We start from the raw sequence: 57,520 nt of genomic DNA, 5'->3' as shown, positions 1-57,520 counted from the left end.
GTCGAAACGCCATTGGGGCGACTGGCGGCCCCCCTTGGTACCGATGGGAAAGTCGAGGTTTTTGTGCGTCACGAGGCGGTGCATCTGACGGCGGCGACCGAAGGGCAACCCGCAGCGGGCAAGGTGCTCGATGCCCGCACCATCGGCCGCGCCACCATCGTCCGTCTTGCCGTCGACGGCCTGGAGCCGCCCCTGGTTGCCAGGGTGCCGGGCTATTTTGCCGAAAGTGTAGGCGCATCGGTCGGCCTGCAACTCGACCCGTCGCGGATCCATGTTTTTCCCCTCGCTGCCTAGGCCCCTTCCATTGCGACTGCCCCCTGCATCTGCCATAGTCCGCCGCGCGACGTGGGGAGACGTGTGATGGGTATTGGCGTTTGGGAAATTCTGCTGCTGTTGATCGCCGTTGTGCTGATCTTCGGGGCAGGGAAATTGCCCAAGATCATGGGCGATCTCGGCCAATCCGCGCGTGCCCTGAAGACAGGTTTCAAAGGCGAGGGGCAGGAGCCGCCCGCCGATGACGAAAAGCGTAGTTAAGGCGTAAAGACCCGATGTTCGATCTTGCCTGGTCCGAGATTTTGGTGATCGGCGTCGTCGCCCTGGTGGTGATCGGCCCGAAGGATTTACCGGTGCTTCTCCGTAGCGTCGGCCAATGGATCCGCAAGGCCCGTTCGCTGGCCTCCGAGTTCCAGTCCGGTATCGATCAGATGGCTCGCGACGCCGAGATTGCGGATCTGCGCAAGCAGGTGGAACAGGCCAAGGATCTGGCGAGCGGCAAGATCGTCGAAACGCAAAATCTGATCGATCCCGAAGGCGAAATCCGCCGGATGCTCGAAGCCTCGCCCGTCACCCCGGTACCGCCGCCCGAGTTCGATCCCCCGACGACGCCTGAAGGTCCCGAGCTTCCCCAGTCCGATGTGCCGCAAACGGTCGTAGAAACGGCCGAGCCGGTTATTGCCGCCGAGGAACCGACCGAGCCGAAACCGACGCGCAAACGCGCCAAAAAAGAAACTCCGCCTGACTCCGAGGAGCCGACCGTTGGCTGACGAGAGCCTGCCGCCCGCCGCTGACAGCGACGGCGCCGATGAAAGCCGCATGTCCCTGCTGGACCATCTGATCGAACTGCGCAAGCGGCTGATCTGGTCGATGGTCGCCTTCATCATCTGCTTCGGTTTCTGCTACTGGCAGTCGGAACGTATCTTCGCCTTCCTGGCCGACCCCCTGGCCGATGCCTTGGGCGAAGGGCGGCGGCTGATCTATACTGACTTGTTGGAAGCCTTCTTTACGCGGGTCAAGATCTCGATGTGGGCGGCGCTCTTTGTGTCGTTCCCCGTCATCGCCACGCAGATCTGGATGTTCGTCGCCCCGGGCCTCTACAAGAACGAGCGCAATGCCTTCCTGCCGTTCCTGATCGCGACGCCGGTGATGTTCTTCCTGGGCGCCGGCATCCTCTATTATCTGATCCTGCCGCAGGCCTTCCATTTCTTCTTAGGGTTCCAGACCACCGGGCCGGTTGACGGCCTGGGTCTTGCCATCGATTTCGAAGGCAAGATCAGCGAATATCTCTCGCTGATCATGTCGCTGATCTTCGCTTTCGGCCTCAGCTTCGAGCTGCCGGTGCTGCTGACCCTGCTGGCACGTGTTGGCATCGTCAGCGCGGCTGGGCTGGCATCCAAGCGTCGTTACGCCATCGTCGGTGTGTTCGTTTTCGCCGCCGTCGTGACGCCGCCCGATGTGATCAGCCAGGTCAGCCTCGCGATTCCGATGTGGGGGCTTTACGAGATTTCGATCCTTTGCGCGCGCCTCATCGAAAAGAAGCGTCGCGAGAAGGAAGAGGCCGAGGATGCCGACGCGGGTCTGTGACGAATAAATGATCTGGCGTTGATGGACGTGGGGCGTCCACATCCAGTATAGTCCGCGACGGAGTTCGCTAGGGTTAGTTTTGGGGCTGTTAGAGTAATGCACGATATCGCTTTTATCCGGACCAACCCTGACGCATTCGACAGTGCCCTAAAGAAACGCGGCCTTGCCCCGCTGAGTGCTGCGATCCTGGCCGTCGATACCGACCGTCGTGCCTGCATCGTGGAAACCGAGACCGCCCAGTCTCGTCGCAACGAAGCCTCCAAGCTGATCGGCGAAGCCAAGCGCACCGGCGGCAATGCCGATGCTCTGATGGCTGAAGTCGCAGAGCTGAAAGAGCGCCTGCCTGCCCTGCAGGAGAAGGAAAAGGCACTACAGCATCAGCTTGACGAGATGCTGTCGGCGATCCCGAACCTGCCCGTGGAGGAGGTTCCGTTGGGCGAGGATGAGACGGGTAACGTCCAGATCCGCCAGATCGGCACTGTCAGGAATTACGCCTTCACGCCCAAGGAACATTTCGCCCTGGGTGAAGCCTGGGGAACGATGGATTTTGAGCGCGCGGCAAAGCTTTCTGGCTCGCGCTTCGTCGTGCTCCACGGCCAGCTTGCACGCCTAGAGCGCGCGCTTGGTAATTTCATGCTGGATATCCACACAACGGAATTCGGCTATAACGAGACGACGGTTCCGCTGCTGGTGCGCGACGATGCCATGTATGGCACCGGCCAACTGCCGAAATTCAAAGACGATCTGTTCCAGACGACCGATGGCCGCTGGCTCATCCCGACCGCCGAGGTTTCGCTGACCAATCTGGTCGCTGACAGCATTCTGGACGAAGAGGCGCTGCCGCTGCGCTTCACGGCCTGGAGCCAGTGTTTCCGCTCGGAAGCCGGTTCGGCTGGGCGTGATACTCGCGGCATGATCCGCCAGCATCAGTTCCCCAAGGTCGAGCTTGTGTCGATCACCCATCCGGAAAAATCGGATGAGGAACACGAGCGCATGACCGAGGCGGCTGAAACCGTGCTGAAGCGGTTGGAACTGACCTATCGCACGATGGTGCTCTGCACCGGCGATATGGGCTTCTCCTCGCGCAAGACCTATGACATTGAGGTCTGGCTGCCGGGGCAGGGGGCTTACCGCGAGATTTCCTCCTGCTCCAACTGCGGAGACTTCCAGGCTCGCCGCATGAAGGCGCGCTTCCGTCCCCAGGGCGAGAAGTCGACTCGCTTCGTCCATACCTTGAATGGCTCGGGCATGGCGATTGGCCGTGCCATGGTCGCCATTCTCGAAAACTATCAGCAGGAAGACGGGTCGGTCGCGATCCCGGCGGCGCTGCAGCCCTATATGGGCGGCCTGAAGGTCATCGGCCGGTGAGTGGCGACCCTTCTATCGGCTTTTATCCGCCGCTTTCGCTCGACGGTTCACGCATTCTGCTGTCCAACGATGACGGGGTGAATGCGCCCGGCATCAAGGTGCTGCATAAGATCGCCAAATCCTTGAGCAAGGATGTCTGGGTCTGCGCACCTGAGGTTGAGCAGAGTGGGGCGGGGCATAGCCTGACCCTGCGCCGTCCACTGCGGATCCATAAACACGGCCTGAAGCGCTATGCCGTCGATGGCACGCCGACCGATTCGGTGCTGCTGGGCATCCGCGAGCTGTTGAAAGACAAGAAGCAGCCGACGTTGCTGCTGTCCGGCGTCAATCGCGGGGCCAACCTTGCCGAAGACGTGCATTACTCCGGCACCGTGGCGGCTGCCATGGAGGGGACCTTGCTGGGTGTGCCGTCTGTTGCCCTGTCGCAGATGGTTCGCCGTGGCGTCGATCCGAACTGGGCGGTTGCCGAGACATTTGCCCCCGACATCATCCGCAAGCTGCTGACGATCCAATGGTCGCAGGGCGTGCTGATGAACATCAATTTTCCCGATTGCGATCCGGCCGAGGTCAAGGGCGTGCGCTTTGCCCGCCAGGGATCGCGCAAGATCGGCGAACAGTTGGGTAAGCGCGTCGATATGCGGGGCGAGCCCTATTATTGGATCGGCCCAATCTCCGAGGACCTGCATTATCCCGAAGGCACCGACGTCGGTCTGATCGCGGATGGCTATGTCACGATTACGCCCCTGCAGGTCGACCTGACGGATGGCCCGACCGCCAAGTCGCTGGCGAAGGTGTTCGGATGAGCGTTGACGATATCGTCGCCCGCCGCGCCCGCCTGCTCGCCAATCTGGCCGAGAATGGGGTGACGGACGACAAGGTGCTGACGGCGGTTGCGCGTGTCCCGCGCGAGCTTTTCATTCCGCCGACCTTCCGCGAACATTCCTACGAGAATACGGCGCTGCCCATCGGTCATGGCCAGACCATCAGCCAGCCCCAGGTGGTTGCGCAGATGACCCAGGCCTTGCAGCTCAATGACCGCATGAAGGTGCTGGAGATCGGCACCGGCTCGGGCTATCAGACCGCCGTTCTGGCCTACCTCTGCCGCCGGGTCTATACGATCGAGCGGCATAAGCCGTTGCTGGCCGAGGCCGAACTGCGGCTGGCGACCCTGCGGCTGCATAATTACACGGCCCGCCACGGCGACGGCACCATGGGCTGGCCGGAACAGGCACCCTTCGACCGCATCATCGTAACGGCCGCCGCCGATACTGAAGTGCCGCTGCCGCTGCTCAATCAATTGACCGTAGGCGGCATCATGGTGGTGCCGGTGGCGCGCAGCCCCATCGACCAGCGTCTGCTGACCGTGACCCGCACCATCGATGGGGTAGAAGTCGAGGATCTGGGGCCGGTGCGTTTTGTGCCGCTGGTGTCGGAAACGCTCGAACCTTCGTCTCCGCAAAGCGTGGCAAAAGCCTTGTCGCGCCTCAGCCAACCGCGCCGGTGACACCGATGAGGAAACGGCTTCACATTCTGTCACTCTCGAGCATGCTGCTCGTGGCGGGGTGCGATTCCGTTCAGGATTACTTCGGTCGCGCGCCAGACGAGCCGGTTCGCCCCAGCGTTGTCGTGCCGCCCAGCGCGGTCAAGGGTAGCTATATCGTTCAGCGGGGCGATACGGTCTATCAACTGGCTCGCGATCAGAATGTGCCGGTGCGCGCGATTATCGAGGCCAACCGCCTTGAGGCGCCCTATATTCTGCTGATCGGCCAGCGCCTGGAGATCCCGCGCGCCCGCACTCATACGGTGGCACGGGGCGAGACCCTTTACGCGGTATCGCGCAAATATGGCGTCGACGTCTCCAGCCTCGTCAAAAGCAATAATATCCCGGCGCCCTATGTCCTGAAGGTCGGTCAGACCCTGACGCTGCCTGCGGGTGTCGCCACCGAAGACGGCAAGGCGCCGCCAGCCTCTCCGCCGCTGGTCGCCTCGGCGCCGCCCCAGCCGATCTCCTCGGTTCCGGTCGCATCCGGCGCTCAGACAGGCTCGAGCATTGAAGTGGCGCCCTTGGCTCCGCCGACCAGCGCTAATGCTACAGCAAACCCGACCGTTGTCCCGGCAACCCCGGCTCCGGTCACGACAGCGCCTGTCCCGGCGACGCCCGCACCACAGCCGCAGCCCGCCGTGGCCCCGCCTCAGCCGGTGGCGCCCGCACCGGTAACAGTTGCTCCGGCTCCGGTCACGCAGCCTGCTCCGGCAACGGCATCTACGCCTGCTGCTGCTCCGACCCCGATCACGCCGCCGACACCGGCCAAACCGCCTGAGCCTGCCAAGGTCGAACCTCCGGCAAGCCCGGCTCCGGCGGTTGCCGCTGCGCCATCACCCGAAGTGGCCAAACCCACGGAACCGGCAACGCCGGTTCCCTCGGTCGAGCCGCCGGCGACCCCGGCGACCCCGAAGCCCAAGGGCGATACGGTCGCGGTTCTGGCGACACCGCCAGCCCGTGGCGGGCGCACTTTCCAATGGCCGGTTACCGGGCGCGTTATCGCGACCTATGGCGAAATGGGCTCCGGCCTGCGGAACGATGGTCTGAATATCGCCGCCAACAAGGGTACGCCAGTGCGGGCGGCGGAAAATGGCGTCGTCGTCTATGCGGGCGACGAAATCAAGGGCTTCGGCAATCTGCTGCTGATCCGCCATGCCGATGGTTTCACCACGGCCTATGCCCATTGCGACGCGCTGCTGGTAAATCGCGGCGATACCATCCGTCGCGGCCAGGTCATCGCCAGGGTAGGCGATACCGGCCATGTCTCGAGGCCGCAGCTGCATTTCGAGATCCGAAAAGGGACCCAGGCGGTCGATCCGCAGGAGTATCTCAGCCGCCCGAACGCCTTGCTTCCGGGTTCAGTCCCAGGCGAGACGCCGACAGCCACGGCTCCACCGGCGGGTTAGCGTTTGCAACGGCCGTTGTGGCCGTTATAGTCCCGCCCCATCTTCATACGTGAACTACAGTATCCAAGGGAGTTCCCATGTTCATTTCCTCTGCCTACGCGCAGGATGCCGCTGCTGCTGCCGGTTCGGCTGGCGTTGCGGGTCTCGTGACCCAGTTTGCGCCGCTCGTTCTGATCTTCGTCGTGTTTTATTTCCTGCTGATCCGTCCGCAGCAGAAGAAGATGAAGGCCCACCGTGAACTGCTGGCTTCCGTGCGTCGCGGCGATAAGGTCGTCACCACCGGCGGCATCTTCGCATCGGTCCATAAGGTCGAAGGCGACAACGAGCTGGTCCTGGAAATCGCACCGAACGTGCACATTAAGGTTCTGCGTCAGGCGATCAGCGAAGTCATTTCGAAGACCGAGCCTGCCAAGGAAAAGGCCGAAGACAAGAAAGACGCGGCTGCTAGCTAAACAGCCGTCTTCTTAGGTTCGGCTTTTATACGGAATACGCCACCGATGACCCAATTCCCACGTTGGAAGATCTGGACGATCTATATCGTCTGCCTGGGAGCGCTGCTGCTCAGCATTCCCAACTTCATTCCTGCCGATAAGCTGAAGGGGCTGCCAAGCTTCATTCCGACCCGGCAGGTCAGTCTAGGCCTCGATCTTCAGGGCGGTATGCACCTGATGTTGAAGGTCGACCTGGATACCGTGGTGCAAGACAGGCTGGCATCGGTGGCGGAAACCCTGCGCGGCGATCTGCGCAAGGCCAATATCGCCTATACCTCGATCAATCCCGAGGCCAACCGGATCGTTGTCGGCGTCAGGGCCGAGGTGGACCGCGCTGCCGCCATCACCGCCATCCGCACGGCGGATGAGGAAGTCGATGCGGTTGCCGAAGGCGATAATCTGATCGTCACCATGCGTCCGCAGGCGCTGCAGCTGCGCCGTCAGGCCGCTGTCCAGCAGTCCATCGAGATCGTCCGCCGCCGTGTCGACGAAACCGGGACGAAGGAAACCAGCATCCAGCAGCAGGGCGCCGATCGCATCGTCGTTCAGCTTCCGGGTGTGAATGACCGCGAGCAGATCAAGAACCTGCTGAACACCACGGCCAAGCTGACCTTCCGCATGGTCGACGGCATGGTCTCGGCCGAAGAAGCCAAGCGTCAGCGTCCGCCCGCCGGTGCCGATTTCCTGCATCCGGACGAGAAGGACGAGCGGGCTGCCGGTATCGTCTATGTCGTGCGCAAGCGCGTGCTGGTCTCCGGCGATAACCTCGTCGATGCCCAGCCGAGCTTCCAGGACGGGCAGGCGGTCGTTTCCTTCCGCTTCGACAGCCTGGGCGGCAAGCGTTTTGCCGATGCGACCACCGAGAATGTCGGCCGTCCGTTTGCGGTCGTGCTCGATAACAAAGTCATCTCCGCCCCGAATATCCGCGAACCGATCACCGGTGGCCGCGGCATCATTTCGGGCAGCTTCACCACCCAGTCGGCCAATGATCTCGCCGTGCTCCTGCGCGCCGGTGCACTGCCTGCGCCGATGATCATCGTCGAAGAACGCACCGTCGGTCCGGACCTGGGTGCCGATGCTATCCGCGCCGGTATCTATTCGATCCTGGTCGGCCTGTCGCTGGTCGTCGCCTATATGATCGCCGCCTATGGCCGCTTCGGCGTCTATGCGGTTGTCGCCCTGGTCTTCAACCTGATCATCACCCTGGCCGTACTGTCGTTGTTGCAGGCAACGTTGACGCTGCCGGGTATGGCGGGCCTGCTGATCGCGGTCGGCCTGTCGGTCGACGCCAACATCCTGATCAACGAGCGTATCCGTGAAGAAACCATCGCCGGACGATCCGCGATCTCGGCGATCTCGGCCGGTTTCGACCGCGCTTATTCGACCATCTTCGATGCCAACGTGACGGCATTGATCAAGATGTTCCTGCTGTATTTCTTCGGCTCGGGACCGGTCAAAGGCTTTGCCGTCACCACCGGCATCGGCATCCTGACCTCCATGTTCACCGCGACGGTCATCGTTCGCTATCTAGTGGCGAACTGGTATCACCGCCGCCGCCCGACCAAGCTGTCGGTCTGACCGGTCGCTGGAGACAAAGACATGTATCGTTTGCGGTTCATCAAGGACAATACGCGCATCCAGTTTATGCGCGGCCGTTTCCTCGGCGTGGCGACCTCGGCCATTCTGAGCCTGATCTCGGTTGTCCTGTTCTTCCATCCGGGCCTGAATTACGGCGTCGACTTCCGGGGCGGCATCGTCATCGAAGCCGCCTTCCAGCAGAAGCCGGAATTCACGGCCGTCCGCGAGACCCTCAGCCATCTGAACCTCGGTCAGGTGGGCCTGCAGGAAATCGGCGGCAGCAACGCTGTCACCATCCGCGTCGAGCGCCAGGAAGGCGGCGACGAGGCCCAGCAGGTGGCGGTCAATGCCGTCCGTGCAGCGCTGGCCAAGGATTTTGCCGGTTCGACCTTGCAGCGTGTCGATGCGGTCGGCGCGACCGTTTCGGCTGAACTGATGGCCAACGGCATGATGGCGCTCGGCTTCTCGATGCTCGCCATGCTGGCCTATATCTGGTTCCGATTCGAATGGCAGTTCGGTATCGGCGCGGTCGTGACGCTGCTGCTCGACGTCACCAAGACCGTTGGCTTCTACGTCATCATGGATTTTCAGTTCAACCTGAGCTCCATCGCCGCGATCCTCGCGATCATGGGCTATTCGATCAACGATAAAGTCGTGGTCTATGACCGCGTGCGCGAGAACCTGCGCCGCTATAAGTCGATGCCCCTGCGCGAACTGATCGATCTGTCGATCAACGAGACGCTGAACCGTACCGTCGGCACCTCGCTGGCAGCCTTCCTGTCGGCGCTGCCACTGGTGATCTATGGCGGCGAGGCCTTGCGGGAATTCTCGATCGTCATGCTGTTCGGCATCGTGATCGCGACCACCTCGTCGATCTTCATCGCCGCCCCGGTGCTGCTGTTCCTGGGTGAAAAGCAACTGCGTCGGTCGGCTTCCGAAGTCGAAGGCGCAGAAGCCGACGCAGCGCCCGAGGCAAAATAATGGACGTCACCCCCGTCATTCCCGCTGGCCGTCAGGTCATCGAACGTTATGGCGAGGGTCGCTTCAAGGTGACGGGTCAGGTGTGGGAGGGATCGATCCTGGTCCGTCCCACTCGGACCCTGTCGCTGGCGGCGAAGGATTTTGCCGGCCTGGATATCGATGGTCTGAAGCCGATCTTCGAGGCGGATCCGGAGCCGCTGGAAATCCTGCTGATCGGCTGCGGTCCACGCATGGCGATGATCCCGCCTACGCTGCGGGCGGCCGTCAAGGCCATGGGCCCCGCCATCGATGCGATGGATACAGGCGCTGCCAGCCGCACCTATAATGTGCTGATGAGCGAAGGGCGACGGGTTGCCGCCGCCCTGATCGCCGTTACTTAAGGGGCGCCACGGCGGCATTCGCCGCCAGTTGCTCCGCCGATAGGCAGACAGGTTCCGGCTGCCTCAGACTTCCGATGAAATCCGCGATCCTGGCCTGACTGTTCGTCAGGTTGATCAGCCCGCGCGCTTCGGCTTGCAGGATTGCTTCGGCCTGGGCGATTGCCGTGCCAGTATCGGCCTGGGCTGCGCAGAGGCAGAGGAGATCGCACCCAGCCGATAGGGCGGCAACCGCGCCATCAGGCTCGCCGAACCAGGAAGAAATGGCTTTCATCCCCAGGTCGTCGGTGCAGATCAGGCCTTTAAAGTCCAAGCCCTGACGCAGCAAGCCCCGCAGGATCATCGGGGCCAGGGTGGCGGGAATGCCCGGCTGAATACGCGGAAAGAGGATATGGGCGGTCATGACCATCGGCACGCCTGCCTTGACGATCTGCCGGAAGGGGATCAATTCCCGCGCCTCAAGCTCATCAAGGGTGAGGTTCAAGGTCGGCAGCGACAGATGGCTGTCGACGGAGGTGTCGCCATGCCCCGGAAAATGTTTGGCACAGCCCCGCACGCCCGCACTTTCCAGACCTTGCCAATAGGCTGTGGCAGCATCGGCCACCTCCTGCGGATCGCGCCCGAAAGAGCGGTCGCCGATGACCGGGTTATCCGGGTTGCTGTCGATATCGCAGACGGGGGCGAAGGATAGGTTGAAGCCCAGGGACGTCAACTCCCGCCCATGGGCGGCCCCGACAGTACCGGCGGCGCTGCCCCAATGGCGGGCGGCGGCAAAGCGGGTGATGGGGGCGGGGGTGCGTTGGACGCGCCCGCTTTCATGGTCGATGGAGACGACGATATCCGGACGCCCGATCACCCGGCGCACATCGGCCAGCAGCTTGGACAGCCGCGCCACCCAGGCCTCGTACGGCGCCTCATGGTCGAAGTTGCCCTTGAACAGCACGACCCCGGCAGGCTTCAGCCGCGCCAATAGCTTGGCGTCATGGTCGGTGAGGTCAGGGGAGGGTTGGAGGCCGATCAGGAAGTGTCGGCCAGCACGGGAAAAATCGCTCATGAATGCCATCTAGCCTCTACCTGACCTGATGTGCAAGATGAGCTCGAATATCAGGGAGAGTGAGGTGCGCGCGATCTGTTTCATCGGGGCCAGCACGGTCGAGGGCATGGGGGACAAGGAGGGGATCGGTTGGCCCGGTCGTCTGCGTCCCTATGGCTTTCACGGCACGGCGACCTTCTACAATCTCGGCATCCGGGGACAGCCGGTCGCGGCTATTGCCAAGCGCTGGCGGGCGGAGTGCGAGCAGCGGATATCTACCCCAAAGGATGGCGCGGTCGTGCTGTCCTTTGGCGTGAATGATACAGCGCAGTTCGAGGATGGCAGCCCCATCGGAAATATCGCCCAGGCCATCGAGGATGCCGCCGCCGTGGCCGAGGAATGCCGCGCTACCTATCGCACGCTGTGGGTCGGGCCGCTGGCGGTGAACGAGGCCAAGATGCCGTTCTTTTCACGCCTGCACGGCAAGAACCTCTATTTCCGGAACGAGCGGCTGTCGGCCCTGAACGAGGGTTTCAAGGATGCCGCCGCCATGGCGGGGATCGCCTATGTCGATGCCTTTACGCCGCTCTCGCAGAACCCGGAATTTGCAGAGGCTTTGGCCCGCAGCGATGGGCTGCATCCGGACGGGCAGGGGTATGCGCTGGCGGCGGAAGTGGTGGGCACCAGCGAGGGCTGGCGGGGCCTGGCGCGGGGGTGACCTCCGACTTGTCATCCCTCTGTCGTCATCCCGGGACTTGATCCCGGGATCTCCTTCGGGGGCATTTCCACACTGTCTCAGGAAGAATTGGTCAGGCTCTCGGAGGAGATCCCGTGGTCGAGCCACGGGATGACGAGGTCTTTTGAGAGCCTAAAGACTAACCGCAGCCCGCGCGGCCTGATCGTAGAGGCCGGAGATTGCCCGCAGCAGGCTGGCGAGCTCGCCGACCTTATCCTCCGAGGTGCCGATTTCGGCGAAGGCATCCATCAGGCAGCGCTCGCGCACCTCGCGATAGGCTTCGCAGGCGGCTGTCCCGGCCTCCGTCGCGCGGTAGAAGACTTCCTTACCCTGGCGCCGGGTGCTCAACATGCCTTGCTTGACCAGCTTCTTCAGGCCATAGGCCACGATGTGGTTATCTTCGATATTCAGCATGAGGCAGATATCAGAGAGGCGCTTTTCCCGCTGGCGATGGGCGCAGAAATGCAGGATCAGTACGTCCAGACTGGACAGATCCGGTTGCCCCGCCGCCGCCATGCAGCGCACGATCCAGCGCGAGAAGGCATTGCTGGCCATGATCAACGCAAATTCGGCTTCCGATAAAGCAGCCCCGCGCTGCGAGACGAGATGGGCGCTGGAAACAATCGGCTGACGAGGCATTACGCGCGTCCTGACGTTGACAATTTATAGATATTATGTCAGCGATTTGCCTATCCGTACAGTCCTTGAAAAGGGGTAAACCTATGGCTGGCAAGTGGCAATTCTGGATCGATCGTGGCGGCACTTTTACAGATATCGTCGCGCGGCGTCCCGATGGCAGCCTTGCCACCAAGAAGCTCCTGTCGGAAAACCCCGAACGCTATAGCGACGCTGCCGTGCAGGGTATCCGCGAGTTCCTGGGCGTCGAGACAGGTGGTACCGTTCCGGCCCATGAGGTCGAGGCGGTCAAGATGGGCACGACGGTCGCGACCAATGCGCTGCTGGAGCGCAAGGGCGCCCGCACGCTGCTGGTGATGACTGCAGGCTTCAAGGATGCGCTGCGGATCGCCTATCAGGATCGCCCGGACATCTTCGCCCGCCAGATCGAACTGCCGGAACTGCTGTACGAGAAGGTCGTCGAAGTCGACGAACGTGTGATGGCCGACGGCACGGTCGAAACGCCGCTGGATCTGGATAAGGCCAGGAGCGGTCTGACCGCCGCTTTCAACGACGGCATCCGCGCTGTCGCCATCGTGCTGATGCATGGCTATCGCTTTACGGCGCATGAGAAAGCGTTGGCCGCTCTCGCCAAGGAAATCGGCTTTACCCAGGTATCGGTCAGCCATGAGGTCAGCCCGCTGATGAAGCTGGTCGGGCGGGGCGATACCACTGTCGTCGATGCCTATCTGTCGCCGATCCTGCGCCATTATGTGGAGCAGGTGGCGGGCGAACTGGGCGATGTGCGCCTGATGTTCATGCAGTCGAACGGCGGCCTGACCGACGCTTTTGCTTTCCAGGGCAAGGACGCGATTCTGTCCGGCCCCGCAGGCGGCATCGTCGGCGCGGTCGAAACGGCGCAGGCGGCCGGCTTCGGCAAGATCATCGGCTTCGACATGGGTGGCACTTCGACCGACGTGTCGCATTTCGCAGGCGAATACGAGCGGGCTTTCGACACCCGCGTCGCCGGGGTGCGCATGCGCGCGCCGATGATGCAGATCCACACCGTTGCTGCCGGTGGCGGTTCGATCCTGTTCTTCGACGGCTCGCGCTTCCGCGTCGGCCCCCATTCGGCAGGTGCCAATCCAGGCCCGGCAGCCTATGGCCGGGGCGGCCCGCTGACGGTGACCGACGCCAATGTGATGGTCGGCAAGCTGGATCCGGCTTTCTTCCCCAAGGTATTTGGCCTGAATGCCGATCAGCCGCTGGACAAGGCCACGGTCGAGCAGAAGTTCAAGGCCCTCGCCGCCGAGGTCGAAAAAGGCATCGGGCTGAAGCGTTCGCCTGAAGAGATCGCCGATGGTTTCCTGAAGATCGCGGTCGAGAATATGGCCAACGCGATCAAGGAAATCTCCATCCAGCGCGGCTATGACGTTACGCATTACACCCTGTGCAGCTTTGGCGGTGCCGGTGGGCAGCATGCCTGCCTCGTCGCCGACAGCCTGGGCATGACCAAGGTCTTCCTGCATCCGCTGGCAGGCGTTCTGTCGGCCTATGGCATGGGGCTGGCCGACTTCCGCATCATGCGCGAAGCCTCCGTCGAAGCGCCGCTCGCCGCAGAGCTGCTGGCGCAACTCGATAAGACGCTCGACGGGCTGGCCGTCGAAGGCCGCAAGGAACTGGCGACCCAGGATATCGCCGAAGCGCAGATCGAGATTCAGCGCACGGTCCGTATCCGTTACGAAGGCACCGATGCCTTCCTGATCGTCGATATGCCCAAGGGCGGGGACCGACTGGCCGGTCTGGTCGAAGGGTTCGAGGATGCCCATCGCCGCCGCTATGGTTTCATCGTGCCGTCCAAGCGCCTGATCGTCGAAGCCGTCGCGGCCGAAGCCATCGGCAGCATGGAACGTCCGCAGGAGCCGAAGGTGGCGGGCCGGACGTCGGGTGCGCCGGAAGCGCTGGCGACCTCCACCATCTATGCGGCGGGCGCTTTCCATAAGGCGGGCGTCTTCGACCGGCTGAAACTGCAGGCGGGCGACAAGGTCGCAGGTCCGGCGATCATCACCGAACCGACCGGCACTAACGTCATCGAACCCGGCTGGGAAGCCGAGATGACCGAAGCCGGGCATCTGGTGCTGACCCGCGTGGTGCCGCTGGAGCGTGCCGTTGCCGTTGGGACGACAGTCGATCCGGTGATGCTGGAGGTCTTCAACAACCTCTTCATGTCGATCGCCGAGCAGATGGGCTCGACCCTCGAGAACACCTCGCATTCCGTCAATATCAAGGAACGCCTGGACTTTTCCTGCGCGATCTTCGATGGCGGCGGGCAGTTGATCGCCAATGCGCCGCATATGCCGGTGCATCTGGGGTCGATGGGCGACTCGGTGCAGACGATCATCCGCCTCAACAAGGCGCAGATGAAGCAGGGCGACGTCTATGTCCTGAACGCACCCTACAATGGTGGGACGCATCTGCCGGACGTCACGATCATCTCGCCGGTCTATCTGGCCGATGGATCGGGGCCGCTGTTCTATGTCGCCAGCCGGGGTCACCATGCCGATATCGGTGGCATCACGCCGGGCTCGATGCCACCGGATTCGGTGACCGTCGATGAAGAGGGCGTGCTGATCGATAATTTCAAGCTGCTCGACGGCGGGGTGCTGCAGGACGCGGCGATGCGCGCTTTGCTGGCTAGCGGTAAATATCCCGCCCGCAATATCGATCAGAACATGGCCGATCTGGGCGCCCAGGTGGCGGCGAACGAAAAAGGCATCCAGGAACTGCGCCGCATGGTCGATCAGTTCACCCTGCCTGTCGTCCAGGCCTATATGGGCCACGTGCAGGATAATGCCGAGGAACAGGTCCGCCGGGTCATTCAGGTCCTGAAAGACGGCAGCTTTGCCTATGAGCTGGACAACGGCGCGGTGATCAAGGTCACGGTGACCATCGACCATAAGGACAGGTCGGCGAAGATCGATTTCACCGGCACCACGGGTCAGTTGCCGAACAATTTCAACGCCCCCTCCAGCGTGGCGCGGGCGGCGGTGCTCTATGTCTTCCGCACCCTGGTGGACGACGAGATCCCGATGAACGCGGGCTGCCTTAAGCCGCTCGATATCGTGATCCCGGACGGCTGCATGCTCAATCCCGCCTATCCCGCAGCCGTGGTGGCCGGGAATGTGGAGACCAGCCAGGTGGTGACCGATGCGATCTATGGTGCACTCGGCGTCATGGCGGGCGCCCAGGGTACCATGAACAACTTCACCTTCGGCAACAGCCGTCACCAGTATTATGAAACCATCTGCGGCGGCAGCGGTGCCGGTCCGGGCTTCGAAGGCACGGATGCCGTCCATACCCATATGACCAATAGCCGTCTGACCGACCCGGAGATCCTGGAATTCCGTTTCCCGATCCTGCTGGAAAGCTACGAGATCCGTCGCGGTTCGGGCGGTAAGGGCAAATATCGTGGCGGTGACGGCACGATCCGACGCTTGCGGTTCCTGGAAGAGATGACGGCGGGCATTCTGGCCAATCGTCGCCGGGTAGCTCCCTTTGGTCTGGAAGGCGGGGAGGCGGGTGCCCTGGGTATCAACTATGTCGAACGCGCATCCGGTAGCCGCGAGGACTTCGGCGCCACCCATCGGGTGGAAATGAAGCCCGGTGACGTGTTCGTCATCGAAACCCCGGGCGGCGGCGCCTATGGCAAGTAGCAGAGCTTAAGACAAAATCTCTCCGTAAGATTAGTTTCAAAAATCTGTCACAGTCCTTAACAAAGCGAGTCGCAAATAGACGGAGAAGCTGTTTCTATTGATGGGTAAATGAAGTCGGCTGGCCGCCTGAACGGAAACGGCCGACCACACCCTGGGGGAACAGCGGATGGCATTAGGACTCAGAGGACGTCTCGTCCTCGGATTTTCCAGCCTTGTATTAGTCTTGGTTGCCGTCGTCGGCACCTCGATTGTCCGGGTAGGTGCGCAACGGTCGGTCGTCGATACGATGGCCTCCAAGAGTGTGCCGACGGCAATCGCCGGCCAGCGGCTAGCCGGGGCCGTCCATGCGACGCTGGAGGGGCTGCGCGCCTCCATGATGACCCGGTCGGCAACCGATAAGGCAAACTGGGCCGAGGCCTGGAAAACCGTTGATGCCATGAAGGCGGAACTGGACCGGCTGACGCTGGACAACGCAAATGATCAGGCTGTCTGGGCCGAGGTCGTAAGTTCACTGACCCATCTGCGCAGCCGCCAGGATTCTGTGATCGCCCTTGTCGGCACACCCGCTGAGACGCCTGGCATGGAACTCTTCGTCAAGGAAGTCGAACCGGCACTCGGTAAGATGGGCGAGGCGGCGCGGAAGCTGCTGGACGAAGAGGCCCGCAATGCACAGGCCGAAGGCCGCATCGGCGTCCTACGTCCCATGGCCAACATCGGATCGGCTGCCGCGGCCGCTGCGGGCAACCTGCAGGGCTTCCTGCTCACAGGGCAGGAGAAGCTGTATCAGGCGTCGCAGGAAGCCATCGCGAATGTCGGCAAGTCCGCTTCGAGCCTAAGCGTTCGTCGCAAATCCTTGAGCGAGGCCCAGGCCGCTGCCATGGATGAACTCCTGGCGCTGGTCGAGGATCTGGATCCCAAACTCGAGATTCTCCACGCCAGCCGGGTCAGCGACGGTTGGAATATGGCGAGCAAGACCTTCGATGGCGAAGTCCTGCCCGCTGCAACCAAGGTTCTTACTGTTCTGGAAGGCAAGGGCAGCGAACTGGGCTTCGTCGGGACCCAGGTTTCCGAGCTTCAGCAAGACGCCGCCGGGGTTCGCACCAATGCCGAGGAACTGGTGATCCTGCTGCTCGTCATGCTGGGGGCGGCGATTGTGGTCGCGACCGGCATTCTCTGGGCGACGCAACGGGCCATCGTGCCGCCGCTGCTTCGGATCACCCAGGCGATGGGGCGGTTGGCCGAGGGTGAACTGGGCCTTGCCATCCCGGAAACGGGCCGCAAGGACGAGGTCGGCCGCATGGCGTCGGCCCTGCAGATCTTCAAGGATAATGCCGAACAGGTTCGCCGCATGGAAGAAGAAGCCGGGCAGGAGCGTCAGGCTGCACGCGTGCGGCAGCGCAATGCCTTGCTAGAGATGGCGGATAATTTCGAAACCGCCGTCGGGACCGTGGTCGAGCAAGTGGCGGTTGCCGTTCACAAGCTGTCCGACGGCGCCCAGCATCTGGCACAGACCGCACGCCAGACCCTGGACCGCAGCGAAACCGTGGCAACCTCAGCGGCACAGGGTAATCAGAATGTGGCGACCGTTGCCGCCGCGACCGAGGAACTGTCCAGCTCTATCTCCGAAATCAGCCGCCAGATGTCGGAGGCCAATCAGGTCGCTGCCAGCGCGGTCGAGGAAGCCAAGAATACCGACCGCTCCGTCCAGACCCTGGCGGAGACAGCCCGTCGCATCGATGATGTGGTGAAGCTGATCCAGGACATCGCTGCCCAGACCAATCTGTTGGCCCTCAATGCGACCATCGAGGCGGCGCGGGCAGGGGATGCGGGCAAGGGCTTTGCCGTCGTGGCCTCGGAAGTGAAGGCGCTGGCAAATCAGACCGCCAGCGCGACGGAGGATATCCAGGCCCAGGTGGCCGCCATCCAGCGCGAAACCGAGGTCTCAGTCAAAGCGATCAGGGGCATCGGCACCACCATCGACCGCATCAGCGCCATCACCGCCGGTGTGGCTGCTGCCGTGGAAGAGCAGGGCGCCGCCACGGCTGAAATTAGCCGCAATATCGCCGAAGCTGCCGACGGTACCCAGTCGGTCGCCAGCGTCATCGGTGAAGTGCATAACGCGGCCGAACTGACCGGTTCTGCTGCCGACAATCTGAAACAGGTGTCTGGCGGGCTTTCCGTCGAAGCCGACAGATTAAAACTGGAGGTCGGCCGTTTTCTTGCCAATGTCCGCGCTTAAGGTTGCGACCAGGACTTCAAAAAACAAGAAAGAGGCAGCAAATGCGTGGTCTGATCATTGCGGGCGGTCTGTTGGCCGTTCTGGGTATCGCTGGGCTGGTTTTTGGCGGTGTGCCCTATAAAGAAAAAGAGCAGGTGCTTAAGCTCGGCCCCATCGAGGCGACCGCCACCCAGGAGAAAACTGCCTCGATCCCGCAGCCGATCAGCATCGGGCTTATCGTCATCGGTGCCGGTGCTGTGTTATTGGGGATGCGTAAGCGTTCCTGATAACAAGAAACAGTCCGGGTGGGGGAAACAGCGCGATGCCGATGGTCGTCAATTGCGCAGTCTATGAAAACGGCCGCCGGGTTGCGGACCTCACCCTGGACGAACTGAAGGACCGACCCAGGAAGCCGGGAAGCTTCGTCTGGGTCGGTCTTCATGAACCTGACGAAGAGACGCTGTCCACTGTCCAGCAGGCGTTCAATCTGCACCCGCTGGCGGTCGAAGACGCCCATCGCGCCCATCAGCGCCCCAAGCTCGAACAATATGGCGACGATATCTTCCTGGTCCTGCGCACCGCACATCTGGGGAAGGACAATAAACGCGAGCTTGGGGAGACCCATGTCTTTGCCGGGCGTGGCTATGTCGTCACTGTCCGCCATGGCGCCTCCAGCTCCTACGCCCTGGTTCGCGCCCGTTGCGAGGCGGCGCCGGCGCTTTTGAAGCATGGTGAGGATTACGTCCTCTATTCGATCATCGACTTCGTGATCGATAATTATATGCCGCTGGCTGAATGCCTGGAGGATGCCGCGACCCAGGTTGAGGAACAGGTGCTGTCCCAGACCGCAGGACGTGAGACCGTGGCCCAGGTCTATCGTCTGAAAAAGGAGATCATGGAGGTACGCCGCTCGGTCGTTCCAGTTATCGACATGGCGGCACGCCTGATGCGCCCAGATAATCCGCTGGTCGACCCGAACATCCGCCCCTATTTCCGCGACGTGCAGGATCATGCGATCCGGGTGGTCGAAAATCTCGATAACGTGCGCGATCTACTGACTGCGGCTGTCGACGCCGGTTTCGCCTACCTGTCGATGACCCAGAACGATGTCATGCGGCGCTTGGGTGCCTGGGCGGCGATCCTGGCCGTTCCGACGGCAATTGCGGGCATATATGGCATGAATTTCGAGGTGATGCCGGAATTGCGCATGACATTCGGCTATCCGACCGTCGTTGCGACCATTCTGGTCATCTGTGTCGTGCTGTACCGCATGTTCCGTAAGCGCGGCTGGCTTTAGTCAAAATAAAAGAGGGCCGGATAACCGACCCTCTCGCATTCCTTGAAGCTGCCGACGCCTTTAGGCGCGGGCGAGATTCTGGTTCACGAAGTCCCAGTTCACCAGATTGTCCAGGAACGACTGCACGAAGTCCGGGCGGCGGTTCTGGTAATCGAGATAATAGGCATGTTCCCAGACGTCGACCGTCAGCAGCGCGGTCTGACCATGGGCCATCGGCAGATCGGCGTTCAGGGTCTTAGTGATCTTGAGAGCGCCATCTTCAACAACGAGCCAGGCCCAGCCAGCGCCGAACTGACCAACGGCGGCGGCCTTGAACTGTTCCTTGAAGGCATCGTAGGAGCCGAAGGCTTCGTCAATCTTGGCGGCGATATCGCCGGTCGGCTGCCCGCCGCCCTGCGGCTTCATGCAGTTCCAGAAGAACGTGTGGTTCCAGATCTGCGCGGCATTATTGAAGACGCCACCCTTGGCAGGGTCCTTTGCCGACTCGAGAATGATCTCCTCGAGGCTCATCTGGGACATCGGGGTGTCCTTGACGAGGTTGTTCAGGTTGGTCACATAGGCGTTGTGATGCTTCGCATGGTGGAAGCTGAACGTGTTCGCCGACATGTGGGGTTCCAACGCATTGGCGGCGTAGGGCAGGGGCGGAAGTTCAAAGGCCATGGTGTCCCTTCTTTCTTTTTCGTTTGAAGCAGCTAGGTTTGCGGTGTCCAGCTGTAGCTCTGATAACCGGAAAATCGGCAGTTTGGAACCCTTTGTAAATTATGGATATCGCCCCGCTACGACTGCGCTATTGTCCCGCCGTCCAGAAAGAGGGTTTCGGTTGAATGTCTGATGCGCCGCATGATTTCTGCCTCGGGGAACTGAAGGCACACGACCATCCGCGTTTCCTGGTTGCGCTTCTTGCCCCATCTGAACATCGGGACGGCCTTTCAGCGCTGTTTGCTTTCAACCTTGAAATTGCCAAGACCCGCAGCGTGGTGCGCGAAGCCATGATGGGGCAGATCCGCTTGCAATGGTGGCGGGATGCATTGGCCGAGATCTACGAGGGCCGGGAGGTGCGCAAGCACCAGGTTGTCCAACCATTGGCAGAGGCCATTAGCCGTTATTCTCTGCCGCGTCAGCGCCTGGACAAAATGATCGATGCACGGGAGGCGGATCTGGAACCCCATCCACCTGGTACGCAGGACGGATTTGAGAGCTATGTCTCCGACACTGCCGGTGAATTGGGCGAACTGACAGCTCTGATCTTAGGCGCCGATCCGCTCGAAAGCCGAGCGGCAGCAGAAGCTTATGGCTTTGCCGGGCTGCTGGTCGCCATCCCTCACCGTGCCATGGCCGGGCGGATAGATTTGCCTCTCGACAGGATTGCACAAAGCGGACTTACCGCACGCGACATCCGGGATGGGATCCGACAAGAGTTACTGCCTCCGCTGATTGAAGGCCTAGCCAAGCTTGCGCATGACCGGCTGTCTCTGATCAGAGGAATGACCAATCGCAGAAGCAAGGCCGCTCTATTGCCGGCGTTACTTGCCAAGCGCGAGGTCGCCCGCCTCGAGAAAGCCGGTTGGAATCCCTTCAAAGTTGTTCCGTCGCCTTATTTTTCTGTTTTACTGCGAATGATTTTCGGAGTTATCTCGGGAAGATTGTAAAAACCTCAATTTTTAATTTGATATTAATGGTTTAATTCGCTCAACTCCGAATGATTTTTCTTCTGGAGTTGATGATGTTTCGAAAATCACTACCTTTGCTGGCTGCGTCGGGGGTTTTAATCGCCCTTAGCGGCTGCGCAACAATCGTCGAAGGTACCAGCCAGAGCGTTCTGGTTAAGACGGAACCGGCGGAAGCTAAGTGCGAGGTTTCGAAAAATGGCAGTGTCTTGGCCGTTGCCAATCCGACACCTGCCAGCGTCGTTCTTTCCAAGAGCAAGGATGATCTTCAGGTTAATTGCCAGAAGACCGGCTACCGGAATGCTGACGGCAAACTCACATCGAGTTTCCAGGCAATGACTTTAGGCAATATTCTGCTGGGCGGGGTCGTCGGCGCGGTCATCGACCAGGGTTCCGGGGCAGCCAATCAATATGAACCGGAGATCTTGGTGTTTCTCAATCCCGAGAAATTCAACTCGGAACAACAGCGGGATGAATTCTACCTTCGCCGGTCGATGTTCATTCGAGAGGAAACCAAGAAAAAGCTCGATAAGATCAAAGCCGAATGCCCTTCTTCGACCCCAGATAACTGCCAAAGCAAGATCGACGAGATGAACAAGGCAACGGACGAGAGGCTGAACCAGCTCGAGGTCGAGAAAGCCTCGGCGACCATCGCAGCCGTCTCTTAAAAAAAACAGGCCCGCAAGGGCCTGTTTTAATTACGTCCTATGCCACTTTCGCCAACCAAGCGGCGCAATCGGCAAGAGCGCGCTTTGCCTGAGCAGCTTTTTTCTCGCGCCCACGGAATTTGCCTTCGATTTCGGGGAACAGGCCGAAGTTGATGTTCATCGGCTGGAAGGTGCTGGCTTCGGCACCGCCGGTGATGTGATTAACGAGTGCGCCCAGGGCCGTGGTGGCAGGCGGGACTTCGAAGCTCTTGCCCAGACGCTCGGCAGCGGCAAAGCGCCCGGCGAGTAAGCCGACAGCCGTGCTTTCCACATAGCCTTCAACACCGGTGACCTGACCGGCAAAACGCAGGGACGGGCGCGCCTTGAGCTTCAAGGTGCGATCCAGCAGACGCGGGGAGTTGATGAAGGTATTGCGATGCAAGCCGCCCAGGCGCGCGAACTCGGCATTCTCCAGGCCTGGGATCATACGGAAGATCCGCGTCTGTTCGGCATACTTCAGCTTGGTCTGGAAACCGACGATGTTATAGAGCGAGCCCAGGGCATTATCCTGGCGCAGTTGCACCACGGCATAGGGCCAGCGGCCCGTGCGCGGATCATCCAGGCCGACTGGCTTCATCGGCCCGAAACGCAGGGTTTCCGCCCCCCGTCCGGCCATCACCTCAATGGGTAGGCAACCTTCGAAGTAGGGCGTCGACTTTTCCCATTCCTTGAAGTCGGTCTTTTCGCCTTCAAGAATGGCCGCGATGAAGGCCTGATATTCTTCCTTGTTCAGCGGGCAGTTGATGTAGTCCTTGCCCGACCCGCCGGGGCCTTCCTTGTCATAGCGTGACTGGTACCAGGCCAGATCGAAATTGATGCTGTCCTTATGGACGATGGGCGCGATGGCATCGAAGAAGGACAGGCTTTCCTCGCCGGTAAACTCCCGGATCGCCTCGGCCAGCGGGGCAGAGGTCAGGGGGCCGGTAGCGACGATGACGCTGTCCCAGTCTTCGGGCGGCAGACCCACGATCTCTTCGCGGCGAACCTCGATCAGGGGTTCGGCTGCGATAGCGGCGGTCACAGCATCGGCAAAGCCGTCGCGATCCACAGCCAGGGCGCCACCGGCCGGAACCTGATGGGCATCGGCCGCCTTGAAGATCAGCGAACCGGCCTGACGCAGTTCGGCATGCAGCACGCCAACGGCATTGAACTCATGATCGTCCGAGCGGAAGGAGTTGGAGCAGACCAGTTCGGCGAGCTTGTCGGTCTGATGCGCGTCGGTCCCGCGCGTTCCCCGCATCTCATGCAAGATCACGGGCACGCCCTGTTTTGCCAATTGATAGGCCGCTTCCGACCCAGCAAGACCGCCGCCGATAACGTGAACTGGTTGCATGGGATAGTTTCCTTCAAGGCACAAAAACAAAAAGCCGTCATCCCGTGGCTCGACCACGGGATCTCCTCCGGGGTCATTTCCACGAGATCACGGCAGTAATGGACAATCTCCCGAAGGAGACCCCGGGATCAAGTCCCGGGGTGACGATCCATTTTAGTAGGCGAAGAGGGGCCTAAATATCTTTGTAGGTCGCGACGATGCGGCCGACAACGCCGTAATCGAGGGCTTCGGGCGCCTGCATCCAGTAATCGCGCTCGGTGTCCTTGATCACCCGGTCCAGCGGCTGGCCGGTGGCATCGGCAATCGACTTCTGAATGCGCGATTTGATCTTGAGGATTTCCTTGGCCTGGATCGCGATATCGCTGGCCTGACCGCCCGCACCGCCCGAGGGCTGATGCAGCAGGAAGCGGGTGTTCGGCAGGCAGAGGCGGTTCTCTTTATTCACGGACAGATAGAGATGCGCTGCGGCCGAGCCGACCCAGCCGGTGCCGATAACCTTCACGGGGCAGGGCATGAAACGCAGCATGTCGTGAATGGTGTCGCCGCTTTCGACGTGACCGCCGGGCGAGTTCACGAACACACGGATCTCTTTTTCCTCGTCTTCCTGCGCCAGAGCGAGAAGACGGGCCGTCACCGACTGCGCCAGCTTCATATCAATCTGGCCGAACACGAACACCGAACGGGACTTGAAAAGCCGCTCTTCCAAAGCCTCGGTCGGCTTCAGCGGGGCATCCTCGTTCTCTTTCTTCTCTTCTTCTTTATCAAGCCAGAAGGCCATGCTCGCTCCTATTAAGCGTATCGTCGGCGCCTGCGGTAAAATACCGTCCCCATTCACTTAGGAAATCCTGAGGCTTGGGGCAAGCCCGCAATCAAGAGGCCCTGAGCTTGGCGGGTGCCGAGAGGTAGGGTTTCAGATAGTGACCCGTATAGCTCGCCTCGGTTGCCGCCACTTTTTCCGGCGTTCCCTCGGCCACGATCTGGCCGCCGCCAGCGCCGCCTTCGGGCCCGAGATCGATGATCCAGTCGGCGATCTTTATCACCTCCAGATTATGTTCGATCACCAGCACCGTATTGCCTTGCTCGACAAGGGCCTGCAGCACTTCCAGCAGTTTGCGCACATCCTCGAAATGCAGGCCGGTGGTCGGCTCGTCCAGGATATAGAGCGTGCGACCAGTGGAGCGGCGCGACAGTTCCTTGGCCAGCTTCACGCGCTGTGCTTCACCGCCTGACAGGGTCGTTGCCTGCTGACCGACGTGGATATAGCCAAGGCCCACGCGGACCAGGGCTTCCATCTTGTCGCGGATACCCGGCACCGCCTTGAAGAATTCCGCCGCTTCCTCGATCGTCATATCGAGGACATCGGCGATGCTCTTGTCGCGGAACTTCACGTCCAGGGTTTCGCGGCTGTAGCGCTTGCCCTTGCAGACGTCACACTGCACGTATTGGTCGGGCAGGAAATGCATCTCGATCTTGATGACGCCGTCGCCCTGGCACGCCTCGCAACGCCCGCCCTTCACATTGAAGGAGAAGCGACCGGGACCGTAGCCGCGTGCCTTGGCTTCAGGCAGGCCCGAGAACCAGTCGCGGATCGGCGTAAAGGCGCCGGTATAGGTCGCCGGGTTCGAGCGCGGTGTGCGGCCGATGGGCGACTGGTCGATATCGACGATCTTGTCGATGTGATGCAACCCGTCGAGCGAATCATGGGGCGCGGGCAGGTCGCGGGCACCATTGATGCGGCGGGCCAGCGCCTTATAGAGCGTCTCGATAATCAGGGTCGACTTGCCGCCGCCCGATACGCCGGTGACGCAGGTGAAGGTGCCGAGAGGAATATCGACACTGACGTCCCGCAGGTTGTTGCCCCGCGCGCCCTTGATCGACAGCTTCTGCCCCTTGTGACCCTTGCGTCGGGTCTTGGGAATCTCGATACCCTTGGCGCCTGAAAGATACTGGCCGGTGAGGCTCTGCGGGTCGGCCATCACCTCGGCCGGTGTCCCGCGCGAGACGATAGCACCGCCATGGATACCGGCGCCGGGGCCCATATCGACCAGATAATCAGCGGCGCGGATCGCATCCTCGTCATGCTCGACGACGATGACGGTATTGCCGAGGTCGCGCAGGCGTCGCAGAGTCGCCAGCAGTCGGTCGTTGTCGCGCTGATGCAGGCCGATGGAGGGCTCGTCCAACACATAGAGCACACCCGACAGGCCCGAGCCGATCTGCGAAGCCAAACGGATACGCTGGCTCTCGCCACCCGACAGGGTGCCTGATGAACGGGCGAGGGTGAGATACTCCAGGCCGACATTGACCAGGAACCCCAGGCGCTCGTTGATTTCCTTCAGGATGCGGATCGCAATCTCGTTCTGCTTATCCGTCAGAGCCTCGGGCAGGGCCTTGAACCAGGCTTCGGCTTCCGCGATGGAGAATTGCGTCGCTTCGCCCAGATGCAGGCCCCGGATCTTGACAGCCAGCGCCTCGGGCTTCAGGCGGAAGCCGTTACAGGCCTCGCAGGGGTGGCTTGCCTGATAACGCTCCAGTTCCTCACGCACCCAGGAGCTATCGGTCTCGCGCCAGCGGCGTTCCAGATGCGGCAATAGGCCTTCAAACGGCTTTTCTGTCTCATAGGCGCGCAAGCCATCGTTGAAGCGCAGCGTCACCGCTTCTTTGGTGCCATGCAGAATACCCTCGCGCGCCGCCTCGGGAAGCTGCCCCCAGGGGGTCGCCATATTGATCTTATAGTGGCGCGCAAGGCTTTCGAGGGTCTGGCTGTAGTATTGCGAACTGGAGCCTGCCCAGGGAGCCACGGCGCCGGTCGCCAGGCTGAGCTCGTCATTCGGCACCACCAGGGCAGCATCGAAATGCAGCTTCACGCCCAGGCCTTCGCAGGCGGCGCACTGACCGAACGGGCTGTTGAAGGAGAAGAGACGCGGTTCAATCTCATCAATGGTGAAGCCGCTGACGGGGCAGGCGAATTTGGCGGAATAGACATGCCGCTGACCATTGGCCGCATCTTCGGCATAGAGGATGCCGTCGGCGAGATCGAGGGCAGTCTCGATGCTTTCCGACAGGCGGGACTCGATCCCCTCGCGCACGGCGATACGGTCGACCACCACCTCGATATCATGCTTCAGCTTCTTGTTGAGCGCGGGCACGGCGTCGATCTCGTACATCTCGCCATCGACCTTGACGCGCTGGAAGCCGCGCTTCTGATAGTCCTGCAGTTCCTTCTTATATTCGCCCTTGCGACCGCGCACGACGGGGGCCAGCAGATAGAGGCGGGTCCCTTCAGGCAGGGACATGATGCGGTCGACCATCTGGCTGTTGGTCTGGCTTTCAATCGGCAGGCCGGTCGCAGGCGAGTGCGGCACGCCGACACGGGCGAACAGCAGTCGCAGATAATCGTAGATCTCGGTCACGGTGCCGACGGTCGAACGCGGATTGCGGCTCGTGGTCTTCTGTTCGATGGAGATCGCGGGTGAGAGGCCCTCGATCGTATCGACATCCGGCTTCTGCATGAGGTCGAGGAACTGCCGGGCATAGGCCGACAGGCTCTCCACATAGCGCCTTTGCCCTTCGGCATAGATCGTATCAAAGGCAAGCGAGGACTTGCCCGATCCGGAAAGGCCGGTGATGACGGTCAAGCTGCCGCGCGGAAGATCGACGTCGACATTCTTGAGGTTATGCTCGCGGGCGCCGCGAATCGAGATCTGATCGTTCATAAGGCGATGTCATACCAGAACAAAGAGTGGACATTCAAGAGGGGAGGGGAGCAAAATATGGAAGAGGGTGGCAAAATGCAGTGCCCCTTCCCGGATCACTCACCATCCGTAGATTCGTAGACTCGCGGTGTTACGTTCGTTATGGTCGCCGAGCAAATATACTACCCAGCGTTGGAAGGAAGTTTAGATGGCAGGCAGCGTCAATAAGGTCATTATCGTTGGCAATCTTGGCCGCGACCCGGAAATCCGGATGACCCAGGACGGCCGCAAGGTAGTCAATCTGAACATCGCCACTTCCGAAACCTGGAAGGACCGTATGTCCGGCGAGCGCAAGGAAAAGACCGAGTGGCACCGCGTCGTGATCTTCAATGACCGCCTTGCCGATGTCGCCGAGCGTTTCCTGAAGAAGGGCTCGACCGTCTATATCGAAGGTCAGTTGCAGACCCGCAAGTGGACCGACCAGAGCGGCGCCGAAAAATATACGACTGAAATCGTGCTGCAGCAGTATCGCGGCGAAATGACCTTGCTGGGCGGTCGTCCGGGTGGCGGCGATGAAGGCGGTTATGGCGGCGGTGATGAGGGCGGCTATGGCCAGTCGTCCGGTGGCGGCTACGGCGGCCAGGGTGGGGGCGGCGGTGCCTCCTATGGCGGCGGTTATGGTGGTGGCCAGCAGGTCGGCGGTGCGCGTGGCGGGCAGAGCAACCAAGGCGGCGGCCAGGGCGGCGGTTTCGGTCGCGGCCCGGACATCGACGACGAAATCCCGTTCTGAAGACGGATTCGCCGGCTAAGTAAACAAGAGCCTGAAGACGGAAACGTTTTCAGGCTCTTAGCTTTAGGCGACAGAACTATCTGATTCTTAGCCATTGCATTCCGAAAGTCGGAAACCATCTGATGCAACCCAGATGGCTTTCTGAGGCTTGGAATGCAGGCATCGCCGCCGCGATACCGCGTAAACTATATCAAAGACGTAAGCGGCGAGCGCTTGGCGCTGCTGATCGATTCCAAGACCGGCCTCCCAGATCCTTTCACCACCCGCTACAGCACGAGCCAGATTCGTGTCGCCGGCCGATCGGTCAACACGATCGGCAAAGCGCTGGATAGCATCGCCCTTTCATTGGAGTGGGCTGAGGATCGTCGGATCGACATCGACCAACGGATCGATAGCTGCGACCTCTTCACCCAGGAAGAGACGACCGACCTCGTAAACTGGCTCCGGCAACGCCGGAAGAAATCGATCGGCAAGGCTTGGGAATCTCCCAAAGCCGCCGTTGTGCATCCATCGACGCACTATGACCGGGTCCATGCCTTCAAAGCCTATGTCAGTTGGCGCACTAAGTGCGTCATCCACCGCATCTCCTTGAGGTCGGGACTCTTCGAACAGGCCAACGCCAAGCTTGCCTCCTGGGAAGAGATGATCAGCGGGCTGACCCGCAGCGCGCCGAGCAAGAAGCGCTACGGGCTGGATCCAAGCCAGCGCGAGCGATTGCTATCAGTCATCAAACCAGATTCGCCGAAAAACCCATTCGCGCCCCATGTGCGACAACGCAACTACGCGCTCATCATGACCTACTACGCACTCGGCGTTCGCCGAGCCGAGGCGCTGGTCATCAAGGGACAGGATCTCAAGCTCAACGGAGATTCGCCGACGCTGACCGTCCACCGCCGGGCAGACGACCCTGAAGACAACCGAGGACGCCAACCGCTCGTCAAGACGGCCGCCCGGATTCTGCCGCTCGACCAAAATCTGCGGAACATTCTGGAGACCTGGGTGATCGACCATCGGAGCAACCGGGTGCTCTATCCGGAAGCCAAACGCCACCCGTACATCTTCGCCGGCCGCAAGGGCAGGGCGCTATCGCTCTCCAGCGTCAACGACATCTTCGAACGACTGCGCTCCTGTGTCCCCGACCTGCCGCACGACTTCGGGCCGCATATCCTTCGGCACGACTGGAATGACCGTTTTTCCGAGACATGCGACGCAATGCGCGAACAGGAACGGAAAAACGATATACATCCCGATGAGCGCCTTAATGATGCCTTAGAAATGTCTATGCGTAATTATCTCATGGGCTGGAAGAAAGAATCGACGCGAGCACTTACATACACAAATCGTTCGATTGAACGGAAATCCCAGGATATGCTCCTCCTACTTCAGAGGAAGATCTTCGATGTCTGAATACGCACGAAAGCAAGCGTTCGCCGAAAACCTGACATCCAAGATTATTTACGACCGATCTGGCTTGCCAGTCGACATTTCCAGCCATGTCTGGATTCTGAACGACCCTACCTTCCCAATGAGGATCAACTGGCGAGATATCAGCATCCCCAGCACAGGCATCCTCGAAGCGACGAGGCAGTATTTCATCCACCTCATCAAAATGTATTCCGTGGGCGAAATTAAGGGAAACTGGGGCGCACTTCAGAGCCTGTGGCCCACACAAGTCTTCCGCGAAGCCTGCGAAAGCGGGGAAGACATTCCCTACGCCGCAATCAGCGAAGTTCGCGCGTCCTTTGGAAAGCATGAGGCCTATCGCCTCCACTATATCCGCAAATGGTACAACTGGTGCCTCGACCAAGGATTACCGGGATTCTCAACCGAGGTTGCGCTCCAAGCCGACGAACTTGTCATCGGAGGCAACACCAAGGGTGAAGCCGTCAGATCAGCCGACCCAAACGAAGGGCCACTCACTGACCCCGAGATCGTGGCTCTGCAGAACGCGCTTCGAGCGGCACGCGTTACCAACAGACTCAGCCTAAAGGAGCAAGTCGCACTCTGGCTTTGCATTGCCTTCGGTAGCAATACAGGCCCTCTGACGCTGCTGCGAGACGAGGATTTTGAGAAGCTGACGACCGACAACGCAGAAGGTGTCGTCTATCAGATACGGATACCCCGCCACAAAAAGGGCGATACGACCTCCCGAGCACAGTTCCGCACCCGACGCCTCAATGCCGAGATCGGCGCCTTGGTTGAGGCGCTTGTGTTGGAGAACAAAAAAGAAACGCGCGAGATGGAATATTGCGCGTACGCCGCACCGCTCTTTCGTCGCTCGAAACCTCGCGAGGATATCAGCGATAGCAGCCCTCTTCGTGAGTTCCGCTATCACTACTCGGCGCCCTTGTTTGCCAAGGAAGTTATCAAGCAAGCAGCCGAGCAACTGCGCGTAATATCTCCTCGCACAGGCAAACCTCTGCACGTATCCCCCCGGCGGCTGCGGTACACCTTCGCTACCCGGCTGGTCCGCGAGGGCGCCTCTCAGGTCGTCGTCGCAGACGCCCTCGATCACACCGACCTTCAGAACGTTCAGGTCTACTTCGACCTCAAGAGCGACATCGTCGAAAAACTCGACGCCGCCATGGCGCTGGAACTCGGCCCCTTGGCCCAAGCCTTCATGGGCGAGGTCATCAAGACCGAAGCCCAGGCGAAGCGGGCAGGAGAACGCGGCAGCCGGGTTTATTTCGCAGATCGCAAGACGGACGTCTTCGACCCCGTCGGCAGTTGCGGTTCGTTTTCCTTCTGCGGCCTGACGGCACCGATCGCCTGCTATACCTGTCCGCGCTTCCAGGCGTGGATCGACGGGCCTCACGACAAGGCTCTGCAGGGGCTAATCACCTTGCGTGAGGATCGGGTTGCCCAGGGCTACGACGCCAAGTTCATCAGCATTCACGACAACACAATCTTGGCGATCGCGGACGTCATCGACCGCATCGACACTATCCGCAGCAAGGACCAGAGCCATGCCTCATGACGTTCTGCTTTCGCTGCGAGATCGCGATGCCAGCACAAATCTGGCCCGCTACATCAATCGAGCCCGCCATGAGGTGAAGGCTTTTGGCAGCGATCTCGACTTCGATGCGCCGGTCTGGGACGTCACGAAGGACGCGATAGCGCGCGTTTCATCAGGGAAGAGCACCTGGAAATTATATTTTAGCACGCACGAGGGCGGCACCTCTCAAAGCATGGCAGGGCGCACGCCCATGTCAGAACCCTTCGCTTCGTTCGTGAAGGCGATTGTCCGGATTCGGCAAGAAGCCAAACCGAAGGCTCCAGAGAACCACAACGCACTCATCCGCTCATCGCGGTATCTCCATGATACGCTGGCGGATCAAGGCTACGACCCCACACAGATCACACCAGCGCACTTCCATTCGGCAGCAGGCGCCTGCAAGGCACGCGAGGCGGAAAGCTCACGATATCGCGTAGGCCTGTTCCTCTGCGAAATCGCAGAAGTGTTGGACACTTTCTCGATCAGCCGCACACAAGTCGCCTTCAAGAACCCTTTCCCGAGGGTAGTGCATGACCACACTCGGATCGGTAAAGAACACGAGATGCGCAGGGCCGAAAAACTGCCCGGCCCAGAGGCCCTCGATGCCCTGGCGGAAATCGCCAATCGCGTAACCGAGCCCGCCGACATCGTGCTGATGCGAGCGATCGAACTACTGGTGTGCGGGGGCTGGCGCATCAACGAACTTCTGACGCTACCGGTTCACTGTGAAATAACCGAGCCGGCCTTCGAGAACGGCCAGCCAATGCTGGACGGGCAAGGTAACCAGATCATTCGCTATGGTATCCGGTATTGGCCCGAGAAAGGCGCTGATCCGGACATCAAATGGCTGCCGACTCCCATGGTCGACCTAGCCAAGCGCGCCATCGCCGACATACGCCTCTATACCGACAGCGCTCGGGAGGTTGCACGCTTCACCGAAGAAAACCCCGGCCGAGTTCCCTTGCCGGCCAAATTCGACGAAGCTGGCAGCCTTACGTTGCGTGAGGTCGAGGAAATTTTGAACCTCGCCCCAAAGGGCGGACTGAATTGGTGCCGAACAGTCGGCATTCCTTACAACGACGGCCGGATAAAGCGCGCCGATCTTGAGGCCGCCTGTATTGCTCGGCAGCCAAGCCTGCCGCCAAGCTCTCCCATCCCCTTATCAAAGCATCTCTTTCTGGTGCATCTGCACTTCCTGAATGCGCAAAAAAGCACATGCCCCTGTCAGATTGATATCGTCACAGATGGCCGCCTTAATGATTTCCTACAAAGTCGCGAAGCAGGCAGGTATCGCATTCGCTCAGCCTTCGACAGGTTCGGCTACAGCATGCCGGACGGCACGCCCATCGAACTCACCTCCCACCAGTTCCGCCATTGGCTCAATACGCTGGCCCAACGCGGCGGTATGGGGCAGCACGTCATCGCGAAATGGTTCGGCCGCAAGGAAGCCGGCCAGAACGCGGAATACGATCATGTCTCGGCCATGGAACTGGCTGAGCGTAGCCGAACGCTCCTCGCCAACGGTCAGGTCAGAGGGGCCATTGCAGAAATTCATGACCGGCTCCCGCCTACCACACGGGAAGCCTTTCGCGAATCGATGCTGAACACTCAGCATACGACCGACATCGGCGGCTGCATCAACGACTGGAGCCTCGCCCCATGTCCGACCCACGCCTCCTGCGCAAAATGCAACGACCTACTGGTCGTCAAGGGAGACGAGAAACAGCGGACGAACACCGAAACGCTGCTGGAAGAACATAAATGGATGAGAGAAAGGGCCTTAGTGGAATTGAATGATGGGACGTATGGCGCGTCGAACCATCTCGCGCACAATGACGCGATGATCGAAGGTCTGAACAAGGCACTCGCCGTTCACGACGACGTAACCATACCCGACGGCACATTGGTGCAAATCAACCCATCAGCTCCCGAGATCCACGGCAATAAACCGCTACCGAGGCTGTGATGCAGCGCCCCCGCAGAGTCATCAAGAAACGCACCCGCATCACCAAAGCGTCCATCGAGGTCATCTGCGAATTCATCAGGGGCTGGCCGCGCGCCATCACCTGGGAGGAAATCGTCATCGAGGCCGAACGGCGCCTGCATGCCAATTGGACCCGGCAAGCCCTCGAAAAACACGCCGAGATCAAAGCCGCCTACCAAGCCAAACGTGACCAGACCCCTGCGCATCAGCCGATCGACCCGGCCATCCGGATTCTGAAGGAACGCATCAAGTCGCTAGAAGATGATAAGCGCCGGCTGGAAGCCGAGATCGAACTCTATAAGGGCACCTTCGTTCGCTACCAATACAACGCTCACGCCCGGGGCATCTCGCCGGAGGAGCTTGATCGCCCGCTGCCCCCGATCGACCGGAACCGCAGCGATGGCTAAGCGCAACGTCGAGGAGGAAATCTCGACCCGGATGGACGAGTTCATCGCCGCCAGCAAACGTCTCCCCGCGACCAACGACGGCAAGGTCAATGTTCTGGCGCTCTGCCGCGACCTGGGCCTGGCCCCGAGCGACGCCCAGCATTTCCATCGCAAAGAAGCCCTGAAGGCCACCATCAACGCCCTGGCCGAGGAGCAGGGCATCCTGCCGATCGGAGCGCGCGGCCGCTCCGACGAAGACGAGATCATCGAACGCCGCCTGTCGCAGATTGCGACCCAGGCCAAAGATGATGCCCAGGCGGCTGCCGAGCAGTCGGCCGCTGCCGGCGTCATGCTCGATGAGCTTCGCGCCGCCCAGGACGAGATCGAACGCCTGACCCTGCAGGTGCGCGCCCTCGAAGAAAAGCTCCGCATCTACGAGGACGGCGGCATTCCGCCCCGTATCTGATGCAGGTCCTGGTCGACACCATCCTGTCGGAACATGCCGGCGGCGTGATCTTCTCCGGCCAGCAACCCGACGGCCAGCGCCTGATCGTCAAACTGGCCGAACGCATCTTCCCAGCATCGGGAGATCTCTTCGAGGTCAGCGGTACCGAGGGCACCTATACCGACGCCCGTGGCATTCGCCATCGCCAGATCGAAGCGACGACGGCCGACCGCCTGCGGACCAGCGGGCGGTTACTCGGCCCTTGGCTGCAGACCTTACCGGGCATCGGGCCGGAACGCGCCCAGCGGTTGCTGGATCGCTTCGGGCCGGATCTGCTCGACGTCCTCGATGACCCGACGCGCCTGACAGATATCGCCGAAGCCCTGGCACCCGGGCGCTCGGCCACCGGCATCAAGCTCGCCAGCCTGGTGATGGCACGCCTTGCCAAACGCCAGACGGCCGAAGCCAACGCAATTGCCGAGGGCGAGTTCTACCGGAACCTGGAAGATATCGGCGTCAGCGACCGTCCGGCGGCCCGCGCGCTCTATCGCCTGATCGGCTCCAAAGACGCCTGGGCCAAGTTGCAGCGGCATCCTTACGCCCTGGCCGGGGTGGTACCCTGGGCCAAGGCCGATCATCTCGCTCAGCGGCTGCTCAGCACCGCCGGCGTGAGTGACCCGGGCCAACATCCAGACCGCCTCATCGGAGCGTGCGACGCCGTCTGGCGGGACATTCTGGACAGCGGCGATACCGCCGCCCAGCAAGACGAGTTCGAAGCTCGACTGGCGAAGCTGCGGGTCGACCCGGCAGCAGCACTGCAGGCCGGCCTGGCGGCTAAACGTGTTCTGCGCCGGGGTGATCTGCTGCGCCCGCCTGGCGCCGCCGCTCTGGAACGCCGTGTCGCTACCGAGATCAACCGTATTCGGCGGGTCGGTTCTTCCTTCGCTCACGAACCGGATATCCATCACCACCTCACGGGGCTGACCGACGAACAGCGCACCGCTGTCGTCGAGATCCTGTGCCGGCGCTTTGCCCTTCTGCAGGGCTTCGCCGGCACAGGCAAGACCACCACCATGCGGGCCCTGGTCGCTGCCCATGAGGCGAGGGGAGGCCGCGTCATCCTCGCCAGCCTGGCCGGCAAGGCTGCGCTCCGGCTCTCCCGCTCAACCGGGCGCCTCGCCACCACAATCGCCCGCCTGCTGCATGGCTTGACGAAACGCCAGCAGCTGGTCGGCCAGGGCAGGGCAGTCCCCGACTTGCTGCCCTTCATCGATAGCCAGACGATGGTGATCATCGACGAAGGGTCGATGGTCGATCTGGTCGCCTGGAGCAAACTGCTGCCCCTCATTCCCGACGGGGCGAGCCTCGTGATCGTCGGCGACGTCGCCCAGCTGCCGCCGATCGGCCTCGGCTGCGTCTACCATGACCTAGTGGCCGCCAATGACGACGTCCTCTATCTGACCCAGGTGCAGCGCCAAGCCGCCGGCAACGATATCGTCACGGGTGCCACCCAGGTTCGGCAGGGGCAACCCCTCAGACCGCCGGCCTACAACGGCATCCAGCCAGGGCTGACACTTCTGGAGTGCGACGACGACGAGCAACTCGTCGCCCTGGCCCAGCTGCGCCAGGACTGCACCGCCGCCCAGATCAGCAATGACGATCTCCTGGTCATCGCGGGACTGCGCCAGACCTGCCGGGACATCAATCAGGCGATGCAGGATCAGCGCCGCCAGCAGGGCGCCGTCGGCACCCGTCTCGGGCCGCAGGCGGCCTTCGTCAGCATCGGCGACCCGGTTATCTGCGGCCGGAATCGCTACGACGAGGCACTGATGAACGGCCTCATGGGCTCAGTGGCATCGATCGAGCCCGTCGAGATCCTGCTCGATGGGGAAGTTGAACCCCGAGCGCTCTCACCGGAAGCGCTGATCGAGATGCAGTCGGCATGGGGCATCACCTGCCACCGAGCCCAAGGCTCCGAAGCCAGGATCGTCATCGTGTTGCTCGACGGCACCCGGATCCTGACACGGCGCTGGCTCTACACGGCCATCACCCGCGGCATCGAGCAGGTGATCCTAGTTGGCTCCCAGCAGGCCCTTGAGCGCTGCATCGAGCGCGACGATGAACGCACCACGGCCTTCGCGATGGAATTGGCCGCAGCCTGACATACGAGTCGTCTGGACTCTACCACCATCCCCGGTCCATATTCCGGCGAACACAGCTATATGCAGCAGCGCCTTAGTTTACAAATGGCGATCGCAGTAGGGGAAAAACATGAGCACTGCCAACGAGATACATACACAGTTGACAGTGTCAAACCAGTTAGTACCCTTCTAAGAAGCCACGCGAGGGATCCCTTGCAGCATTCTCCCGCACCCGCGTTCTCAGCCGAGGAATTCGCGCCCATCATGCGCGATCAGGTTCCCTATGTGGGGCGCCTCGGCATCGAGATCATGGGGTGGGAGCGAGGCAAGGTCACGCTACGCCTGCCGCCGTCCGAGGAGATCCTGCGCCCTGGCGGTACGATCTGCGGTCCGGCAATGTTTGGGCTGGCCGATATCGCCTTCTACGGCGTGATCATGTCGCTGATCGGGCGGGTCGAGCTGGCGGTCACAACCGACCTCAATATGCATTTCCTGCGACGCCCCAAGCCGGTTGCGCTGATCGGGGAGGCCCGGTGCCTGAAGATGGGTGCCAAGCTGGCAATTGGCGATATGCTGATCTGGAGCGAAGGCGAGGGGCCAGACCGGGCCGTTGCCCATGCCGTTGGAACCTATGCCCTGCCGCCGGATCGCTCTGCACAGGTTTTGGGCGCGGAAAGCTAATGGCGTTAAGCACTTGCGTCTGCTAGCGTGCGGCGGCAATACACTCGGCAAGATAGTTAATTCGAGGACCCTGGATGTTCAGCAAGGATGACCTCTTTGACCGGATGCAACCCGGCCATCTGACCATCTTCAATATCGAGAATGAATTTCAGCGCCATCACGTGATCGACTGGATCGAAGCCCAGATTCAAGATACCGAGGAAGTCGATCACATCCAGCTTCTGGGCAATATGGACCTGATGGGCTCCATCGACATGATGGAGTTCGAAGACTGGCTGGAAGATGCCGATGGCGTGATCGACGACTGCTTTGCTGAAGAGCGGGACATCCTGGTGATCGAACCGGACACGGCTGACGATGACATCCTGGATTTCGCTATCTATTGCGCGAAAAACGAGATGGGCGTCTTCATCTTCACCAGCATGGATTATGCATTTGTCGAAGGGTTTTGGCCCAGCGTCACCGACCTTAATGTCCGTTTTGCCGAATATCGTTTTATCGTCGGACTGACCTATTTCGCCCCGGTGAATGCCGCCGGTTAACTGCCGTTTTGGGGCGATTGTTCGCGTCTGCGGCATCTGATACTCTGCGCGCCACTTCGCTTTGGTTTTGAAGTCACGGCGAAGAAAAAGCGAGGGCGTTCCTATCGCACTCGCTCACTAGTTGGAGAAGAAGCGTTTTGACCACCGAGATTCCGACCCCTCCGGGAAGCGATATTCAGCCCGTAACCATCGAAGAGGAAATGCGCCGATCTTACCTCGATTACGCGATGAGCGTGATCGTGGCCCGTGCGCTGCCCGATGTCCGCGACGGTCTGAAGCCGGTGCACCGCCGCATCCTTTTCTCGATGAAGGAGCAGGGGTACGAGTGGAACAAGGCCTACCGTAAGTCAGCCCGCATCGTCGGTGACGTCATCGGTAAGTATCACCCCCATGGTGATACGGCGGTCTATTTCGCGATGGTCCGTATGGCGCAGGATTTCTCCATGCGTCAGATGCTGATCGACGGCCAGGGCAACTTCGGCTCGATGGACGGCGATCAGGCGGCGGCGATGCGTTATACCGAAGCGCGCCTCTCCAAGATTTCCGACAATCTGATCCGCGATATCGACAAGGACACCGTCGATTTCGTCGAAAACTACGATAACAGCGAGAAAGAACCCTCGGTTCTTCCGGCCGAATTCCCGAACCTGCTGGTCAATGGCGCCGGCGGTATCGCGGTAGGCATGGCAACAAACATCCCGCCGCATAATCTGTCCGAAGTCATCAATGCCTGCCTGATGTATCTCGACGACAACGACGTGTCGGTCGAAATGCTGATGGAGGCGCTGCCGGGTCCCGATTTCCCGACCGGCGGCCTGATCATGGGCCGTTCCGGCATCATCGAGGCTTATCGCACCGGCCGTGGTTCGGTCATGATGCGCTCGCGCACCCATGTGGAGGAAATCCGCAAGGACCGTGAAGCGATCATCGTCACCGAAGTTCCCTATCAGGTGAACAAGGCCCGCATGCTGGAACGCATCGCGGAACTGGTGAACGACAAGGTCATCGAAGGCATTTCGGACCTGCGCGACGAATCCGACCGCGACGGCGTGCGCGTGGTGATCGAGCTGAAGCGCGATGCCTCGGCCGATGTGGTGCTAAATCAGCTTTATCGTCACTCGCAGCTGCAGGTCAGCTTCGGCGTCAATATGCTGGCGATCGACGGTGGCCGTCCGGCGATGATGACGCTGAAGGAGGTCATTCACGCCTTCTGCGTCTTCCGCGAACAGGTCGTCAGCCGTCGCACGGCGTTCGAGCTGCGCAAGGCCCGCGAGCGCGCCCATGTGTTGGCCGGTCTTTCCATCGCCGTTGCCAATATCGACGAGATCATCGCCCTGATCCGCAACGCGCCCGATCCCTCGGTTGCCCGCGAAGGGCTGCTTGCGCGTTCCTGGCCTGCCCAGGATGTTGCCGCGCTGATCCGGCTGATTGACGATCCGGACTATCCGCTGGCCGCGGATAATACCTACCGCCTGTCGGAAGCTCAGGCCAAGGCTATCCTGGATCTGCGCCTGCAACGCCTGACCGGTCTCGAACGCGACAAGATCGCGGGCGAACTGACCGAACTGGGCGAGCAGATCAAAGACTTCCTGGATATTCTGGGCAATCGCACCCGCGTTCTGGATATCATCCGCGCCGAACTGATCGCGATCCGCGACGAATTCGGCAACCCGCGCCGCACGACCATCGAGACCGCCGGTTTCGATACCGACATCGAAGATCTGATCGAGCGTGAAGACTGCGTCGTGACGGTCAGCCATGCCGGTTATATCAAGCGCGTGCCGCTGAATACCTATCGGGCGCAGCGTCGCGGCGGCAAGGGCCGCAGCGGTATGGCAACGCGCGACGAGGATTTCGTCGAGCGTCTGTTTGTCGCCAATACTCACACTCCGGTGCTGTTCTTCACCACCAAGGGCCGTGCGTTCGAGCTGAAGGTTTGGCGTCTGCCGGAAGGCACCCCGCAGAGCCGCGGCAAGCCGATGATCCAGATGCTGCCGTCTCTAGTCCCGGGCGAGCGTATCGCCACCGTGCTGCCACTGCCGGAGCCCGAGGAACGCGAAGGTCTGAACATCATGTTCTCGACCTCGCTGGGTGAAGTGCGCCGCAACGAGCTGTCGGACTTCCTGAACATCCGGGCCAATGGCAAAATCGCCATGAAGCTCGAGGATGAGAATGGCGAGAGCCTCGGCGATCTGGTCGGCGTGGCGGTCTGCCGTGGTGATCAGGACGTGCTGCTGTCGACCCAGCAGGGCAAAGCGATCCGCTTCTCCGTGACCGACGTGCGCGTCTTCACCGGCCGCAACTCGACCGGCGTGCGTGGTATTCGTCTGGCCAAGGACGATCAGGTCATCTCCATGACCATCCTGCGCGGTGTCGATGCCACGGCCGAGGAGCGCGAGGAATATCTGCGGCTCGCCAGCCAGCGCCGCCGCCAGCTTGGTGAAGCCGTGGACGAGACTGCCGATGCCGAAGAAACCGGTTCGATGGCCGATATCGCCATGACCGAGGAGCGCTTCATCCAGCTGCAGGTGGCAGAAGAATTCGTTCTGACCGTCACTGACCGTGGCTTTGGCAAGCGCACCTCCGCCTATGCCTATCGCAAGACAGGCCGAGGCGGGCAGGGCATCGCCGCCATGGAACTCACAGCCCGTAACGGCCAGGTCTCCGTGGCCTTCCCGGTTGCCGAAACCGATCAGGTGATGCTGGTTACCGATGGTGGCAAGCTGATCCGTACGCCGATCCATGACGTCCGTATCGCCGGTCGCAAGACGCAAGGCGTCATGCTCTTCCGCGTCGACGAGGATGAACGGGTGGTTTCCGTTACCCGCCTCGATGATACGGGTGATGATGAGGAAGAGACCAACGGCGCGACTGAGGGCGAAGAGAGCGGTTCCGCTGCTCCCGAAGCCCCCACGGGCGACGCTGGCTAAGGGTCAAAAAAGGCGCCGTGAAAGGCGCCTCTTAAGAGGGGGGGGATATGGCAGAGAAGGAACGGATCGGGGTCTATCCCGGCACCTTCGACCCGATCACCAGCGGCCACATGGATATCATCCAGCGGGCCTGCAAGATCTGTGATCGCCTGATCATCGGGGTCGCCAAGAATGCCGGGAAGGGTCCGCTCTTCTCGATGGAAGAACGGGTCGATCTGGTACAGGGAGAGGTGTCCCACCTCTCCCAGGCTGCCCGGATCGAGGTTCGTCCCCTAACGGGCCTGCTGATGAAATTCGCGGTCGAAACCAACGCCTCGATGATCATCCGGGGTCTGCGGGCAGTGTCGGATTTCGAGTATGAATTCCAGATGGCGGGCATGAACGCCAAGCTGAATGCCGAAATCGAGACTGTCTTCCTGATGGCTTCGGACGGACAGCAGTTCGTCGCCTCGCGCTTCGTGAAGGAGATCGGTAAACTGGGCGGCGATATCAGCCGCTTTGTGTCGCCCCGTATCCAGAAGGCGCTGCTGGAGCGCTTTGTCCAGGCCGATCCCGAGGGCAAAAGCACCCGGCAGACGCCGCCGTTCAATTGACCTTTTAAAAGGGTTGACCGGGTAGGGGCGGGCCACTATGGTGCGCCCCGTTCCCAGGGACGAGCGACGCTCGTTTCGCTCTGGTAACGGTTGGTGAGAGCTCGTAGCTCAGTCGGTAGAGCACGTGACTTTTAATCATGGGGTCCCGGGTTCGAATCCCGGCGAGCTCACCACTTCCCAGAATATCTCCTGATATAACACCTTAGAATCAACGCAAACGACTTCCTTCAGTAGGAGGACGTTTGTTTTTCCATTTCAGGTAACTATCGATAAGTAAAACCCCGTAGATGTCACTGTTGCCCACGGCGACGTCAGAGCTATTTTAACCTCGACCCTTGTTATTGAGGCCGGTTTTAATGGCGATCAGTTTTACTACCGAACCTGCATCTCGACTTCAGAAGCGTTTGATTGTCGGGCTGTCGGTAATTCTGTGTGGTCTGGCGATTTCCGCAGGCTTCAATGCCGCGATGCCGCTCGCGCCGGTGCCGGCTTTCCTGCCCGCTTACGCCATGGCCGTGATCATCACCGATCTGCTGACGGCCTACCTGATGGCCAGCCAGTACCGAATTCTCCGGCGCCCGTCGCTGCTGGTGCTGGCCAGCGCCTATCTCTATTCCGGTCTGATCGTCATTCCCCAGATGCTGGTGTTTCCGGGGGTGTTCAGCCCGACAGGCATGCTGGGGGCAGGGGCCCAGAGTGCCGTCTGGCTCTGGGTTATGTGGCACGGCGGTTTTCCCATCCTCGTGTCCCTTTACCTTCTGGCGGACGGTTACGAGCGCCCGGTCGAGCGTCCGACGGCGTCTCCGGGCCTGATTGGCCTGATGGTCGCAGTTTCGGTCGCCCTGGTGCTGGCCGCAACGCTTGCCGCCACCATTGGTCATGACCGGCTGCCGCAGTTGATCGTTACGAACAGCTATCTCAGCCTGGCGAATAGTCTGTGGGGGCAGGGCGTGCTTGTCGCCAATGCCATCGCCTTTATCGCCGTCTTGGGGCTGACCCGTTGCCGGACGGTTGGGCAACTGGGACTCGCTTTCGCAATTCTCGCCTCCCTGGTCGATGCGGCCTTGACCCTGGCCGGGGGCGCTCGCTTCTCCCTGGGATGGTATGTGGCACGGATGTGCACCATCCTGGCTTCCGGCTCAGTATTGGCCGTCTTTATTTACGAAATGACAAGCCTTTACGCCTGTTGCTTAACCTTGAATTCAGCCCTGGAACGCATGGCTTTTGTCGACGCCCTGACCGGTATCGCCAACCGCCGTCAGTTCGATCAGCGGCTTGAAGCCGAATGGAACCGGGCGTATCGCGATGGCCGGCCGCTGGCTCTGATCCTGCTGGACATCGACCATTTCAAGCGCTTCAACGACCGCTATGGCCATCCGGCCGGGGACGAATGCCTGCGCCGCGTCGCCTGGGCGATCAATAGCTGCACACGACGCCCCGGCGATCTTGCTGCCCGGTATGGGGGGGAGGAATTCGCGGTCATCCTGCCGAACTCCGATCTTCCGGGCGCCATGGCGATTGCCGAGAAGATATCCCAGGCGGTCCGCGCAATGGGGCTGAAGCATGAGAATGGCACCAGCGCCGGGATCGTGACGGTCAGCGCAGGTGTTGCCTCGCTGAGACCATCAGGCGTTGGAGCCACCATCGCAGGACTGAAATCCATGGCCGATGCCGCGCTTTACGACGCCAAGGAACACGGCCGTGACCGTGTGGAAGCCAGCACCGCGAATGCCGCGTGAAGGGTAGGGTGGGCTACCAGCGCGGCTTGGCGATGATTGGATCTATGTTGAAATAGACGGTCACGCTATCGCCTGATTGTTTGGTCGCACCAAATACGTCGAATGCGTAACCATCCTTATGCATCAGAGATTGATGTGAGACTTTGAGTCTCAGAACCGACAGCAGATCATATTCCTCACTGATCGAAATCGCTTTAAAAGCCGTTTCCGGGCTTTTTCCGTCGCCGGTACTTGCTAAAGCGTTCAGGAGTCCGTCTGCGACGCTCCGGTGAAAAGCGCCGCGAGGCTCGTTGCCAAGCCGTTCGTAACAGACCGCCATCATCATATGAGGCCGGGTGCTCAGAAACCCGTAGAGAGCAGCTTGGCCGTCCGGAGACTCGGCGATCTGAATAGCTTCCTCACAGGATTGCGCCTTCTGACGCTGGATATCGACCGCCGTCGTTTTCATCCCATAGGGATCGTAACTCGTGCTTTTGACATAGGCCGAGCGAAGAGCCTGAAAATCGATAGCGGCGTTGCCGGACTTCAGTTCAGCCATCAGACGCCTGTAAGCCTCATCCGGTGTTTCTGCCATGGCAGCAGGTCCGACCAGCGTCAGTAGAGTCAAAATCGTCGGTAGATGATAGCGGCTCATACTCGGTTCCCATCAGATGAATGGCTCAGGTAGAGCTTATGATTGGAATTTCGACTTTTCGGTGACGCTTGTTGCAAGGCCCAAGGCACGCAGACTGTGATATAATGCCTTGTTTTAAAGGGAGTATTCTCAAATGTAACTACTCATAATATGAATTATGCGACATTTGGATGTGGTGATAAATCGCTCTCTACCGCCTGAGCTGATCAGGTGTTCACAAAGCTTCATTCATACCGAAGCATATGCCTTAGGTAGATTGTTTGTGTTATAATTTCTAGGTCTGAGGGTGCAAACCAGATCTCATCGAGATCTCCGGCCTATGAGGATCCTGCGTTTGACCGATCTTACCGTCTTCAACGGAGCGACGATCGCTTTCGACCTTGATGGAACTCTTGTCGAAACAGCGCCGGACCTGATTGGAGCGGTGAACGCAGTCCTGATTGCGGAGGGCCTCAGTCCCCTAGCCTACGACCAGAGCCGACCTTTCATCAGCCGCGGAGCCCGATGGTTGTTGCACTGGGGGCTTGAGATGGCTGGAGAGCAAGAAGCAGCCGCCCGTACCTCCGCGATTTTCAACCGTTTCATCAGTCATTACAGTGCTCATATCGCTGATCAAAGCCTACCGTTTCCAGGTGTTCTAGACGCCCTGAAAACGCTGAAAGCGGCGGGTGCCAAGCTGGTGGTCTGTACGAATAAACCGACCGACCTATCGCGTAGCCTCCTGACCGAACTCGGCATGATCGGACTGTTCGACGGCGTGGTCGGCATAGACGCCGTGACAGCCGCCAAACCCAACGCCGCGCACCTGATCGAAGCCGTAGAAGCCGTGGGTGGCGATCTGCCGCACGCAATCATGATTGGCGATTCGGATGTTGACGCCGCAGCCGCGAGAGCCGCTGGAACGCCGTTGATCCTGGTCGATTTCGGCTATACCGAGATCCCGGCAGCCGAACTGGCGCCTGACGTTCTGCTGCATCATTTCGACGAACTGATAGCCGCTTGTGTCAGCCTGCTCAATGGGTTGCGCCCGGTCAGCTTAACGTGTGAAACAACTTCTTAAGTGCTGCTTCCGCTGGAGGAACCAAAGCGACATGACAACGCCCACCCGTCGCCTGCAAGGACGCACACAGAACCCGCATATGGCGGTTTTCAGGTTAGTGCATACTCTCAAGAATTCGGAACATGCTGAAGTTGCTGTTCTGGTTTCGGAGTCCGGCAAAGTGTTGGGCTGGAGTTCGGGAAGCGTCGGCAAAAATCGCAGGCGCGTGACCCCTGCCTTCAGGTTGATTTCCAATTATATCGACGAATTCGGCAAGCCGGGCCGCTGCTATGTCTACACGAGCTATCCCCCAACCTCCGCCTGCTACGGGAATATCTTCAAGACCGACGTCGAATGCGTCTTCTTCAACACTTATCCTGTGCCGATGGGCACCCTGCCCCAAGATATAACGGTTAAGCGTTACTTCAAGGGCGACAGCGTCACGGCCGAGGATGTGGATAGAAGCGATGTCGGGCGCTATTTCACCGATGATATCCATGCCGATATGGCCGTCGAAGACCTTGAACTGAACTTCATCACCATGGGCCATCAGTCATTCGGCTCGGACATTCGGGTGACGGGTCCTGGAGCTGTTCAAAGTTTTGTTCAGCACGACATCTATATGGCAGTTACGATGGGTATGCTGTCGCGAGTCACCGTCGAAAGAGGCTTCGATGCAGGAAATGCCGTCGCGGCCATTCTGGTGGATGAACAAAGCGGATTAATTCTCGCTGGCGGCCTCAATACCAACTCCAGCAGCAGCACCCTGCATGGAGAATATAACTGCATCATGAATCACGCGTACCGTGATCCAGAATTCTCCAACAAAAACAAAGTGATACTTTATACTTCTCTGGAAAGTTGCCCGCGCTGTGCCGGGCTTTTCACCTTCATGTATCCTGGCAGTAAGGCCTATTATGCCCGCACCGACGACGGGTTTGGGACAACCGCTCTGCGGTCCAATCTCGCCGGTTGTTCCCAGACCCACCTGCCCTGGTTGAACGAACCCATTGATCCCAAAAAACGATTCGCCAAGCCGCAGATTTCGACCGTTTTCTATGGGAAAGACGGCTCACAAACCCCCTTCGCAGAGGTTCGCGATACCAAGATAAACGGCGGCTTCGTGCGCAATAAAAAACTGGTGGGTTTCGAGCCTTGGAAACCGACTAAAGTCGCCCCAACGTTGAACAAACAACTGCAGCTTTACCCGGATCTGGCCGTCGTCATCTCCATCGGAACCGCATTGGAGCAGATCAAAAACGACGACAAATATCCCCTGCCCCCGCGTTTCACCAAGAATACGGATGCGGACCTTAAGACCTATAGCTACTGTCTGGACTATCTACGGGAATTTTTCGAATTCAATCAACGGCTTATCAAGGAACGAACGAAAGCTGTGTAGGTATCCTTACGGCTGAACCTCGATAACCATGCCGTCATAGGCAGGCTCGACACCCGACGGCAGTTCGGACAGCAACGAGCGATAGTCCATATCGTCCGTCATATGGGTCAGGATCGCGCGCTTGGGCTTCAGACGCTCGATCCACCCCAAGGTCTGAGCCACATGCGAATGGGTCGTGTGCGGCGCGTGGCGGAAGGCATCGACGATCCAGACATCGATGCCCTCAAGGGCCGTCAGAGTTTCTTCGCTCATCCGCACCACATCGGTTGAATAGGCAAATCGCCCGAACCGATAGGCATAGCTGCGCGAGAAGCCGTGATCCTGCTCCAACGCGAGTATATCCATTCCGGCGATTTGCAGGTGGTCCCCCGGCTCAATCACGCTGGGGACCAGCACCGGCTTGTAGAAGTTCTGCACCCCGTCCGGCAGCGGCTCGAAGACATAGGCGAAGGACCGCTGGACATGGGCAATGGTCTCGGGTGGGCCATAGACCGGCAAGGGCCGGTTGATGAGGCGGTTGATCGCCCGCAGATCGTCAATACCGTTCAGGTGGTCGGCATGGCTGTGGGTCCAGAGAACAGCCTCCAGCCCATCGACCTTCGCCGCCAGCATCTGGGCCCTCAGATCGGGGGAGGTATCCACCAGGAGCCGCCTGCCCGCTTCTTCCACCAGGATCGAACAGCGGGTGCGGGCATTACGAGGCTCGGCTGGATCGCACTTGCCCCAATCGCCGCCGACCATCGGCACGCCGCCGGAGCCGCCGCACCCGAGAATAGTGATCCGCATGCGGCCAGCCCTGCCCTCGCCCTTCAGGCCGCCTGGGCCAGAGCTGAGCGGGGTATCTTATTGAAAAGACGGAAGAAGTTCTCCGTGGTTGCGCTGGCGAAGCGGGCCTGATCCTCTTCCTTCAGATCCGCGGCGAACTTGGCCGTATGGGCCGTGAAGGCAGGCTCGTTGCGCTTACCGCGATGGGGGATCGGCGCCAGATAAGGGCTGTCGGTTTCCACCAGCAGCCGGTCGGTCGGCACGCTTTTGACCACAGCCCGCAGATCGACGGCGTTCTTGAAGGTCAGGATGCCCGACAGGCTTATGAAGAAGCCCATGGCCAGGCTGGCATCCGCCAGACGCTGGGTCCCGGTAAAGCAATGGATGACGGCAGAATAATCCCCTGCCCGCTTCTCCTCCTCCATCACCCGGATGGTATCGTCGTCGGCGTCGCGGGTATGGACGATCAAGGGCAGTCCGGTCTGACGGGCAGCCTCGATATGTGCGCGGAAGGACTTGATCTGCAGATCGCGCGGGCTGTGGTCGTAGAAATAATCCAGGCCCGTCTCGCCGATGCCGACCACCTTGGGATGCTTGGCCAGATCCACCAGGGTTTCTGCGGCATAGCCCCAATCGTGCTCGGCTTCATGCGGATGCACACCGACCGTGCAATAGACGTTCGGGAATCGCTCCGCAATCGCCAGCACGCCGGGGAATTTTTCAAGCTTGGTGCCGATCGTCAGCATGAGGCCGATACCGGCATCCCCCGCCCGCGCCACCACGGCCTCGAGTTCCTCGGAGAAATCCGGGAAATCGAGGTGGCAATGGCTGTCGACCAGCAACGTCACTGGGCCGCCCCTTCCTCGGGTGCGACATAACGCGGGAAAACGCCCTGGGGTGCAGGCAGCGGCGTGCCGGGAACCAGAGCCGTATCGATATGGGCGAAGCTGCGCTTATCCTCGGCGATCACCAACTGATCGAGCATCTTGGCGCCGCTGGCGGGCATGATTGCCTGCACCAGGAAGCCCATGACGCGCACAACGTCGGCCAGGACATAGAGCACGGTCGCCATGCGCGCCGGATCGGTCTTTTTCAGGGTCCAGGGCGCCTGCTCGTCCACATAGCGGTTCGCGGCCGACACTACATTCCAGATGTCTTCCAGACCTTTGTGGAAGCTCTGCTCCAGGAAAGAGGCGCGAACAGAATCGCGCAATGCCTTGGCCGAATTCAGCAATTCATGATCGGCCTCGATGAAAGGACCAGGCTGCGGCACGGTGCCGCCGCAGTTCTTGCCGATCATCGACAGCACACGCTGAGCAAGGTTACCCAGGTCATTCGCGAGGTCGGTATTGATGCGCTTGATCATCTGCGTATGGCTGAAATCGCCGTCGTTGCCGAACGGCACTTCGCGCAGCAGGAAATAGCGCACCGGATCCAGACCGTAAGTCTCTACCAGCTTTAGCGGGTCGATGACATTGCCCAGCGACTTGGAAATCTTCTGCCCCTCGTTGGTCCACCAGCCGTGGGCATAGACGCGGTCCGGTAAGGGCAGATCGGCCGCCATCAGGAAGGCCGGCCAATAGACGGCGTGGAAACGCACGATATCCTTGCCGACCATATGGAGGTTGGCGGGCCAGCGCGACCACTTGGGATCGCTTTCGTCCGGGAAGCCGACGGCGGTCATATAATTCACCAGCGCATCGAGCCACACATACATGATGTGCTTGTCGTCGCCCGGCACAGGAATGCCCCACTTGAAGCTGGTGCGCGAGATCGAGAGGTCTTTCAGACCGCCCTTAACGAAGCTCAAAACCTCGTTACGACGCGAGCGTGGACCGATGAACTCGGGGTTGGCGTCATAATAGGCCAGCAGCTTGTCCTCGAAGGCGGACAGCTTGAAGAAATAGCTGGGCTCCTCCACCCATTCGACATCGGCGCCGGTCGGCGCCTTGCCATTCACCAGTTCGGCCTCGGCATAGAAGGCTTCGTCGCGGACCGAATACCAACCGGCGTAGGAGCCAAGGTAGATCGCGCCCTTTTCGACCAGACGGGTCCACATGGCCTGTGCGGACTTGATATGGCGCGGCTCGGTCGTGCGGATGAAATCATCGTTAGAAAAATTCATGACTTCCGCGAGGGTGCGGAAGTTCTGCGAAACCTCGTCCGTGAAAGTCTGCGGCGCCACGCCTTTAACGGCGGCAGCCTTTTCAACCTTCTGGCCATGTTCGTCGGTGCCAGTCAGGAAATGAACGTCCACACCATCCAGGCGCAGAAACCGCGCCAGCACGTCACAGGCCAGCGTCGTATAGGCATGCCCGATATGGGGCTTGTCATTGACGTAATAGATCGGCGTGGTGACGTAATAACGATCCGGGCGAGCCATATTAGTTTTCCTCATACCACCAGGGCGCTTGGATGCCGGTCAACGACCCGGCGGCGCCAATAATTCCAAACTCGACAGCAGAACCTGCTTCTTATCGAGATTCAAACGCATTGCGGTCTCGAACAGCAGGTGGATCTTGTCCCATACCTCAATCAGGCGATCAAGCGAATGCGCCGCCATGACCCGCGCGCGGGCACGGTTTTCGCCCTCGACCAGCTCAGGCCCCGCCCCACCTCGCGCCGCTTCCCGGACAAGGCGCGACAGCCACCAATCCAGCAGGCTGCGGGACAGTTCGAACCCTGTCTCCTGCCCGGCACGCGACAGGCGATCGGCAAAAGCATGATGACGCTGGGCGTCAGGCGCGCCGACCAACTGCATGATTTCGGCATAAAGCTCCAGCCCGCCCCCGGCCATAAGTTCAAGGCCGCGACCGGGACTACCTTCCGCCATGGCCGACAGGCGTGCCAGGGTCGATGCATCGCTGGCAACGCCAAGCCTGCTCATCACCTGCCCCATGCCGGCAGTGTCCAAGGGCTCCAGCAGCAGCTTGCGGCAGCGCGATCGGATCGTTGGCAGCAACCTGCCTGGCGCGTGGCTGACCAGCAGCATCATCGTGCGAGCTGGCGGTTCCTCAAGACCTTTCAGTAAGGCATTGGCCGAATTGGGATTCATGTCGTCGACACTATCGATCAAAACGACACGCCATCCGCCTGAAGACGAAGTCAGATGCAGAAAAGCTGAGACCGCGCGCACCTGATCGACGGCGATATTGGTCTTCAGTTTGCTGGTTTTCTCATCCCGCAGCCGCTCCACCACCATCAGATCTGGGTGACTGCCAGCGGCGACCTGACGAAAGACGGGATGATCCTCGCTCAGCTGGATACTGTCAGGCTTGGCGGCGAAGAACATGCCGCCGCTATCGCCATTCCCCTCGGCCAGGATGAAGCGGGCAATACGATAGGCCAGCGTAGCCTTGCCGATGCCGGTCGGTCCGCTGATCAGCAAGGCATGCGGACAGTGCCCGCTGTTCCAACTCTCAAGAAAAGCGGCTTCGGCGGCGGCATGACCGACGAGAAATGAAGAAGTCTGCGGCGTCGGAACCGGCGCTTCCGCCGCCTGACTCATAGGCCGCTGTCGGGGAGTCTGGCCCGCACGACCGCGCGGATCAGGGCGCTGACGCTTTCCACTTCCTGGGTCGCATCAATCACGACACACCGTTCGGGGTCTTCGGCAGCGATCTTGTGGAAGCCGTCACGCAGGCGACGATGGAAATCGATGGTCTCACTCTCGAAACGCATTTCGCCATTGCCCTTGCGCAAGGCTGCACGCGCCAGACCATCTTCGACAGGAAGATCCAGGATTATGGTCAGGTCGGGCATGAGGCGTTCGCAGGACAGGCGGCGCAAGCGGGTCAGCAGGGTAATCGGCAGACCGCGGCCATAGCCCTGATAGGCAATGGTGCTGTCGACAAACCTGTCGCTCAACACCCATTCGCCGCGCTTCAGGGCCGGGCGGATCAGGCGCTCCACATGGTCGCGGCGGGCGGCTGCGATCAGCAGAGCCTCGGTGATGCTGTCCCAGCGGTTGGCTGTTCCCGTGACGATCAGGTCGCGGATTTCCTCGGCCCCATGAGAACCACCGGGTTCCCGTGTCGCCGTGCAGGAATGACCCGCCTTGACCAATGCTGTTTTGAGGCGGGCCATCTGGGTGGATTTCCCAGCGCCCTCGCCACCCTCAAGGGTGATGAAACTACCGCGACGTCTCATTGTCCCAACACAAAATGGTTAACCGCCGCGCCAACGCGACCAAACAACCCTAGCTCACCCACGCTTTGCGCGGCAACAAGCGGAAGCTGAATCGGCGGCAGGTTCGGGGTGGTGACCACGAGCTGCCCGATTTCCTGCCCCTGCTGAACCGGCGCCTTCACGGGCGATTCGTATTTCACGGAAACCTGCATATCCTTGCGCAGACGGCGGGGAAGCGTCACGACGCTCTGCTGCTGGACGCTGACAGGGACAGTCTTCGCCTGACCCAGCCAGACCGGCACTTCCTCGACAACATCGCCCGGCTTGAACAGTGCGTAATTGTCGAACTCGCGGAAGGCCCAGCTCATCAGACGCTCGGATTCCTGCGCGCGATCCCGCATCGACTTCAGGCCATTGATGACCATGATCAGGCGGCGGCCTTCACGCACGGCCGACGCCGTCAGGCCATAGCCCGCGATTTCGGTATGACCCGTCTTGAGACCATCCGACCCGGCGAGTGAGGCCAGCAGCGGGTTGCGGTTATCCTGCTTGATGCCGTTAAAGGTAAACTGGCGATCTGCATACATCTGATAGAGATCCGGGAAATCGCGGATCGTCGCATAGGCCAGCACGGCGAGATCATGGGAGGTCGTCCAATGATCCGGGTCCGGCCAGCCCGAGGCATTGCGGAAGTTGGTATCCATCATGCCCAACTCACGGGCCTTGCGGGTCATCTGCTCGGCAAAGGCTTCTTCGCTGCCCGCCAGCCCTTCGGCCAGCGCAACGCAGGCATCATTGCCCGAGGAAATAACGGCACCATGGAGCAGATCCAGGATCTTCACCCGGGTCCCGACCTCGATGAACATTTTCGAGCCGCCCATACGCCAGGCTTTTTCGCTGACGGTCAGCTCGTCTTCCAGCTTCAACTCGCCCTTCTTCAATTTTTCGAAGACGAGATAGGCCGTCATGATCTTGGTCATGGACGACGGATACATGCGCTGCGAGCCGTTTTTGTCCAACAACACCGCGCCGGTGGTCGCATCGATGATATAGGCGAACTCCGCCCCGGTTTCGATCAGCGGAAAGCCGCGCGCATCCACAGTCGGCGCTGGCGGCGGGGGCGGCATGGCGGGCTTGGCAGCCGGCTTCTGGGGCTGCGTGGCAGGCTTGGCCGGCGGCTTCTGCTGAGCCTCGGCATAATAAGGGACGGCGATGCTGGTGGCGACCGCGGCGACAAAAAAAGCAGTTACGAGTGACTTAGCCATGATCGCTTACCCTGGTGGCAAATTTAGTCGACAATCAGGCGGGCATCCGGGAAACCGCCTTTTTGTATCACATTTTCAAGTGTCCGATCGCCTTCCTCGACAGACGGCAGCGGACCGATGCGGACCCGATGGAACTGCTGGCTGCCGATCTGCGTCGGCGTGATGACCGTCGGGCCATAGGCCTGCAGCTTCTGGCTGAGAGCCCGGGCATTATCCGGATTGGACAGCGCGGCGACCTGAATGAAAAGACGCGTCGATTTCGGTGCGACCTGCCCAGACGGACCCGTGGGATCGGCAGGCATTGGAACGGCGCCCCGGTTCGCAAGCGAGCTTGCAGGCAAGGAGGCCGTGGCGGGTGGCGATGCCGGTGCTGTCGAGCGGCCCGCCGGGGCTTCAAGCTTTTCAGAAGAAATCGTGCTGCGCGGCGCGGCCTGAGGGGCCGGTTCGTTTGGCAGATTGGAGGCGCGGGCAATGAAGGTGCCCCCTGCCCCCTTGGAAGCCTGATCGCCCGACGTGCGGCCCTGCGAGCGCATGGCATCGGCGATCTGCTGGCTTTCCTGCGGCAGGATCTGGACCCGAACCCGCGCGGTCCCCGCCGTCTCGAAGCCCAGAAGCTGGGCACCCCGGCGGGAGACATCAATGATACGGCTATGGGCATAGGGGCCGCGGTCATTGACACGCAGCACAACCGTGCGTCCGTTATCCAGGTTGGTGACCCGAACGAAGCTGGGCATCGGCAGGGTGCGATGGGCGGCGGTCATTTCGTTCTGATCGAAATTCTCGCCGTTGCCGGTCATCTTGGCGTGGAAGCCCGGACCGTACCAGGAGGCGATACCGGTTTCGTCGTACTTGTAATCTTCGGCCGGATAATAGGTGACGCCGTTGATCTGATAGGGATTGCCGACCTTATAGACGCCGCCCGTCGCGACTTCCGTGCTGGGCGTGCCGGTCTGCGGCGTGGTGCTGGAGGAGACCGGGGTCTTTCCGCCGCAGGCGGCAAGGCTTGCCGCCGCCAGCATCAGGACGATGGGGCCGAAGGGGGCACGGGTCTTCATATCAAGCATCGCCGATCATATCCGCCAGTAAGCCGATGGACGTCGCAAAATACGTCGACCGGTTCCATTGCATGAGGGTTCGGAAATTGTCGTAAACCAGGAAGCCGGGGCCAGTGATGCCGTCCGGCATGACCAGCGACGCCTCTACGTCGGCATGGGGAAGCGGCTTGCCGTCGATGGCGCGCAACCCAAGCTTCTGCCATTCGGCAAGCGGCTTGCGTGTATCGATACCAATCGGCAGGTTGGTCGCATCGGACGGCACATGGACTGCCCGCCCCCAGACGACGCCCGGTTGCCAGCCCTGCTCTTTCAGGTAATTCGCCATCGACCCAAAAACGTCGGGCAGGCTGTTCCAGATATCCCGGCGCCCGTCGCCGTCAAAATCGATGGCCAGCTTGTTGAAGCTGGAGGGCATGAACTGGCATTGCCCCATGGCGCCGGCCCACGAACCGCGCAAGCCGCCGCGCGGCGCTTCGCCCCGGTCGATGATCTTCAAGGCTTCGATCAGCTCGCCCCGGAACAGCTCGGCGCGGCGCCCCTCGAACGCCAGCGTGGCCAGCGCCGGGACGACATCGAAACCGCCGGTGAAACGACCAAAATCTGTCTCAACCGCCCACAGCGCGACGAGATATCGGGCTGGAACCCCGAACTGGGCGGAAACCCGGTTCAGAAGCTGCCGATGCTCCTGCAGCTTGGCTTTGGCCGTTTTGATGCGCTGCGCGTTGACCACCCGCTTGCGGTAATCGGCGAAGGTGACTGTCTTTTCGGGCTGCTTGCGATCCAGTTCGACCACGCGGGCCAAGGGCACCATGCCCGCCAGCGCGGTTTCGGCGGTCGAGCGCGCGATCCCGGCGGCACTGGCATCGGCAATGAAGCCGATTTTCCAGGTCTCGAAGCGGGCAATTTCGTCGGCGGATGTGGTCGACAGAGGAGCCTGGGCCATGGCCGGAAGCGACACGGACGCCGCCAGCACTCCAAGAACCCCACCAAACGCCGCCTGTAATACGCTCCGCATCTGCCCCAGCCGATTTCACTGAACTTCGCAGATGTTGTGGCACGTTGCGTATTGCAACGCAACGGCTCGGTTAAGGAAATGATAAGCCTTGGTCGTTACGGATGCGGAAAGATTTCTGCGGTCCGTCCCATGAGGCGGTAATACAGTAGCCCCAGCCACTCTCGGATCGCCCAGTGCGTGGCATTCATCCCGTCCAGCACGGCATAGCTCGCCCCCTCGCCGTCAGGGGCAGTTCCATAGTCGACCGGATAGGCGGTGACGTTCCAGCCGATCTGCCGGAAAATCCCGACCGAGCGCGGCATATGATGGGCAGAGGTCACCAGCAGCCAGACCTCGCCCTCCTTGGGCTGCACCAGCAGCCTAGAATTCTCCGCATTTTCCTGGGTGTTGCGGGCGTCACGCTCAAACAGAATGCGTCCGTCCGGGACGCCTAGTTTGGCAACCAGTTCGGCTGCCACATCCGCCTCGCGGATGCCTTCACCATCCAGGGAGGCTGTGCCGCTGCTGAAGACCACTTTGGCGTCGGGAAAGCGGCGGGACAGCTCGATCATCGCCAGGATCCGCTCGGCACTGTCATTGACCACCGGCTGCCCACGCAAGCGCGACAGATCGCCATTGATCGGCCCACCCAGGACGATGACACCATCGACGCGGGTCAGGTTGGCCGGGGCCGGGAAACGGTTCTCCAGCGGCCGCAGCAGCCAGTCCCCCATCGGAAGAACGGCCATGGCCAGCAGAAGCAACACGCTGAAGGCACAGAGGCTGCGGCCAAATCGGCGCCAACCGACAAGGCTTAGCAACCAGCCGAAGATCAGTCCGAAGAGGATGAGATTGCCGGGGCTGAAGAGCCACCAGAGAAGCTTGCTTGCGATAAAGGCCATGGTGCCGCCTACAGTCGTCGAAGAGATCGCGGTTGGCAAGCAAGGGGTCGACGCGGCAGACTGGGGTCACTATGACAAGTGCACCAGATCTTCCCGTTCCGCCCGTTTCTACGTCCCTTCGGTTCCGCCAGCTGGCCATCGGCGACAATCTGCCCCGCCTCCGCAGCCACGCCGATTTTCCGACGATCCTCGATCTCGACAGCCTAACCGGCAATTATGTCGTCGTTCTGCTGGTCGATAGCGGAGAAAGCAGCGCGGAGGCTTTCCGCCTGTTTGACGCTCACTCCCGGGTCGGGTTCGATGCGGCCCTGGTGACGATCACTTTCTCCGACGCAGAAACGCGCTTCAAGGCGACCGGGGAAAAGCGGTTCATCGTTCAGGATCTGGGCGGGAAAGCCGGGCAGATGTTCGGGGCGGTCAGCCTCAATGAGGACGGCCCAGCGCGGGTCCGCGCGCTGGCCGTTCTGCTCGACCCGTCCTTGCGGGTGATGGCGAGCCTGCCGATTGCCGAGGCACCCGCCCTCGCCCGTCGCCTGTCGACCCTGCCGCCGCCGGTTGCCCATTCGGGCGCCTTTGCGCCGCCGCCGATCCTGATCGCCCCACGCATTCTGGAGCCTGAGTTCTGCCGTCGCCTGATCGATTATTATGAGTCCAATGGCGGTACCGACAGCGGCTTCATGGTCAATGTCGACGGCCGGACCGTCGGCAAGATCGATCATTCGGCTAAGAAGCGCGCCGACTGCGATATCGCGGATATCGGCCTTCAGAACGATCTGAAAAAGCGGATCGAACGGGCGCTGGTGCCGGAGATCATGCGGGTGTTCAATTTCAACGCCACCCGGATCGAGCGCTATATCGTCGCCTGTTATGACGATACCGGCGGCCATTTCGGCCCGCATCGGGACAATACGACCAAGGGAACGGCTCATCGGCGCTTCGCGGTGACCATCAATCTCAATGCCGATGAATATGAAGGGGGCGACCTGTTCTTCCCCGAATATGGCCCGCAGACATGGCGCTGCCCGACCGGCGGCGCGCTGGTCTTCTCCTGCTCGCTCCGCCACGGGGTGACCAAGGTGACGCGCGGTAAGCGTTATGCCACCCTGCCCTTCCTCTATGACGAGGCGGCTGCGGAAATTCGGATGGCTAATCTCGGGTATATCGATAACTGAGTTAACGAGGCTCAACACCGGCGTCATCCCGGGACTTGATCCCGGGATCTCTTACTCGCGAAGTTTTCCGGTAAGGCTCCCGGAGGAGATCCCGGTGTCGAGCACCGGGATGACGAACTGCTTAGTCTATTTCACCATATCGGCCAGCTGCTGCAGGATCTTCTGCACGCCTTCGAGCCGGTCGATGGGCCGCTCCCAGGTGCGGATGACGACCAGTTTGTGGTCCGGCCGTAGCTTCGCTGTTCCGGCCTGACGCTGGAGATAGGCAACGAGTCCCTGCGGATTCCGGAAGTTGTTGTTGTGGAAGGCCAGCACCACGCCCTTGGGACCGGCATCGACCTTGGCAACCCCGGCCTGACGGCAGAGCCCCTTGATCTCGATCACCTTCAGGAAGCTTTCGACTTCCGGCGGCAACGGGCCGAAGCGGTCGATCAGTTCGGCAGCAAAGCCATCGATGTCGCCCCGGGTGGTCAGGCCAGAAGCGCGGCGATAGAGCGTCAGGCGCACGCCCAGATCGGCGACATATTCCTCGGGGATCAGCACCGGCGCGCCCAGGGCGATCTGCGGAGTCCAGCCGTTCGGCTCCTCGACTGCCGGAGCTTCGCGTGCACCGCGCCGGGCGGCATCGACCGCTTCCTGGAGCATATGCTGATAAAGCTCGATCCCGACTTCCTTGATATGGCCCGACTGCTCATCGCCCAGCAGATTGCCCGCGCCACGGATATCCATATCGTGGCTGGCAAGCTGGAAGCCCGCGCCGAGCGTATCGAGCGTCTGCATGACATCAAGGCGCTTCTGCGCGCCCTCGGTCAGCACTTTGCCCTGGGGCAGGGTCAGATAGGCATAGCCGCGCAGTTTCGAGCGCCCGATGCGTCCGCGCAGCTGATAGAGCTGGGCCAGACCAAACAGGTCGGCGCGATGGATGATCATGGTATTGGCGGACGGAATATCGAGGCCGCTTTCCACGATATTGGTTGAAAGCAGAATGTCGTACTTCCCCTCGCAGAAGGCGTCCATGACGTCTTCCAGCTGGGTTGCCGACATGCGGCCATGGGCGATGGCGAAGGTGCAGTCCGGCACCAGCATCCGCAGACGCTCGGCCAGCATATCCAGATCTTCCAGGCGCGGGCTGACGTAGAAGACCTGACCGCCGCGAAAATGCTCGCGCATGATCGCTTCGCGGATCACCACGGGATCATAGGGCAGCACGAAGGTACGCACCGCCAGACGATCCACCGGCGGGGTCGCGATGATCGACAGATCGCGCACGCCCGTCAGCGCCAGTTGCAACGTACGGGGGATCGGCGTCGCAGATAGGGTCAGGACGTGGACGTTCGCCTTCCACTCCTTCAATCGCTCCTTCTGCGAGACGCCGAAATGCTGCTCCTCGTCGACGATCAGCAGGCCCAGGCGCTTGAAGTCGATGCTTTTGGCCAGCACCGCATGGGTCCCGACGATGATATCGAGGGTGCCGTCGGCCAGCTCCGCCTTCACGCGGCTGGCTTCCTTGGCGGTGACGAGGCGCGAGAGCTGCCCGACTTTGAGCGGCAGACCGGCAAAGCGGTTGGCGAAATTCTGATAATGCTGACGCGCGAGCAGCGTCGTCGGGACCACCACGGCCACCTGCATGCCCGCCATCGCGGCGACGAAGGCCGCCCGCAGGGCGATTTCCGTCTTGCCGAAGCCGACGTCACCGCAGATCAAGCGATCCATCGGTTTGCCCGACGCCAGATCCGTCAGCGTTTCCTCGATGGCCCGCAACTGATCGTCGGTTTCGGCATAGGGGAAGCGGGCGGCGAATTCGTCGTAGGTACCCTCGGCAGGCATCAGCACTTCGCCCTGGCGCAGCTGGCGTTCGGCGGCTACTTTCAGCAGCTTGTCGGCGATATCGCGGATACGTTCCTTGACCTTGGCCTTGCGCGCCTGCCAGGCGGTGCCGCCCAGCTTGTCGAGCTGCGCCCCCGCATCCTCGGACCCGAAGCGGGACAGAACCTCGATATTCTCGACCGGGACAAACAGCTTGTCGTTCCCGGCATAGATGACGCGCAGGCAGTCATGGGGGGCGCCCGCCACCTGAATGGTCTCCAGCCCTTCATAGCGGCCGATGCCGTGGTCTACATGCACCACCAGATCGCCCGCACTGAGCGTGCCGAGTTCGGTGATGAAATTGGCAGCTTTCTTGCGCTTGGGCGCCCGGATCAGGCGGTCGCCGAGGATATCCCCCTCGGTGACTACGGCGATGCCGTCGGCGGTGAAGCCGCGCGGCAGGGCCAGGACGATGGCGGCAACCTTTTCCTTGGGCAGAGCCTTGGCCTGCTCG

The 57,520-nt window shown here is 60.9% G+C and carries 51 protein-coding genes and 1 tRNA gene (2 of these 52 cut by a window edge); 35 read left to right on the top strand and 17 right to left on the bottom strand.

The annotated features are described in order from the left end of the window. The 12 genes from ACFSM5_RS06945 to ACFSM5_RS06890 form a co-directional block, all read left to right on the top strand. Positions 1-294: the end of an ABC transporter ATP-binding protein gene (locus ACFSM5_RS06945; protein ID WP_379875577.1), read on the top strand. 759 nt of this gene lie to the left of the window's left edge; 294 of the gene's 1,053 nt are visible here — the last part of the coding sequence; its start codon lies beyond the left edge, outside the window; the stop codon is at positions 292-294. Between the two features lie 66 nt (positions 295-360). Next, entirely contained in the window at positions 361-534 is a 174-nt protein-coding gene (locus ACFSM5_RS06940) for a twin-arginine translocase TatA/TatE family subunit (protein WP_379875576.1), read from the top strand. Positions 535-548: 14 nt separating this feature from the next. After that, positions 549-1,043 carry a Sec-independent protein translocase protein TatB gene (gene tatB / locus ACFSM5_RS06935; protein WP_379875575.1) on the top strand — a complete coding sequence of 165 codons (495 nt, stop codon included), beginning with the start codon at positions 549-551 and terminating at the stop codon, positions 1,041-1,043. Further along, positions 1,036-1,860, top strand: coding sequence for a twin-arginine translocase subunit TatC (gene tatC / locus ACFSM5_RS06930; protein WP_417498515.1), 825 nt, complete (start codon positions 1,036-1,038; stop codon positions 1,858-1,860). Before tatB ends, tatC begins: the two co-directional genes overlap by 8 nt. Positions 1,861-1,956: 96 nt before the next feature. After that, positions 1,957-3,228, top strand: coding sequence for a serine--tRNA ligase (gene serS / locus ACFSM5_RS06925; RefSeq protein ID WP_379875574.1), 1,272 nt, complete (start codon positions 1,957-1,959; stop codon positions 3,226-3,228). After that, positions 3,225-4,031 (top strand): 5'/3'-nucleotidase SurE, encoded by an 807-nt coding sequence (gene surE, locus ACFSM5_RS06920; RefSeq protein WP_379875573.1) that lies wholly within the window; start codon positions 3,225-3,227, stop codon positions 4,029-4,031. The genes serS and surE overlap by 4 nt, the downstream gene beginning before the upstream one ends. Beyond that, positions 4,028-4,732: a protein-L-isoaspartate(D-aspartate) O-methyltransferase gene (locus ACFSM5_RS06915; RefSeq protein ID WP_379875572.1), complete on the top strand. Its 705-nt coding sequence runs from the start codon at positions 4,028-4,030 to the stop codon at positions 4,730-4,732. The genes surE and ACFSM5_RS06915 overlap by 4 nt, the downstream gene beginning before the upstream one ends. A 5-nt stretch (positions 4,733-4,737) precedes the next feature. Continuing rightward, entirely contained in the window at positions 4,738-6,177 is a 1,440-nt protein-coding gene (locus tag ACFSM5_RS06910) for a peptidoglycan DD-metalloendopeptidase family protein (protein ID WP_379875571.1), read from the top strand. 77 nt (positions 6,178-6,254) lie between these two features. Then, on the top strand, positions 6,255-6,629 hold the full coding sequence (gene yajC, locus ACFSM5_RS06905; protein WP_379875570.1) for a preprotein translocase subunit YajC: 375 nt from the start codon (positions 6,255-6,257) through the stop codon (positions 6,627-6,629). 45 nt (positions 6,630-6,674) lie between these two features. Continuing rightward, a complete protein-coding gene (secD, locus tag ACFSM5_RS06900; RefSeq protein ID WP_379875569.1) occupies positions 6,675-8,246 on the top strand; it encodes a protein translocase subunit SecD in 1,572 nt (523 codons plus the stop codon). Positions 8,247-8,267: 21 nt separating this feature from the next. Then, the gene (gene secF, locus ACFSM5_RS06895; protein WP_379875568.1) at positions 8,268-9,227 is read left to right on the top strand and encodes a protein translocase subunit SecF; all 960 of its coding nucleotides are present in this window, start codon (positions 8,268-8,270) and stop codon (positions 9,225-9,227) included. Further along, complete coding sequence (locus tag ACFSM5_RS06890) at positions 9,227-9,607, top strand: Mth938-like domain-containing protein (RefSeq protein ID WP_379875567.1); 381 nt, start codon at positions 9,227-9,229, stop codon at positions 9,605-9,607. The genes secF and ACFSM5_RS06890 overlap by 1 nt, the downstream gene beginning before the upstream one ends. On the opposite strand, the gene nagZ is transcribed toward ACFSM5_RS06890, so the two are convergent. Further along, entirely contained in the window at positions 9,600-10,658 is a 1,059-nt protein-coding gene (gene nagZ / locus ACFSM5_RS06885; RefSeq protein WP_379875566.1) for a beta-N-acetylhexosaminidase, read from the bottom strand. The two genes, ACFSM5_RS06890 and nagZ, sit on opposite strands and share 8 nt — an antisense overlap. A 64-nt stretch (positions 10,659-10,722) precedes the next feature. On the opposite strand from nagZ, the gene ACFSM5_RS06880 reads away from it, so the two are divergent. Beyond that, positions 10,723-11,355 carry a GDSL-type esterase/lipase family protein gene (locus ACFSM5_RS06880; protein WP_379875565.1) on the top strand — a complete coding sequence of 211 codons (633 nt, stop codon included), beginning with the start codon at positions 10,723-10,725 and terminating at the stop codon, positions 11,353-11,355. 150 nt (positions 11,356-11,505) lie between these two features. Here the strand turns inward: ACFSM5_RS06880 and ACFSM5_RS06875 are convergent, their stop codons facing one another. Beyond that, positions 11,506-12,012 (bottom strand): winged helix DNA-binding protein, encoded by a 507-nt coding sequence (locus ACFSM5_RS06875; protein WP_379875564.1) that lies wholly within the window; start codon positions 12,010-12,012, stop codon positions 11,506-11,508. An 83-nt stretch (positions 12,013-12,095) separates the two neighbouring features. On the opposite strand from ACFSM5_RS06875, the gene ACFSM5_RS06870 reads away from it, so the two are divergent. The 4 genes from ACFSM5_RS06870 to corA all read left to right on the top strand — a co-directional run bounded on the left by ACFSM5_RS06870 (position 12,096) and on the right by corA (position 19,216). Then, positions 12,096-15,701, top strand: a complete 3,606-nt coding sequence (locus ACFSM5_RS06870; protein ID WP_379875563.1) for a hydantoinase B/oxoprolinase family protein — start codon at positions 12,096-12,098, stop codon at positions 15,699-15,701. Between the two features lie 166 nt (positions 15,702-15,867). Continuing rightward, the gene (locus tag ACFSM5_RS06865) at positions 15,868-17,940 is read left to right on the top strand and encodes a methyl-accepting chemotaxis protein (protein WP_379875562.1); all 2,073 of its coding nucleotides are present in this window, start codon (positions 15,868-15,870) and stop codon (positions 17,938-17,940) included. Positions 17,941-17,981: 41 nt separating this feature from the next. Then, positions 17,982-18,206, top strand: a complete 225-nt coding sequence (locus ACFSM5_RS06860) for a hypothetical protein (RefSeq protein WP_379875561.1) — start codon at positions 17,982-17,984, stop codon at positions 18,204-18,206. A 35-nt stretch (positions 18,207-18,241) separates the two neighbouring features. Beyond that, positions 18,242-19,216, top strand: a complete 975-nt coding sequence (corA, locus tag ACFSM5_RS06855) for a magnesium/cobalt transporter CorA (RefSeq protein ID WP_379875560.1) — start codon at positions 18,242-18,244, stop codon at positions 19,214-19,216. A gap of 60 nt (positions 19,217-19,276) precedes the next feature. Here corA and ACFSM5_RS06850 read toward each other — a convergent pair whose 3' ends face one another. After that, on the bottom strand, positions 19,277-19,876 hold the full coding sequence (locus tag ACFSM5_RS06850; RefSeq protein ID WP_379875559.1) for a superoxide dismutase: 600 nt from the start codon (positions 19,874-19,876) through the stop codon (positions 19,277-19,279). Positions 19,877-20,040: 164 nt separating this feature from the next. Here ACFSM5_RS06850 and ACFSM5_RS06845 point away from each other — a divergent pair, with 164 nt between their 5' ends. Next, positions 20,041-20,865: a phytoene/squalene synthase family protein gene (locus tag ACFSM5_RS06845; protein ID WP_379875558.1), complete on the top strand. Its 825-nt coding sequence runs from the start codon at positions 20,041-20,043 to the stop codon at positions 20,863-20,865. 50 nt (positions 20,866-20,915) lie between these two features. Next, on the top strand, positions 20,916-21,551 hold the full coding sequence (locus tag ACFSM5_RS06840; RefSeq protein WP_379875557.1) for a hypothetical protein: 636 nt from the start codon (positions 20,916-20,918) through the stop codon (positions 21,549-21,551). A 37-nt stretch (positions 21,552-21,588) separates the two neighbouring features. Here ACFSM5_RS06840 and trmFO read toward each other — a convergent pair whose 3' ends face one another. The 3 genes from trmFO to uvrA form a co-directional block, all read right to left on the bottom strand. Continuing rightward, positions 21,589-22,923: a methylenetetrahydrofolate--tRNA-(uracil(54)-C(5))-methyltransferase (FADH(2)-oxidizing) TrmFO gene (trmFO, locus tag ACFSM5_RS06835; protein ID WP_379875556.1), complete on the bottom strand. Its 1,335-nt coding sequence runs from the start codon at positions 22,921-22,923 to the stop codon at positions 21,589-21,591. Positions 22,924-23,095: 172 nt separating this feature from the next. Beyond that, entirely contained in the window at positions 23,096-23,701 is a 606-nt protein-coding gene (locus tag ACFSM5_RS06830) for an ATP-dependent Clp protease proteolytic subunit (protein WP_379875555.1), read from the bottom strand. Between the two features lie 91 nt (positions 23,702-23,792). Further along, positions 23,793-26,639, bottom strand: a complete 2,847-nt coding sequence (gene uvrA, locus ACFSM5_RS06825; RefSeq protein ID WP_379875554.1) for an excinuclease ABC subunit UvrA — start codon at positions 26,637-26,639, stop codon at positions 23,793-23,795. A gap of 187 nt (positions 26,640-26,826) precedes the next feature. On the opposite strand from uvrA, the gene ssb reads away from it, so the two are divergent. From ssb to ACFSM5_RS06760, 13 genes are all read left to right on the top strand, one after another. Further along, entirely contained in the window at positions 26,827-27,408 is a 582-nt protein-coding gene (gene ssb, locus ACFSM5_RS06820) for a single-stranded DNA-binding protein (RefSeq protein ID WP_379875553.1), read from the top strand. Positions 27,409-27,621: 213 nt separating this feature from the next. Continuing rightward, on the top strand, positions 27,622-28,815 hold the full coding sequence (locus tag ACFSM5_RS06815) for a tyrosine-type recombinase/integrase (RefSeq protein ID WP_379875552.1): 1,194 nt from the start codon (positions 27,622-27,624) through the stop codon (positions 28,813-28,815). Further along, positions 28,808-30,385, top strand: a complete 1,578-nt coding sequence (locus ACFSM5_RS06810; protein ID WP_379875551.1) for a site-specific integrase — start codon at positions 28,808-28,810, stop codon at positions 30,383-30,385. Before ACFSM5_RS06815 ends, ACFSM5_RS06810 begins: the two co-directional genes overlap by 8 nt. Next, positions 30,375-32,369, top strand: a complete 1,995-nt coding sequence (locus tag ACFSM5_RS06805) for a hypothetical protein (protein ID WP_379875550.1) — start codon at positions 30,375-30,377, stop codon at positions 32,367-32,369. The genes ACFSM5_RS06810 and ACFSM5_RS06805 overlap by 11 nt, the downstream gene beginning before the upstream one ends. Then, entirely contained in the window at positions 32,369-32,794 is a 426-nt protein-coding gene (locus ACFSM5_RS06800; RefSeq protein ID WP_379875549.1) for a hypothetical protein, read from the top strand. Before ACFSM5_RS06805 ends, ACFSM5_RS06800 begins: the two co-directional genes overlap by 1 nt. Beyond that, positions 32,787-33,239, top strand: coding sequence for a hypothetical protein (locus ACFSM5_RS06795; RefSeq protein WP_379875548.1), 453 nt, complete (start codon positions 32,787-32,789; stop codon positions 33,237-33,239). Before ACFSM5_RS06800 ends, ACFSM5_RS06795 begins: the two co-directional genes overlap by 8 nt. Continuing rightward, positions 33,239-35,380, top strand: a complete 2,142-nt coding sequence (locus ACFSM5_RS06790; protein WP_379875547.1) for an AAA family ATPase — start codon at positions 33,239-33,241, stop codon at positions 35,378-35,380. Before ACFSM5_RS06795 ends, ACFSM5_RS06790 begins: the two co-directional genes overlap by 1 nt. Positions 35,381-35,623: 243 nt before the next feature. Further along, entirely contained in the window at positions 35,624-36,040 is a 417-nt protein-coding gene (locus tag ACFSM5_RS06785) for a PaaI family thioesterase (RefSeq protein ID WP_379875546.1), read from the top strand. A 74-nt stretch (positions 36,041-36,114) separates the two neighbouring features. Then, positions 36,115-36,582 carry a hypothetical protein gene (locus tag ACFSM5_RS06780; protein ID WP_379875545.1) on the top strand — a complete coding sequence of 156 codons (468 nt, stop codon included), beginning with the start codon at positions 36,115-36,117 and terminating at the stop codon, positions 36,580-36,582. 137 nt (positions 36,583-36,719) lie between these two features. Next, positions 36,720-39,512 carry a DNA gyrase subunit A gene (gene gyrA, locus ACFSM5_RS06775; RefSeq protein WP_379875544.1) on the top strand — a complete coding sequence of 931 codons (2,793 nt, stop codon included), beginning with the start codon at positions 36,720-36,722 and terminating at the stop codon, positions 39,510-39,512. 47 nt (positions 39,513-39,559) lie between these two features. After that, the gene (gene coaD, locus ACFSM5_RS06770) at positions 39,560-40,105 is read left to right on the top strand and encodes a pantetheine-phosphate adenylyltransferase (protein WP_379875543.1); all 546 of its coding nucleotides are present in this window, start codon (positions 39,560-39,562) and stop codon (positions 40,103-40,105) included. Between the two features lie 97 nt (positions 40,106-40,202). Then, a tRNA-Lys gene (locus tag ACFSM5_RS06765) sits at positions 40,203-40,278 on the top strand. A 183-nt stretch (positions 40,279-40,461) separates the two neighbouring features. After that, positions 40,462-41,844 carry a GGDEF domain-containing protein gene (locus tag ACFSM5_RS06760; RefSeq protein ID WP_379875542.1) on the top strand — a complete coding sequence of 461 codons (1,383 nt, stop codon included), beginning with the start codon at positions 40,462-40,464 and terminating at the stop codon, positions 41,842-41,844. 13 nt (positions 41,845-41,857) lie between these two features. On the opposite strand, the gene ACFSM5_RS06755 is transcribed toward ACFSM5_RS06760, so the two are convergent. Continuing rightward, the gene (locus ACFSM5_RS06755) at positions 41,858-42,478 is read right to left on the bottom strand and encodes a DUF4919 domain-containing protein (RefSeq protein ID WP_379875541.1); all 621 of its coding nucleotides are present in this window, start codon (positions 42,476-42,478) and stop codon (positions 41,858-41,860) included. Between the two features lie 334 nt (positions 42,479-42,812). Here ACFSM5_RS06755 and gph point away from each other — a divergent pair, with 334 nt between their 5' ends. Together gph and ACFSM5_RS06745 are read left to right on the top strand one after the other, a co-directional pair. Next, positions 42,813-43,538: a phosphoglycolate phosphatase gene (gene gph / locus ACFSM5_RS06750; protein ID WP_379875540.1), complete on the top strand. Its 726-nt coding sequence runs from the start codon at positions 42,813-42,815 to the stop codon at positions 43,536-43,538. A 31-nt stretch (positions 43,539-43,569) separates the two neighbouring features. Further along, positions 43,570-44,919, top strand: a complete 1,350-nt coding sequence (locus ACFSM5_RS06745; RefSeq protein WP_379875539.1) for a cytidine/deoxycytidylate deaminase family protein — start codon at positions 43,570-43,572, stop codon at positions 44,917-44,919. A 6-nt stretch (positions 44,920-44,925) separates the two neighbouring features. Here ACFSM5_RS06745 and ACFSM5_RS06740 read toward each other — a convergent pair whose 3' ends face one another. The 9 genes from ACFSM5_RS06740 to ACFSM5_RS06700 form a co-directional block, all read right to left on the bottom strand. After that, positions 44,926-45,705: an MBL fold metallo-hydrolase gene (locus ACFSM5_RS06740; protein WP_379875538.1), complete on the bottom strand. Its 780-nt coding sequence runs from the start codon at positions 45,703-45,705 to the stop codon at positions 44,926-44,928. Between the two features lie 23 nt (positions 45,706-45,728). Continuing rightward, positions 45,729-46,526, bottom strand: coding sequence for a TatD family hydrolase (locus ACFSM5_RS06735; protein ID WP_379875595.1), 798 nt, complete (start codon positions 46,524-46,526; stop codon positions 45,729-45,731). Between the two features lie 2 nt (positions 46,527-46,528). Beyond that, the gene (gene metG / locus ACFSM5_RS06730) at positions 46,529-48,067 is read right to left on the bottom strand and encodes a methionine--tRNA ligase (RefSeq protein WP_379875537.1); all 1,539 of its coding nucleotides are present in this window, start codon (positions 48,065-48,067) and stop codon (positions 46,529-46,531) included. A gap of 39 nt (positions 48,068-48,106) precedes the next feature. Beyond that, positions 48,107-49,192 (bottom strand): DNA polymerase III subunit delta', encoded by a 1,086-nt coding sequence (locus tag ACFSM5_RS06725; protein ID WP_379875536.1) that lies wholly within the window; start codon positions 49,190-49,192, stop codon positions 48,107-48,109. Continuing rightward, positions 49,189-49,833 (bottom strand): dTMP kinase, encoded by a 645-nt coding sequence (tmk, locus tag ACFSM5_RS06720; protein WP_379875535.1) that lies wholly within the window; start codon positions 49,831-49,833, stop codon positions 49,189-49,191. Before tmk ends, ACFSM5_RS06725 begins: the two co-directional genes overlap by 4 nt. After that, entirely contained in the window at positions 49,830-51,077 is a 1,248-nt protein-coding gene (locus ACFSM5_RS06715) for a D-alanyl-D-alanine carboxypeptidase family protein (RefSeq protein ID WP_379875534.1), read from the bottom strand. The genes tmk and ACFSM5_RS06715 overlap by 4 nt, the downstream gene beginning before the upstream one ends. A 23-nt stretch (positions 51,078-51,100) precedes the next feature. Next, a complete protein-coding gene (locus tag ACFSM5_RS06710) occupies positions 51,101-52,132 on the bottom strand; it encodes a septal ring lytic transglycosylase RlpA family protein (RefSeq protein ID WP_379875533.1) in 1,032 nt (343 codons plus the stop codon). A 1-nt stretch (position 52,133) separates the two neighbouring features. Continuing rightward, complete coding sequence (locus ACFSM5_RS06705) at positions 52,134-53,147, bottom strand: lytic murein transglycosylase (RefSeq protein WP_379875532.1); 1,014 nt, start codon at positions 53,145-53,147, stop codon at positions 52,134-52,136. Positions 53,148-53,242: 95 nt separating this feature from the next. Beyond that, a complete protein-coding gene (locus tag ACFSM5_RS06700) occupies positions 53,243-54,028 on the bottom strand; it encodes a YdcF family protein (protein ID WP_379875531.1) in 786 nt (261 codons plus the stop codon). A gap of 71 nt (positions 54,029-54,099) precedes the next feature. On the opposite strand from ACFSM5_RS06700, the gene ACFSM5_RS06695 reads away from it, so the two are divergent. Continuing rightward, positions 54,100-55,200 carry a 2OG-Fe(II) oxygenase family protein gene (locus tag ACFSM5_RS06695; protein WP_379875530.1) on the top strand — a complete coding sequence of 367 codons (1,101 nt, stop codon included), beginning with the start codon at positions 54,100-54,102 and terminating at the stop codon, positions 55,198-55,200. A 126-nt stretch (positions 55,201-55,326) separates the two neighbouring features. Here the strand turns inward: ACFSM5_RS06695 and mfd are convergent, their stop codons facing one another. Next, positions 55,327-57,520: the 3' portion of a transcription-repair coupling factor gene (gene mfd, locus ACFSM5_RS06690; RefSeq protein ID WP_379875529.1), read on the bottom strand. 1,298 nt of this gene lie beyond the right edge of the window; the window shows 2,194 of its 3,492 coding nt (coding positions 1,299-3,492); the start codon falls outside the window, past its right edge; it ends in the stop codon at positions 55,327-55,329.

It is taken from the genome of Lacibacterium aquatile, from assembly GCF_042683105.1.
Classification (GTDB): Bacteria; Pseudomonadota; Alphaproteobacteria; order Elsterales; family Elsteraceae; genus Lacibacterium; species Lacibacterium aquatile.
The sequence above is the reverse complement of the archived record's forward strand: the minus strand, read 5'-3'. Positions and strand labels throughout refer to the sequence as shown.

Excerpts from the sequence above, each read along its gene's own strand:
- ACFSM5_RS06785 (WP_379875546.1), top strand. The coding sequence starts at position 35,624 with ATGCGCGATCAGGTTCCCTATGTGGGGCGCCTCGGCATCGAGATCATG.
- ACFSM5_RS06790 (WP_379875547.1), top strand. The coding sequence starts at position 33,239 with ATGCAGGTCCTGGTCGACACCATCCTGTCGGAACATGCCGGCGGCGTG.
- metG (WP_379875537.1), bottom strand. The coding sequence starts at position 48,067 with ATGGCTCGCCCGGATCGTTATTACGTCACCACGCCGATCTATTACGTC.
- ACFSM5_RS06800 (WP_379875549.1), top strand. The coding sequence starts at position 32,369 with ATGCAGCGCCCCCGCAGAGTCATCAAGAAACGCACCCGCATCACCAAA.
- trmFO (WP_379875556.1), bottom strand. The coding sequence starts at position 22,923 with ATGCAACCAGTTCACGTTATCGGCGGCGGTCTTGCTGGGTCGGAAGCG.
- ACFSM5_RS06780 (WP_379875545.1), top strand. The coding sequence starts at position 36,115 with ATGTTCAGCAAGGATGACCTCTTTGACCGGATGCAACCCGGCCATCTG.
- ACFSM5_RS06845 (WP_379875558.1), top strand. The coding sequence starts at position 20,041 with ATGTCTGATGCGCCGCATGATTTCTGCCTCGGGGAACTGAAGGCACAC.
- ACFSM5_RS06725 (WP_379875536.1), bottom strand. The coding sequence starts at position 49,192 with ATGAGTCAGGCGGCGGAAGCGCCGGTTCCGACGCCGCAGACTTCTTCA.
- corA (WP_379875560.1), top strand. The coding sequence starts at position 18,242 with ATGCCGATGGTCGTCAATTGCGCAGTCTATGAAAACGGCCGCCGGGTT.
- ACFSM5_RS06810 (WP_379875551.1), top strand. The coding sequence starts at position 28,808 with ATGTCTGAATACGCACGAAAGCAAGCGTTCGCCGAAAACCTGACATCC.
- ACFSM5_RS06910 (WP_379875571.1), top strand. The coding sequence starts at position 4,738 with ATGAGGAAACGGCTTCACATTCTGTCACTCTCGAGCATGCTGCTCGTG.
- ACFSM5_RS06875 (WP_379875564.1), bottom strand. The coding sequence starts at position 12,012 with ATGCCTCGTCAGCCGATTGTTTCCAGCGCCCATCTCGTCTCGCAGCGC.
- ACFSM5_RS06710 (WP_379875533.1), bottom strand. The coding sequence starts at position 52,132 with ATGAAGACCCGTGCCCCCTTCGGCCCCATCGTCCTGATGCTGGCGGCG.
- ACFSM5_RS06805 (WP_379875550.1), top strand. The coding sequence starts at position 30,375 with ATGCCTCATGACGTTCTGCTTTCGCTGCGAGATCGCGATGCCAGCACA.
- coaD (WP_379875543.1), top strand. The coding sequence starts at position 39,560 with ATGGCAGAGAAGGAACGGATCGGGGTCTATCCCGGCACCTTCGACCCG.
- tatB (WP_379875575.1), top strand. The coding sequence starts at position 549 with ATGTTCGATCTTGCCTGGTCCGAGATTTTGGTGATCGGCGTCGTCGCC.
- ACFSM5_RS06705 (WP_379875532.1), bottom strand. The coding sequence starts at position 53,147 with ATGCGGAGCGTATTACAGGCGGCGTTTGGTGGGGTTCTTGGAGTGCTG.
- ACFSM5_RS06795 (WP_379875548.1), top strand. The coding sequence starts at position 32,787 with ATGGCTAAGCGCAACGTCGAGGAGGAAATCTCGACCCGGATGGACGAG.
- ACFSM5_RS06740 (WP_379875538.1), bottom strand. The coding sequence starts at position 45,705 with ATGCGGATCACTATTCTCGGGTGCGGCGGCTCCGGCGGCGTGCCGATG.
- ACFSM5_RS06715 (WP_379875534.1), bottom strand. The coding sequence starts at position 51,077 with ATGGCTAAGTCACTCGTAACTGCTTTTTTTGTCGCCGCGGTCGCCACC.
- tmk (WP_379875535.1), bottom strand. The coding sequence starts at position 49,833 with ATGAGACGTCGCGGTAGTTTCATCACCCTTGAGGGTGGCGAGGGCGCT.
- ACFSM5_RS06850 (WP_379875559.1), bottom strand. The coding sequence starts at position 19,876 with ATGGCCTTTGAACTTCCGCCCCTGCCCTACGCCGCCAATGCGTTGGAA.
- ACFSM5_RS06760 (WP_379875542.1), top strand. The coding sequence starts at position 40,462 with ATGGCGATCAGTTTTACTACCGAACCTGCATCTCGACTTCAGAAGCGT.
- ACFSM5_RS06890 (WP_379875567.1), top strand. The coding sequence starts at position 9,227 with ATGGACGTCACCCCCGTCATTCCCGCTGGCCGTCAGGTCATCGAACGT.
- uvrA (WP_379875554.1), bottom strand. The coding sequence starts at position 26,639 with ATGAACGATCAGATCTCGATTCGCGGCGCCCGCGAGCATAACCTCAAG.
- ACFSM5_RS06915 (WP_379875572.1), top strand. The coding sequence starts at position 4,028 with ATGAGCGTTGACGATATCGTCGCCCGCCGCGCCCGCCTGCTCGCCAAT.
- ssb (WP_379875553.1), top strand. The coding sequence starts at position 26,827 with ATGGCAGGCAGCGTCAATAAGGTCATTATCGTTGGCAATCTTGGCCGC.
- ACFSM5_RS06865 (WP_379875562.1), top strand. The coding sequence starts at position 15,868 with ATGGCATTAGGACTCAGAGGACGTCTCGTCCTCGGATTTTCCAGCCTT.
- ACFSM5_RS06695 (WP_379875530.1), top strand. The coding sequence starts at position 54,100 with ATGACAAGTGCACCAGATCTTCCCGTTCCGCCCGTTTCTACGTCCCTT.
- secF (WP_379875568.1), top strand. The coding sequence starts at position 8,268 with ATGTATCGTTTGCGGTTCATCAAGGACAATACGCGCATCCAGTTTATG.
- ACFSM5_RS06870 (WP_379875563.1), top strand. The coding sequence starts at position 12,096 with ATGGCTGGCAAGTGGCAATTCTGGATCGATCGTGGCGGCACTTTTACA.
- ACFSM5_RS06830 (WP_379875555.1), bottom strand. The coding sequence starts at position 23,701 with ATGGCCTTCTGGCTTGATAAAGAAGAAGAGAAGAAAGAGAACGAGGAT.
- ACFSM5_RS06840 (WP_379875557.1), top strand. The coding sequence starts at position 20,916 with ATGATTTTTCTTCTGGAGTTGATGATGTTTCGAAAATCACTACCTTTG.
- nagZ (WP_379875566.1), bottom strand. The coding sequence starts at position 10,658 with ATGAGCGATTTTTCCCGTGCTGGCCGACACTTCCTGATCGGCCTCCAA.
- serS (WP_379875574.1), top strand. The coding sequence starts at position 1,957 with ATGCACGATATCGCTTTTATCCGGACCAACCCTGACGCATTCGACAGT.
- ACFSM5_RS06755 (WP_379875541.1), bottom strand. The coding sequence starts at position 42,478 with ATGAGCCGCTATCATCTACCGACGATTTTGACTCTACTGACGCTGGTC.
- ACFSM5_RS06940 (WP_379875576.1), top strand. The coding sequence starts at position 361 with ATGGGTATTGGCGTTTGGGAAATTCTGCTGCTGTTGATCGCCGTTGTG.
- ACFSM5_RS06700 (WP_379875531.1), bottom strand. The coding sequence starts at position 54,028 with ATGGCCTTTATCGCAAGCAAGCTTCTCTGGTGGCTCTTCAGCCCCGGC.
- secD (WP_379875569.1), top strand. The coding sequence starts at position 6,675 with ATGACCCAATTCCCACGTTGGAAGATCTGGACGATCTATATCGTCTGC.
- ACFSM5_RS06745 (WP_379875539.1), top strand. The coding sequence starts at position 43,570 with ATGACAACGCCCACCCGTCGCCTGCAAGGACGCACACAGAACCCGCAT.
- yajC (WP_379875570.1), top strand. The coding sequence starts at position 6,255 with ATGTTCATTTCCTCTGCCTACGCGCAGGATGCCGCTGCTGCTGCCGGT.
- ACFSM5_RS06860 (WP_379875561.1), top strand. The coding sequence starts at position 17,982 with ATGCGTGGTCTGATCATTGCGGGCGGTCTGTTGGCCGTTCTGGGTATC.